Consider the following 52,372-nt stretch of genomic DNA (forward strand, 5'->3'; position numbering starts at 1 on the left):
GCAGCGAACGCCGTGTCGTATACAGCTCCGCGCAATGAAACAGAACAGAAACTGGCGGATATCTGGGCTGAGGTACTGCAAGCGGAGCAAGTCGGCATCCATGACCAGTTCTTTGAAATCGGAGGCCATTCTTTAGCGGGAATGAAGCTTCTCGCTTTGATTCATCAGGCGTTCGGCGTACAGCTTACATTAAAGGAGCTTTTCACTTCTCCGACGGTGGCCGGATTGGCACGGCTTATTTCCGGCGCTGATCAGCAGGCGGCTGAAAGCATTACGCCGGCGGCAGTGCAGGAAACATATCCGGTTTCCTCTCCGCAAAAAAGAATGTTTGTGCTTCAGCAGATGGAAGGCGCTGAAACAAGCTATAACATGCCGTCCGTGCTGCGATTGAAAGGAAAGCTTGACGCTGAAAAGCTGAAAGGTGTCATGAAACAGCTGACCGAACGCCATGAAGCATTCAGAACGACCTTTGAAATCAAGGATGGAGAAACGGTTCAGCGGATATGGGCAGAAGCTGATTTGGATGTTGAATATCATGAGTCCTCTGCGGATGAGGCGGAACGGATTATTCACGACTTTATCCGGCCTTTCCGCTTGGACCAGCTTCCTCTCGTCAGAATGGGGTTGGTTAAGATTGCTGAAGATGACCATCTCATGCTGTTTGATATGCACCATATTATTTCAGACGGAGCCTCGGTCGGCGTGCTGATAGATGAACTGTCGCGTCTGTATGGCGGAGAAACGCTTGAGCCGCTTCGGATTCAATATAAAGACTACGCTGTGTGGCAGCGGGAGTTTATCCAATCAGAGCAATACCGGAAGCAGGAGGAACATTGGCTGCAGGAGCTTGATGGCGAATTGCCGGTATTGACGCTGCCGACTGATTACAGCCGTCCGGCCGTTCAAACCTTCGAAGGTGACCGGATGATCTTTTCCCTGACCGAGGGGCAGACGTCGGCTCTCCGCAGTCTGGCGAAAGAAACGGATTCCACCATGTACATGGTGCTGCTGGCTTCGTACAGCGCGTTTTTATCAAAACTGAGCGGCCAGCACGATATCATTGTCGGTTCTCCGGTTGCGGGGCGGTCACATGCCGATCTCGCACAAGTCATCGGTGTATTTGTGAATACACTCGCGATGCGTACGTATCCGGAAGCAGACAAGGCCTTCACGGACTATCTTAATGAAGTGAAACAAACCGCCTTGGGCGCGTTTGATGCGCAGGATTATCCGCTGGAAGACCTTTTGCAAAAGGTCGAAGTGCAGCGTGACACGAGCAGAAATCCATTGTTTGATGCCGTATTTTCGATGCAAAACGCAAATGCGGAAGATTTGATGATGGAAGGAATTGAGCTTAAACACCATCCGTTTGAGAGGAAAACGGCCAAGTTTGATCTGACGCTGACGGCTGATGAAACAAACGGAGGCTTAACGTTTGTGCTTGAATATAACACCGCGCTGTTTAAACCGGAAACGGCAGAAACATGGAAGCGTTATTGGCTTCATCTGTTAGATGCCGTGACGGAAAACCCGAATGCGAAGCTTTCACAGCTTTCACTTGTAAATGATACAGAAAAACAAGCTCTCCTTGACGCATGGAAAGGCAAAACCCTTCCCGTCCCGCGGGATAAAACGGTTCACCGCCTCTTTGAAGAAACGGCGGCGCGCTATGCAAGCCGCCCTGCCGTGACATATAACGGCACGACATGGACATACGGGGAGCTGAACGCGAAGGCCAACCGCCTCGCGCGCATTCTCATGGACTGCGGTGTCTCAGCGGATGAACGCGTCGGCATTCTGACGAAGCCGTCGCTGGAAATGACCGCCGGCGTGCTGGGCGTTCTGAAAGCGGGAGCGGCATTTGTGCCGATTGATCCGGACTATCCGGCAGAACGCATCAGCTACATTCTTCAAGACAGCGGCGCGAAGCTTCTGCTGACGCAGGAAGCGTTGAGCGTACCGGACAGCTTCACGGGAGACACGATCCTTCTCAACGGCGTCCGTTCCATTTTGAGCCTGCCGCTTGATGAAAATGACGAAGCGAACCCGCAGACGGAAACCACCGCGGATCACCTCGCTTATATAATTTATACGTCAGGAACGACCGGCCAGCCGAAGGGCGTCATGGTCGAGCACCATGCGCTTATGAACCTGTGCTTCTGGCATCACGACGCATTCGGCATGACGGCTGAAGACAAGAGTGCGAAGTACGCGGGCTTCGGCTTTGACGCCTCCATTTGGGAGATGTTCCCGACATGGACCATCGGCGCCGGGCTTCACGTCATTGACGAAGCAATCCGGCTTGATATCACCCGCCTAAACGAGTATCTCGAAGAGAACGGCGTGACAATCACCTTCCTGCCGACACAGCTGGCCGAACAGTTTATGGAGCTTGAGAACACATCACTCCGTATGCTTCTCGTCGGCGGCGACAAGCTGAAGCGGGCGGTGAAGCAGCCGTATACAATCGTCAACAACTACGGCCCGACCGAAAATACCGTCGTTGCGACAAGCGGCATCATCAATCCGGAGGAAGGCTCTCTTTCCATCGGACGGGCGATTGCCAATACGAGAGCCTATATTCTCGGCGACGGCGATCAGGTGCAGCCGGAGGGCATTGCCGGCGAACTGTGCGTGGCAGGCCGCGGGCTTGCGCGCGGCTATCTGAACCGGGAAGAAGAAACGGCGAAGCGGTTTACTGCTGATCCGTTCGTGCCGGGTGAGCGCATGTACCGGACCGGTGACCTCGTGAAATGGAACGCTCGGCACGGCATCGAATACATCGGCCGCATCGACCAGCAGGTAAAAGTGCGCGGCTACCGGATCGAGCTGTCAGAAATCGAAGTCCGCCTCGCCCAGCTTGCGGACGTTCATGACGCAGCCGTCACGGCGGTCAAAGACAAAGCGGGCAATACCGCGCTTTGTGCCTATATCGCACCTGCCCAATCAGAAATCAAAGCGCTCAAAACCGCCTTAAAAGAAACGCTTCCTGATTATATGGTGCCGGCTTTCTGGGTGGCGATGGACGAGCTTCCGGTCACCGCAAACGGCAAGATCGACAAAAAAGCCTTGCCTGAGCCGGACATTGAAGCGGGCAGCGCGGCGTACAAAGCGCCGGAAACGGAAATGGAGACCCTGCTTTCTGACATTTGGCAGGACGTACTCGGCCTGTCGCAGATCGGTGTAAGCGATAATTTCTTCACGCTCGGAGGCGACTCCATTAAAGGCATCCAAATGGCAAGCCGCCTGAATCAGCACGGCTTCAAGCTGGAAATGAAAGACCTCTTCCAGCATCCGACGATCGAAGAGCTGGTCTCCTATGTGGAGCGGACGGAAGGCAAGCAGGCCGACCAGGGACCGGTCGAAGGCGAGGCGGAATTAACGCCGATCCAGCGCTGGTTCTTTGAGAAAGACTTTACGAACAAGCACCATTGGAACCAGTCCGTCATGCTTCATGCGGCAGACGGCTTTGATCCTGTTTTGGTTGAAAAGACCTTACAAGTATTAACTGAGCATCACGATGCGCTCCGAATGGTTTATCGTGAGCAAAAGCCATATTACAGAGGGCTGGAGGCTGCGTCTGTTGATTTGGAAGTCTTCAAGCTGAATGGGCCTGCTGAAGATCATGAAGACCGCATTGAACGGGAAGCGGATCATCTCCAAAGCAGTATTGCACTGGAAACCGGCAATCTGCTGAAGGCAGGGCTTTTCCAAGCGGCAGACGGCGACCATTTGCTTCTGGCCATTCATCACTTAGTCGTAGACGGTGTATCGTGGCGGATTTTACTGGAGGACTTCACTGCCGTTTATACTCAGCTGAAGCAAGGAAACGAACCGGCGCTTTCGCCGAAAACACATTCATTCGCCGAGTTTGCACGGAGATTAAAAGAATACGCAGACACGAAGGCATTTTTGAAGGAAGCGGATTATTGGAAACAGCTGGAGGAGAAAGAGGTATGGACTCAGCTTCCGAAAGACCGGCAGTCAAGCGATCAGCGTATGAAGTATACAAAAACGATCGGCTTCTCACTGACAGCTGAACAAACCGAGCTGCTCACAACAAAAGTACATGAAGCCTATCACACAGAAATGAACGACATTCTGCTGACAGCACTCGGATTGGCGCTGAAGGAATGGACGGGCCGGGATACAATCGGCGTTCATTTAGAAGGCCACGGGCGTGAGGACATACTTAATGGCCTGAACATGACCCGGACGGTCGGCTGGTTTACGAGCATGTATCCGATGGTTCTGGAAATGAAGCACGCCGATGATCTCGCGTATCAGCTGAAACAAATGAAAGAGGATATCAGGCATATACCGAATAAAGGAGTCGGCTACGGCATTCTGCGCTATGTAACGGCGCCTGAACATAAAGAGGATCTTTCATTTTCCATTGAACCGGACATCAGCTTTAACTACTTAGGCCAGTTTAATGAAATGTCTGACTCCGGTTTATTTACAAGGTCGAAGATGCCGTCGGGACAATCGCTGAGCCCGGATACGGAAAAGCCGAATGCGCTCGATATTGTCGGATTTATAGAAAATAGGCAGCTGACTATGACATTTGCCTATCATTCTCTCGAATTTCATGAAAAAACCATTCAATCGTTCAGTGACAGTTTTAAAGCGCATCTGCTTAAGATTACAGACCATTGCTTAGCCCAAGACGGGCCGGAGCTTACGCCTAGTGATCTTGGAGATGACGACCTGACGCTTGATGAACTTGATAAATTAATGGAGATTCTTTAGCAGAAAAAGGTAGAGGTGACGTATGAGCAAAAAATCGATTCAAAAGGTGTATGCACTCACACCGATGCAGGAGGGAATGCTGTATCATGCAATGCTTGATCCGCATTCTTCCTCTTACTTCACACAGTTAGAGCTGAGGATTCACGGAATCTTTCATCTTGAACTCTTTGAAAAAAGCGTAAATGAGCTGATCCGGACTTATGACATTCTGCGTACGGTATTTGTGCACCAGCAGCTGCAAAAACCGCGCCAAGTCGTATTAGCCGAGCGTAAAACGAGCGTGCACTATGAAGATATCAGCCAATTAGATGAAACACGCCAAACCGAATATATTGAACGCTATAAAAGTGACGTGAAGCAGCAGGGTTTTAATCTCGCAAAAGACATTCTGTTTAAAGCGGCGGTTTTCAGATTGAGTGAAGAGCAGCTGTATCTCGTTTGGAGCAATCATCATATCGTCATGGACGGCTGGAGTATGGGCGTTTTGATGAAGAGTCTGTTTCAAAACTATGAAGCGCTCCGGGTCGGGCGCCCCGCAGCAGCCAGTCAGGGCAAGCCTTACTCTGACTATATGAAATGGCTCGGCAGCCGGGATAATGAAGAGGCCGAACAATATTGGAGCAGCCGCCTGGCGGGTTTCGAACAGCCGAGCCTGCTCCCGGGCCGCCTGAATGCAAAAAAGAAAGACTATCAAAATGAAGAATACTCCTTTGTGTGGGATGAAGAGCTGGTGGCGCAAATTCAGCAAACCGCAAATCAGCATCGAGTGACGGGGCCTAACCTCTTTCAAGCGGTATGGGGTGCCGTGCTCAGCAAGTACAACTATACGGACGACGTAGTCTTCGGCACCGTAGTATCAGGCCGTCCTTCAGAAATCAACGGCATTGAAACGATGGCCGGGCTGTTCATTAACACGATACCCGTCCGGGTCAAGATTGACTCAGAAGCCGCCTTCGCTGATGTGATGTCAGCCGTCCAAAAAAACGCCGTTGAAGCTGAGCGTTACGATTACGTGCCGCTCTACGATATTCAAAAGCGTTCTGCCTTGGACGGAAGCCTTTTGAATCATCTGGTTGCGTTTGAAAATTACCCGCTTGATAAAGAGCTTGAAAACGGAGGCATGGAGGACCGTCTCGGCTTTTCCATTAAGGTCGAACATGCCTTTGAACAAACAAGCTTTGATTTCAATTTAATTGTTTATCCGGGCAAAACATGGACCGTCAAAATCAAATACAACGGGGCGGCATTCGATGCTGATGCCATCGAAAGAACGGCAAATCATCTGACCCGCATGATGAAAGCGGCAGTCGAAAAGCCTGACGCATACGTGCAGGATTACGGACTGGTTTCAGAGGAAGAAGAACGGCAGATTGTGGAGGTATTCAATGATACGAAAACAGCGCTGCCGGAAGAAACGGCCGTTCATCGCTTATTCGAAGCACAGGCAAAACGAACGCCTGCCAGCATCGCAGCAAAAGAAGAGGGACGTGAGCTGACATACCGTGAATTGAATGAAGCAGCCAACCGTCTGGCAAGAATTCTCATTGAGAACGGGCTGGAAAAAGGACAGACCGCTGCCATCATGAACGAGCGCTCTGCGGATACCGTCATCGGAATGCTTGCCGTCTTAAAAGCAGGCGGCGCATATGTGCCGATAGATCCGGCTTTTCCGGAGGACCGTCTCCGTTTTATGGCGGAAGACAGCTCCATTCAGCTCGTGCTGACGGTTCAAGCTTATAAAGAACAAGCAGGCACACTGCAAGTTCCGGTCATCATGCTTGACGCCGCTTCAGATGAAACAGTGAGCGGCGCCGATCTGAACCTGTCTGCGGACGGAAACGATCTGGCGTATATTATGTACACATCCGGTTCAACGGGCAAACCGAAAGGCGTCATGATCGAGCACAGAAATATCATCCGGCTCGTCAAGCATTCGAATTACGTTCCGGTTCACGAAGAAGACCGCATGGCGCAAACGGGGGCCGTCAGCTTTGATGCCGGTACTTTTGAAGTCTTCGGCGCTTTGTTAAACGGAGCTGCGCTCTATCCGGTCAAAAAAGAGACGCTGCTTGATGCTTCCCGCTTTGCCGCGTTTCTCAGAGAACAGCGGATTACGACGATGTGGCTGACTTCTCCGCTGTTCAACCAGCTTGCCCAAAAGGATGCAGGCATGTTTAAAACGCTCCGGCATTTAATCATCGGCGGAGACGCGCTTGTCCCGCATATCGTAAACAAAGTCAGAAAGGCTTCTCCAGAACTGTCGCTTTGGAACGGCTACGGTCCGACGGAAAATACAACATTCTCGACCAGTTTTCTCATTGATCAGGATTATGACGGTTCTATTCCGATTGGGAAGCCGATCGGCAATTCTACCGCATACATTATGGACGATAGCCGGAATCTTCAGCCGATCGGGGCGCCGGGCGAGCTGTGTGTCGGCGGAAGCGGGGTTGCAAGAGGTTATGTGAATCTCCCTGAATTAACGGAGAAACAGTTTGTCCAAGACCCGTTCAGGCCTGACGATACAGTGTACCGGACGGGAGACTTGGCGAAATGGCGTCCGGACGGCACGATCGAGTTTCTGGGCAGAATTGACAACCAAGTGAAAGTGCGCGGCTTCAGAATCGAGCTTGGAGAAATCGAGACGAAGATCAGCCAGGCAGATGGCGTCACGGAAGCGGCCGCGATGATTAGAAAGAACAAAGCGGATGAGAATGAAATTTGCGCCTACTTTACCGCAGATCGTGATCTTTCTCAGGAAAGCCTGCGCAAATCACTTTCAGAATCACTGCCTGAATACATGATTCCCGCGTATTTGATTCAAATGGAACAATTTCCGCTGACAGCGAACGGAAAAATTGATAAAAAGTCGCTTCCTGAGCCGCAGGCTGAAGCGGCGCAACAAGAATACGAAGCGCCAAAAACAGAAGCGGAGCAGAAACTTGCGGATATTTGGGAAGGCATCCTCGGTGTAAAAGCCGGTGTGACTGACAATTTCTTTACCATCGGCGGCCATTCTTTAAAGGCCATGATGATGACCGCTAAAATTCAAGAGCAATTTCAAAAAGAAGTGCCGATTAAAGTTCTGTTTGAAAAGCCGACGATTCAAGAACTTGCACAATATTTACAGCAGCATGAGAGCGAGGAGGAGCAGCAGCAGTTTGAACCGATCCGACAAGCGCCTTATCAGAAGCATTATCCTGTATCCTCTGCACAGCGCAGGATGTATATCCTTAACCAGCTCGGGCAGGCAAGCACGAGCTACAACGTCCCTGCTGTACTTTTGCTGGAAGGAACAGTAGACAAAGACCGTCTTGAACAAGCCATGCAGGCATTAATCAACCGCCACGAGACATTGCGCACGTCGTTTGACATGGCGGATGGAGAAGTTGTGCAAATCATTCATAAAAATGTTTCATTTCAGCTGGAGGCTGCCAAGTGCCGGGAAGAAGACGCGGAAGAACTGATGAAAGCCTTTATCCGTCCGTTCGAGCTTAACCGTGCGCCGCTCGTCCGTTCGAAGCTGATCCAGCTTGCAGAAGATCGGCATTTGCTGCTGATTGACATGCACCATATTATTACTGACGGCAGCTCGACGGGCATTTTCATCGGCGATCTGGCGAAGCTTTATCAAGGCGCAGAGCTAGAGCTGCCGAAACTTCACTATAAGGATTTTTCTGTCTGGCAGCGTGAGAAAGCCGATCAGGATAAGCATGAAGCATACTGGCTTGATACATTCAAAGGCGAGCTGCCGGTGCTTGACCTGCCGCTTGATTTTCCGCGTCCGGCCGAGCGGAGCTTTGAAGGAGAACGGGTCATCTTCGGACTTGATCGTCAAGTGACGGCGCAAATTAAAAAATTGCTGGCTGATACGGATACGACGATGTACATGTTTTTATTAGCCGCTTTTCAAGTGCTGCTTTCCAAATATACGGGGCAGGAAGATATCATCGTCGGTTCTCCGACTGCCGGAAGAACACATCCCGATCTTCAAGATGTACCCGGCATGTTTGTCAACACGGTTGCACTGCGGTCACATCCGTTAGGCAAAAAAACGTTCAAGCAATTTTTGGACGAGGTAAAAACGGCCAGCCTTCAAGCCTTCGAGCATCAGAGCTATCCGCTTGAAGAATTGATTGAAAAGCTGCCATTAACGAGAGACACGAGCCGAAGCCCGCTGTTCAGCGTGTTATTTAACATGCAGAACATGGAGATTCCGTCATTGCGATTGGGAGATTTGCAGATTTCTTCTTATTCCATGCATCACCATGTCGCCAAATTTGATCTTTCTCTAGAGGCGGCAGAGCGGGGGGAAGAAATCGGGCTGAGCTTTGATTACGCCAGAGCCTTATTTACAGATGAAACGATCCGCCGCTGGAGCACTCATTTTGTCAATTTGATTAAAGCCTGCGCCGGCAATCCCGAAGTGCGCTTGGCCGATGCAAATCTGCTGTCTCCTGCCGAACAGGACGCGCTTCTGGCAGACGAAAAACGAACGGAAGCGGATCTGCCTGAAGGCGGCACTTATATCTCGCTGTTTGAAGAACAAGCGCAAAAGACGCCTGACCTTACAGCGGTTGTCGGCGGCGGAAACCTGACATACCGTGAGCTTGATGAACAGGCGAACCGTTTTGCCCGCCACCTCCGCGCAAACGGAGCGGGGCGTGAAGACATCGTTGCGATTATGATGGATCGTTCGGCCGAATTGGCCACCGCCATTCTCGGTGTCATGAAAGCCGGCGCCGCGTTTCTGCCGATAGATCCTGAGACCCCGGAAGAGAGAATCCGTTACTCTTTGGAAGACAGCGGGGCGAAGCTTCTCGTCGTCAATGAGAGAAATATGACCGCGGCCGCCGTTTATAAAGGAAAAACGGTAACCATGGAAGGCGGAGAGTGGCGGGAGGAAAGCGCAGAGCGCCTTGAAACAGAGGCGCGTGCCGATCATCTTGCTTATATCATTTATACGTCAGGAACGACAGGAAAACCAAAAGGCGTCCAGCTGGAGCATCGCAATCTTATAAACTATGTCACGTGGTTCAGCCGTGAAGCCGATCTGACGGAAAAAGATAAAGCCGTGCTGCTGTCCTCTTATGCGTTTGATCTGGGATATACAAGTCTGTTTCCGATCCTTCAAGCGGGCGGCGAGCTGCACATTGTGCCGAAAGAGACGTACACGGCGCCTGATCAGCTTGGTGAGTATATACAGCAAAACGGCATTACGTATATCAAGCTGACGCCGTCGCTGTTCCATATGATCGTCAATACATCACGATTTACGAAAGAACGGCATTTCAGCCCGCTTCGTTTAGCGGTTCTCGGCGGCGAAAAAATCATAACGTCTGATGTCCGCAAGTTCCATGAGGTGTATCCGCATACCGATTTCATCAATCATTACGGCCCGACGGAAACGACCATCGGCGCCGTTGCCGGACGGATTGATATGGATCGGCTTGATCAGTATGAAAAACGCCCGATCATCGGCCGGCCAATCGCCAATACCGGGGCGCTTGTTTTAGACAGCTCGATGAGACTTGTTCCTCCGGGAGCAAGCGGCGAGCTGTATATTACAGGAAGCGGGATTGCCAGAGGGTATCTCAACCGCCCGCAGCTGACGGCGGAGAAATTTCTGGCTAATCCGTACTCGCCGGACAGCTTGATGTACAAAACGGGTGATGCCGTCCGCAGGCTTTCTGACGGGACGATTGAATTCATCGGCCGAACGGATGATCAGGTGAAAATCCGCGGCTACCGAATTGAATTAAAAGAGATTGAAAACGTGCTGTTAAGTATGAACGGGATTCAGGAGGCAGTCGTTCTCACAGTCAGCGAAGGCGGGCTGCCGGAACTTTGCGCGTATTATAAAACCGCCGAAAATCTGAAAGGGCCTGAGCTTCGCAAACTGCTTTCTCAAACGCTCCCGTCCCACATGCTTCCGGCCTATTTTGTGCAGGTTGACGAGATTCCGCTGACAGCCAACGGAAAAACAGATAAAAACGCTCTGCCGAAACCGGGCGCCGCTCAAATGGGACATCGTACAACCGCCTTGCCGGAAACCGAACTTGAAGAGAAGCTGTGCCGTATTTGGAAGAATACGCTCGGCATTGACGCACTCGGCATCGACGACAATTTCTTCGATTTCGGCGGGCATTCCTTAAAAGGCATGATGCTCGTTGCCGATATTCAAGCGGAGCTGGACAAAACCGTTCCGTTAAAAGCGCTTTTTGAACAGCCCACCGTCCGTCAGCTTGCCGCTTATATGGAGGCATCAGCGGTATCAGACGGTTATCGGATGATGCAGCCAGCCGCGGCTGCTGATGCGTATCCTTTATCTTCCGCGCAAAAACGGATGTATGTCCTGAATCAGCTTGACCGGCACACAATCAGCTATAATATGCCGTCGGTGCTTCTGATGGAAGGGGAAATCAATATTGCCCGGCTGCAGGAAGCGCTCAATCAGCTTATAAATCGCCATGAATCATTGCGGACGTCGTTTACGGAAAAGGCCGGCCAGCCGATGCAGCAGATAGCGGATCAGGCGGAAATTGAGCTTCACATGCTCGAAGCAGCAGCCGAAGAAAACGCGCACCAGCAGATCAAAGCCTTCATCAAGCCGTTTGACTTAAGTGAGGCCCCGCTCATTCGCGCAGCCCTGATCAGAATAAATGAAAAGAAACATCTTCTGCTATTAGATATGCACCACATTATTGCCGACGGCGTGTCCAGAAGCATTATGGTAAAAGAACTTGCTCAGCTTTACAGAGGCGGCAGCCTTCTAAAGCCGAAGCTGCATTATAAAGACTTCGCCGTCTGGCAGAACGAACCTGACCAATCGGAGCGGATGAAGGAGCATGAGCGTTATTGGCTTTCTGCTTTCGCGGGCGAGCTTCCTGAACTGAACCTGCCGATAGATTTCCCGCGTCCTCCGGTTCAGAGCTTCGAAGGGCAATCGATCCGCTTCAGAGCGGGGCGTAAAACGGAAAAGGCCGTCCGTGAAGTAATGGAAAAAACGGGAGCCACTCTGCATATGGTGCTGCATGCGGCGTTCCATGTCTTTTTGAGCAAAATTACGGGACAGCGCGATATCATCATTGGTTCGGTTACGGCCGGAAGAACGAGCGCGGATGTTCTGGAAATGCCGGGTATGTTCGTCAATACGCTTGCGCTGCGTAATGAAGCGCGCAAAGAGCAGACTTTCGCCGAGCTGCTCGAACAAGTGAAACAAACCAACTTAGACGCATTAGAGCATCAGGATTACCCATTTGAAGATTTGATCGGACAGCTTGACCTTCCTAGAGACATGAGCCGCAATCCGTTGTTTCAGGTCATGGTGACGACAGAAGATCCGGATAAAGAAACACTGGATCTGGAGAACCTGCACATCACGCCGTATCAGTCAAACCAAGGTACGGCAAAATTCGATCTGACACTCGGCGGTTTTACAGATGAAGAGGGACTAGGCCTTCAGCTTGAGTATGCGACAGATTTATTTAAAAAAGAAACGATTGAAAAGTGGAGTGACGGCTTCCTGCGGATTTTGGAGACAGCCGCAAGCCGCCCTGACAGAAAGCTGTCGGCGATCTCACTGGTCAGCGACACAGAAAAACAAACCCTTTTAGACGCATGGAAAGGCAAAACCCTTCCCGTACCGCGGGATAAAACGGTTCACCGCCTCTTTGAAGAAACGGCGGCGCGCTATGCAAGCCGCCCTGCCGTGACATATAACGGCACGACATGGACATACGGGGAGCTGAACGCGAAGGCCAACCGCCTCGCGCGCATTCTCATGGACTGCGGTGTCTCAGCGGATGAACGCGTCGGCATTCTGACGAAGCCGTCGCTGGAAATGACCGCCGGCGTGCTGGGCGTTCTGAAAGCGGGAGCGGCATTTGTGCCGATTGATCCGGACTATCCGGCAGAACGCATCAGCTACATTCTTCAAGACAGCGGCGCGAAGCTTCTGCTGACGCAGGAAGCGTTGAGCGTACCGGACAGCTTCACGGGAGACACGATCCTTCTCAACGGCGTCCGTTCCATTTTGAGCCTGCCGCTTGATGAAAATGACGAAGCGAACCCGCAGACGGAAACCACCGCGGATCACCTCGCTTATATAATTTATACGTCAGGAACGACCGGCCAGCCGAAGGGCGTCATGGTCGAGCACCATGCGCTTATGAACCTGTGCTTCTGGCATCACGACGCATTCGGCATGACGGCTGAAGACAAGAGTGCGAAGTACGCGGGCTTCGGCTTTGACGCCTCCATTTGGGAGATGTTCCCGACATGGACCATCGGCGCCGGGCTTCACGTCATTGACGAAGCAATCCGGCTTGATATCACCCGCCTAAACGAGTATCTCGAAGAGAACGGCGTGACAATCACCTTCCTGCCGACACAGCTGGCCGAACAGTTTATGGAGCTTGAGAACACATCACTCCGTATGCTTCTCGTCGGCGGCGACAAGCTGAAGCGGGCGGTGAAGCAGCCGTATACAATCGTCAACAACTACGGCCCGACCGAAAATACCGTCGTTGCGACAAGCGGCATCATCAATCCGGAGGAAGGCTCTCTTTCCATCGGACGGGCGATTGCCAATACGAGAGCCTATATTCTCGGCGACGGCGATCAGGTGCAGCCGGAGGGCATTGCCGGCGAACTGTGCGTGGCAGGCCGCGGGCTTGCGCGCGGCTATCTGAACCGGGAAGAAGAAACGGCGAAGCGGTTTACTGCTGATCCGTTCGTGCCGGGTGAGCGCATGTACCGGACCGGTGACCTCGTGAAATGGAACGCTCGGCACGGCATCGAATACATCGGCCGCATCGACCAGCAGGTAAAAGTGCGCGGCTACCGGATCGAGCTGTCAGAAATCGAAGTCCGCCTCGCCCAGCTTGCGGACGTTCATGACGCAGCCGTCACGGCGGTCAAAGACAAAGCGGGCAATACCGCGCTTTGTGCCTATATCGCACCTGCCCAATCAGAAATCAAAGCGCTCAAAACCGCCTTAAAAGAAACGCTTCCTGATTATATGGTGCCGGCTTTCTGGGTGGCGATGGACGAGCTTCCGGTCACCGCAAACGGCAAGATCGACAAAAAAGCCTTGCCTGAGCCGGACATTGAAGCGGGCAGCGCGGCGTACAAAGCGCCGGAAACGGAAATGGAGACCCTGCTTTCTGACATTTGGCAGGACGTACTCGGCCTGTCGCAGATCGGTGTAAGCGATAATTTCTTCACGCTCGGAGGCGACTCCATTAAAGGCATCCAAATGGCAAGCCGCCTGAATCAGCACGGCTTCAAGCTGGAAATGAAAGACCTCTTCCAGCATCCGACGATCGAAGAGCTGGTCTCCTATGTGGAGCGGACGGAAGGCAAGCAGGCCGACCAGGGACCGGTCGAAGGCGAGGCGGAATTAACGCCGATCCAGCGCTGGTTCTTTGAGAAAGACTTTACGAACAAGCACCATTGGAACCAGTCCGTCATGCTTCATGCGGCAGACGGCTTTGATCCTGTTTTGGTTGAAAAGACCTTACAGGCTTTAATTGAGCATCATGACGCGCTTCGTATGGTCTACCGTGAGGAACGGGGAAAAATCGTTCAGGCGTATCTGCCTGTGAACGAGTGCAAAACATGCTTTGACATTGTTGACTTGTACGGATCAGACGAAAAGATGCTGAAAAATCAAATTCAGCGCCTTGCCGAGCGGCTTCAAGGCAGTCTGAACCTTGAAAACGGGCCTCTTTTGAAGGCAGAGCAATACCGGACAGAACAAGGCGATCATCTTCTCATTGCGGTTCACCATCTTATCGTTGACGGGGTTTCATGGAGAATTCTGCTGGAGGATTTCGCTGCGGGATATAAACAGGCGCAGCAGCAAAACCCTATCGTATTCCCGCAAAAAACGCATTCCTTTAAAGATTGGGCGGAGGCGCTGAAAACATTTGCCCAATCAAAACAGCTGATGAAGCAGGCGGATTATTGGGCGCAAGCTGACGCAGAACAATTGTCTCCGATACCGAAAGACCGCGAGCCGAATAGGCGTCTTGTCAAACATACGGCATCCGTAAAATGCGAATTGACAGAAGAAGAGACAGCACAACTTCTGACGGATGTTCACCGTCCGTACGGAACGGAAATCAATGATATTCTGCTCAGCGCTCTCGGCTTGACGATCGGTGAATGGACGGAAAACGGCAAAATCGGGATCAATTTAGAGGGGCACGGCCGTGAAGAAATCATACCGAATGTGAATATATCCCGGACGGTCGGCTGGTTTACGGCGCAGTATCCTCTGATTCTTCATATCAACAAAGAGGACGGGGTATCCTCAGTCATTAAAACGGTAAAAGAGACAGTGCGGCGTGTTCCTGACAAGGGCGTCGGCTACGGCATCCTCCGCTATCTGTCAAACGCTGAAGCGGCAAAAGGGTTCACTCCTGACATCAGCTTCAACTACTTAGGGCAGTTTGACAGTGAAGTGAAAACCGAGTTATTCGAGCCGTCTGCATACGATATGGGGCGTCAAGTCAGTGAAGAATCGGAGGCCTTATACGCACTGAGTTTCAGCGGTATGATCACGGGCGGCCGGTTTGTCATTTCTTGCTCTTATAATGAGGGTGAATATGAAAGAAGCACCGTAGAAACGCAGATGGAACGGTTTAAAGAAAATCTTTTGATGATCATACGCCATTGCACGGCAAAAGAAGATAAAGAATTTACGCCGAGCGATTTCAGTGCGCAAGACCTTGAGATGGACGAAATGGGAGACATCTTCGACATGCTTGAAGAGAACTTAACGTGATGAAAACAGATAACAGAAGGGGGGAGCGGAGCATATGAGCCAATTTAGCAAAGATCAAGTCCAGGACATGTATTACCTGTCGCCGATGCAGGAGGGGATGCTGTTTCATACTCTCCTGAATCCCGGCCAAAGCTTTTACATTGAACAAATGACGATGAAAGTAAAAGGTGATTTTTCTGTCAGACAGCTTGAAGAAAGCATGAATGTCATCGTGGACCGGTACGATATCTTTCGTACCGTGTTCATCCATGAAAAAGTCAAACGGCCGGTTCAAGTCGTTCTGAAGAAAAGAACCTTCCGCATTGATGAAATCGATCTGACGCATCTGTCTGAAAGCGAACAGGCTTCCGCCATCAATGACTACAAAGAGAAAGATAAGGTGAAAGGGTTTCAGCTCACCCGTGACATCCCAATGCGTGCCGCTGTTTTTAAAAAGGCGGAAAAACGCTACGAATGGATATGGAGCTATCATCACATTTTGCTGGACGGCTGGTGCTTCGGCGTCGTCGTTCAAGAGTTGTTTCACGTATACAATGCTCTGCGGGAGAATAAGCCGTACAGCTTAAAGCCAGTAAAGCCGTATAAAGAATATATTCAATGGCTGGAAAAACAGGACAAACAAGCGTCGCTCAGTTATTGGGGCGATTACTTGGCGGGTTTTGAGGGGCAAACGACATTCGCCGAGCAAAGAAACAAGAAGAAAGCCCCCTATCAGCCGAAGGAGCTGCTTTTCTCCCTGCCCGAAGCAGAAACAAAAGCGTTTGCGGAGCTGGCAAAATCACAGCATACGACTCTCAGCACGGCGCTCCAAGCCGTCTGGAGCCTTTTATTAAGCCGCTATCAGCGCTCAGATGATTTGATTTTCGGAACGGTCGTTTCAGGCCGGCCGGCGGATATTAAAGGCGTCGAGCATATGGTCGGACTGTTTATCAATGTGGTGCCAAAGCGGGTCAAGCTTGCTGAAAACACGACGTTCAAAGACTTGTTAAGCGAGCTTCAGGAACAGTCGTTAGCGTCAGAGCCGCATCAGTATGTGCCGCTCTACGACATACAAAGCCAGGCTGCGCAGCAGAAGCTCATTGACCATATCATCGTGTTTGAAAACTATCCGCTTCAGGATGCTGAAAGCAAAGAGGGACAGCAAAACGGTTTCGAAATGGAGGATGTCCACGTATTTGAAAAATCGAATTACGATCTCAATGTGATGGCATCGCCGGGTGAACAATTGCTGATTAAGCTCGCTTATAACGAAAGTGTTTTTGAGGAGGCTTTTATCGGAAGGCTGAAATCGCAATTGCTGACGGTAATTGCCCATATCGTGCAGCATCCGGATGCGCCTCTTCACACAGTGAACATCATTGATGAAGCGGAGCGGGAACGCCTCGTGGCAGAATTAAATCCTTCACGGCTGTCAGCCGAGGCTGAAAAGCTGACGGAATGGTTCCGGCAAGCCGCTGAATCAAATCCGGATGCGCCGGCTGTGACCGCGGGCGAATCGACGCTGACCTATCGGGAATTACAGGCGGAATCAAACCGCATCGCGCACCGTTTAAGGTATCAAGGAATCGGAAAAGGATCAGTAGCCGCTCTGTTTACAAAACGTTCTCCTGAGCTGGCCGCCGGGATTCTCGGCATTTTAAAAACGGGAGCGGCGTACCTGCCGATTGACCCGGAATACCCGGAAGACCGGATCGCGTACATGCTCGAAGACAGCAAAGCCGGATGCCTCGTGACTCACAAGGCGCTGTACGCGGAAGCCAAGCAGCTGCCGTATTCGGGGAGCCTGCTCTGTATTGACGATGAAAGCCGTCTGGACGCGCCTTCGGATGAACCGGAAGCAGCAGGCGGGGCGGACGATCCGGCCTATATCATGTACACGTCAGGGACAACGGGCAAACCGAAAGGCAATATCACTACACATGCCAATATTCAACGAATCGCAAAGAAGACAAACTATGTCGCTATAACGGAAAGGGATACGGTGCTGTCCCTTTCGAATTACGCTTTTGACGGGTTTACCTTCGATTTTTACGCTTCGCTTTTGAACGGCGCAAGGCTCGTCATTGCTGACAAAGAGACGATTTTGAATACAGAAAAGCTGACGGAGCTGATCAGGCGGGAAGGCATTACCGTCATGTTTGTCACAACAGCCCTGTTTAATGTGCTGACAGACGCGGGAGACGAGTGGATGAAAGGGCTTCGGCACGTATTATTCGGCGGGGAGCGCGCATCCGCAGCGCATGTCAGAAAAGCCCTGCGCAAAATGGGCCCCGGCAAGCTGATTCACGTTTACGGCCCGACCGAAGTGACGGTGTTTGCGACGGCGCATACAATCAATGCTATCCCTGACTCCATGTCCGCCATCCCGATCGGCAAGCCATTGAATGAGACGGGTGCCTATATTTTGACTGAAACCGGGCAGCTTCAGCCGTTTGGTGCGGTTGGTGAATTAGTCTTGACCGGAATGGGCGTGTCAAACGGCTATCTCAACCGTGAAGAGCTGACGAAGCAAAAATTCATTCAGAATCCGTTCAAAGCCGGAGAGCGTTTGTACCGCACAGGCGACTTGGCGCGCTGGCTGCCGGACGGAACGATTGAATTTGCGGGCCGTATTGACGACCAAGTCAAAATCCGCGGCCACCGCATTGAACTTGAAGAAATTGAAAAGCAGATTCAGGAGTACAAAGGTGTCAAAGAAGCCGTTGTTGTCGTGGATCGCAGCGAAACGGGTGATGCTTCTATTTCGGCATACCTCGTATGCGATCACGAGATTGAGACAACCGGGCTTGAAGCCTTTTTGAACAAACAGCTTCCGGCTTACATGGTGCCGCAATCGTTCACCTGTCTTGAGCAGCTGCCGCTCACACCAAACGGCAAGGTGAACAAGCGACTCCTTCCGAAAGCAGAACCGAAACAGCGGGCCGGCCAGGAATGGACAGGGCCGCGAAACGAGACGGAAGAAACGGTATCCCGTATTTGGGCAGACGTTCTCGGCACATCGAAAATCGGGATTCATGACGATTTCTTTGCGCTCGGAGGCCATTCATTAAAAGCAATGACAGCCGCATCCCGTATAAAAAAAGAGCTCGGAGCCGACATTCCGGTGAAGCTTCTATTTGAAGCGCCGACGATAGCTGGCATTGCTGACTATCTGCTCAACGGCGAAGAAAAGGGCATGAAGGACGTCACGGTGATGAACAAAAATCAGTCTGACACACTGTTTGCTTTTCCGCCGGTGCTGGGATACGGGCTTATGTACCAGCCGCTGGCAAAGCAGCTGCCCGGCTATAGAATATGCGCGTTTGATTTTATTGAAGAAGACGGCCGAATAGAACGCTATGCCGAGCTGATCAATCAGCTTCAGCCGAAAGGCCCTGTTACGCTGTTAGGCTACTCGGCAGGCTGCACGCTCGCCTTTGAAACAGCCAAACAGCTTGAAGCAGAAGGGCGTGACGTGGCCCGGGTGATCATGATTGATTCCTATAAAAAACAAGGAATCAGCGATCTCGAAGGACGTACAGTGGAAAGTGATGCTGAAGAATTGATGAAGGTGAACAGAGACAATGAAGCTTTGAATAACGAAGCCGTTAAAGAAGGCCTCGAACGGAAAACAAAAGCTTTTTATTCATATTTCGTGCATGCCGTCAGCAGCGGCCGGGTGCGTGCGGATATTGATCTCTTAACATCAGAACCGGACTTTGCCATGCCGCCGTGGCTGGCTTCGTGGGAAGACGCCACAGCAGGTGAATATTGTGTGAAAAAAGGCTATGGCACTCACGCAGAAATGCTTCAGGGAGAAAATCTCGAAAGGAATGCGGCACGATTGCTCGAATTCCTTAAGAAAGAAAATCTGAAGCTGTCAACTTCACGCTAGAAAAGGAGGAAGCCGCCAGTGGTCCAGCTCTTTAAATCGTTCGATACGACAGAAAAAACGCAGCTCATCTGTTTTCCGTTCGCAGGAGGCTATTCCGCCTCATTCCGCCCGCTCCACGCCTACCTTCAGGGAGAGTGTGAGATGCTTGCCGCGGAACCGCCGGGACACGGAACAAATCAAATGTCCGCCGTTGAGGATTTCGAACAGCTTGTAAACATGTACAAGCAGGAATTGAATCTCCGCCCCGACCGCCCGTTTGTGCTGTTCGGGCACAGCATGGGCGGCATGGTTGCCTTCAGGCTGGCACAAAAATTGGAGCGGGAGGGCATTTATCCGCAGGCCGTAATTATCTCAGCCATCCAGCCGCCGCATATTGAAAGGAAAAAGGTATCCCATCTTGATGATGAAAAATTTCTTGACCATATTATCGAGCTTGGCGGTATGCCGCAGGAGTTAGTAGAAAACAAGGAGGTCATGTCCTTTTTCCTCCCTTCCTTCAGGTCCGATTACCGGGCGCTTGAAAGGTTCCGGCCGTCTGACGGAACAAAAATCCAATCGCCCGTCCATATCTTTAACGGACGGAAAGATCATAAATGCATCAGAGACGCGGAAGGATGGAAGCAATGGACGGCATCTCCCGTATTCCATGAGTTCTCCGACGGCCATATGTTTATCCTATCTGAGACCGAAAAAGTGGCGGAGCGCATTTATGAAATTATCAATAAAAGCACCGCCGGTCAGTTGTTATAACATTTGACAGACAGCATTCGCTGTCTGTTTTTTTGTAACAAGATCTTCCTGAGAGTTTTCTCATTTATCAAAAATTTTATGTTATGATTTGAAGGAATATAAACGAAGGGATTGTCGTACATGAATGATGCAGCCAAAGAGCTGAACCGAACATTAGCTGAAGAAAACCCTCACGTGCTTCATTTGCTTTCTGATTTAGGAAAAGAATTATTTTATCCGAAGGGGGTGCTGACGCAGTCAGCGGAGGCGAAAGCCAAGGCGGGCAAGTATAATGCCACGATCGGGATCGCCACTTTACACGGTGAGTCGATGCACTTTAACCATATTCAAGAGACGCTGTCGGCCTATCACCCTGACGATTTATACGATTATGCGCCTCCGGCGGGCAAAGAGCCGCTCAGACAGGAATGGCTGAAAAAAATGCGCAGCGAAAATCCTTCGTTAGCCGGGAAGAACATCAGCACGCCGATTGTGACAAACGCTTTGACCCATGGGCTGAGCATTGCAGCCGACTTATTCGTCAATGAAGGAGATACGCTGCTTCTGCCTGATAAGTATTGGGGAAATTACAACTTTATTTTCGGCGTCAGACGGAAGGCATCCATCCAGACGTATCCGCTTTTTAATCAAGAAGGGCGTTTTAATGCGGCGGGTCTGTCCGAGCTGTTGGGCAAGCAGGAAGAAAAGGCGATTGTGGTGTTGAATTTCCCGAATAATCCGACAGGCTATACGCCGGGGGAAGAGGAAGCTGCCGAAATCGTCAGTGTCATTCTGGACGCGGCGGAGTCCGGCAAAGAGATTGTCGTGCTTGTGGATGATGCGTATTATAATCTGTTTTATGATGAAACCGCAATCCAGGAATCTATCTTCAGCAAGCTCGCTCAAGTGCACGACCGGGTGCTTTGCGTGAAAATAGACGGCGCGACAAAGGAAAATTACGCGTGGGGCTTCCGTGTCGGATTTATTACCTACAGCGCAGGAAGCCCGAAAGCGCTGCAAGTGCTGGAGGAAAAAACAAAAGGCATTATCAGGGGAACGATTTCAAGCGCTCCGCACCCGTCCCAGACATTTATGCTGAGAGCGATGCAGTCACCGGATTATGAGAAAGAAAGACTGCTGAAATATGACATTATGAAAAAGCGGGCTGATAAGGTGAAGGCCGTGCTGTCAGAAAACAAGCATTATGAAGCTGTGTGGACGCCTTATCCGTTTAACTCCGGCTATTTCATGTGCGTGCGGCTGAAAGGCATAAACGCCAACGACCTGCGGGTTTCGTTACTTGAACATCGCGGTATTGGGACGATTTCAATCAATGAAACGGATTTGCGAATCGCGTTTTCCTGCGTAGAGGCAGAACATATCGCCGATCTGTTTGAAGAGATTTATCAAGAAGCAAAGCAGCTCCAGTCGGCTGCGAAGATATTGGGCTGATCAAAAGGAGGGGGGGCACCCTCCTTTTTGTCTTTTATTCTGTTACATTTACTTTCCCACTCACATTCTCCCGGAGCATTTGCCTGAAAACGGCGATATCTTTTTGTGAATAGAAAAGTCGTTTCGGCAGCAGAAGTGTTCCGTAACCCGATGTTTGTAATCGAAACATATCTTTGTGCTCCCTAGCCGAGAGCAATTCATCCCATTCAAAAAGAATGCTTGCATTTTTTTGTTTTTGGCTGATTCCGAGCTGATTAATCGTGATACTTCTGGCAGATTTCAGCCGCTGATTCGTTTTGTATGTTCTGTAAAGACGGAAGAATGAGATTGCCGTTGCGATCACCGTGACTGCCAAAGAGAGAATCACAGCTGCAAGGAAATTCAGGAGAGCTCTGACGCCCCATGTGCCGCCTGTAACCGGGCCGTTCATTTCAAAACAGATGGCAGAAGCCAGCAGCATAATCAAAAAACAGACAGCCGCGGATTTTCCTTGATGATAAGCAAAGTGTTTTCTTACATCGGCAAATGTTAAGCAGCCCGCGAGATAGACATTTTCATTTCGTGTGTTGATCATATTCCGTCTTCGTTTCCTTTGCTTTTACGCCGTTCCGCCCGCGGCATCAAAATGCTGACGGATTGCTTATAACAGCTCTTCATACGTCTTCATCTCAATCCCCTCACAAAAATCAGGCTGTGCCGCGCAAACGGCCATCTTGTAGCCGGCATCCACATCATATGTGCGGATGAAACACGGTTCGTGTCCATCGGGAAGTTCAATTGACACCTGTCCGTCCTCTTGCAGGCGGACGCTGAACGAATCGAGCGGCAGAGAAAGCCCTTTGCCGGCTTGTTTGATAAAGCTTTCTTTCATCGACCACAGGTGATAAAAATAATCGGTCTGCTCATCAGGATGTTTGGCTTGCAGGTCATTGTATTCTGTTTGTGAAAAAAACCGTTTGGCGATATCAATCGTGCCGGGCTTCAATTTCTCTATATCAATGCCGATCGGTGCTGAATCAACGGCACATACGATCCAGCGCCCGGAGTGGGAGATGTTAAAGTGAACGGCCGGAAGCGAAGGGATGTACGGCTTTCCGTACTCTTGGACGCTGAATGTGACAGCGGCCGGATCAAGTCCGTTTTCATGACCGATGACGGTGCGGACGAGCACGTCGCCGATCAAGGTGCGGTGGGCATCCTCTTCATGGTAAAAACGGCGGCATTTTTCCCGTTTTTCAGCGGATACAACCGACATCATCCGTTCCGACTCCTCAGCTGAAAGCGGCCGATCCATATATACTCCGTAAATCTTCATGTCCAACATCCTCCGTCTGCAAATATTGTCAAAACCATCCTATCATATCAGGCGCACGCTGTCCGACAATAAAAAAAACAAAACCTTTAAACGGCTTTGTTTTTAATGAACGGACGGAGCACGCCCTGAGATCGCATATGTTAAAAGCTTTGCGGACTGCGGCAAAGAAAAACGCAGAATCAGTCCCGTCAAAATGGCTGTAATGATGGTGCCGATGCCGATCGGCCCGCCCATTGCCCACGCCGCGCCGAGAATCGTCAGCTCGATGCCGTTGCGCACCCATTGCACATTCCAGCCCGTTTTCTCTGAAATCAGCATCATCAGTGAATCCCGGGGTCCCGCGCCGAGTCCGGCCGATACGTAAATACCGACGCCGCAGCCAATCATAAACAAGCCGAGCGAAAAGAACACAGCCGATGCAACAAAAGCGCCCGACTCAGGAAGCAGAAAGGAAAAGAAATCAATAAACATCCCCAGCAGCACCATATTCAAAATGGCGCCGAGCTTCGGAAGCGTCTTTGTAAATAAACAAGTCAACGCGACAATGGCCGCCCCGACGACGATAGACCATTGCCCGACGGAAAGCCCGAAATGCTGAAACAGCCCGTAATGAAAAGCATCCCAGGGACTGATGCCGAGAGCTTTTCCTTTGATGGTCAGAGATACCCCGAAAGACAAAATGAACAAACCCGCAAAATAAAACGTCCATCGCAAAACAAGTTCCCGCTTCAAAGAGGTCCCTTCTTTCATAAAAATCATTAATTGTCATTGTAGCATATCTGACAAAAAAAAGAAGAAGCGAAATCGTGTTTCACTTCTTCTTCGGCACCCTACAAAGGATTCAATATACGATTCAAAAACCGTTTTGTGCGTTCTTCTTTCGGCGCGGAAAAAATTTGGCTCGGCGGCCCTTGTTCCACAATGACGCCGCCGTCAATGAAGACGACTTCATCGGCCACTTCCTGCGCAAATTTGATTTCATGTGTGACGACAACCATCGTCCAGCCTTCATTCGCCAAATCCTTAATGACTTTCAGCACCTCGCCGACAAGCTCGGGATCAAGCGCTGACGTCGGTTCGTCAAACAGCATCAGCTCAGGCTGAATCGCAAGTGCGCGGGCAATCCCGACGCGCTGCTGCTGACCGCCGGAAAGCTGGAATGGGTACAAATCCATTTTGTCTTTCAGGCCGACCTTTTCAAGGAGCTGAATCGCTTCTTTTCTGACTTGCTCCTTGTCGCGTTTTTGCACTTGAACGGGGCCTTCCATGACATTTTCAAGCGCCGTGCGGTGAGGAAACAGATGATACGCCTGAAAGACCATGCCTGATTTACGGCGGAGCCGAAGGATATCAGACTGCTTCGCTTTTTTAGAGAAATCTATTGAAAAATCGGGAAACGAAAGCTCGCCGGCGTTCGGGATTTCAAGCGCGTTCAGACAGCGCAGAAGCGTCGTTTTGCCTGAGCCGGACGGTCCCAGAACGGCAATGACTTTCCCTTTTTCTATCTCCATATCTATCTTTTTTAAAATTTCATTCTGACCGAATGATTTATTTAACCCTTTAACAGAGAGCATACCGAAACCTCCTTATTTGGCCACATAACGGTCAAGACGCCGTTCGATCACAAGCTGTACGAGGGACAGCAAGAAGCAGATGATCCAATAAATAAAGGCGGCTTCAATATAAATGACCAAAATCTGATCAAGATTTTGCGCGCCGATTTCCTGCGCTTTTCGAAACAGCTCGGCGACCAGAATCTGCGAAGCGAGAGATGTATCCTTGATCAGGCTGATAAATGTATTTGATAATGGCGGAATAGACACGCGAAACGCCTGCGGCAGAATCACGCGGAACAATGTCTTTTGATAGGTCATGCCAATGGTATAACCCGCTTCCCATTGCCCTTTCGGCACGGATGAAATAGATGCCCGTATGATTTCTGAAGCATATGCGCCTACGTTTAATGAGAAAGCGATGACTGCGCTTGGGAAAGGGTCCAGTGTAATATTAAAGGTCGGGAACAGATAAAAAATGATGAACAATTGAACGAGAAGAGGAGTGCCGCGCACAGCCGATACGTATACGCTGAACACCCATCTCAACGGTTTCATATTTGACATTCTGGCCAGCGCTGTGATGAGCGCGATGATCATTCCGAAAATAAAGGAAAGAATGGTAAGGGGAATCGAATAATAGATTCCCCCGGAAAGAATCGGCCAGAATGACTGCTGCACCAGATCCCAAGGAATGGCTGCTGCAATCACAGGTTCCGGCATGTTATTTAGAAACATCTTCGCCGAACCATTTTTTAGAGATTTTAGAAAGAGTCCCGTCCTCTTTCATTTCTTTTAATGCTTTGTTTACGTGCGTTACAAGCTCGCCGCTGCCTTTACGGAATGTAAAGTATGTGTGCTGCGGTTCACCCGCTTCAAACGCGATTTTGACATTTTTATTGCCTGACGTTTTTAAGTAATTCAACACGGCCAGCTTATCGTTATACGTTAAGTCAGCGCGTCCTTGCTGAATAAGCTGAAGGGCTTGAGCCATGCCTTCAACGCCTTCTACTTTTGCACCCGCTTTTTGGGCCAATTTGTTGTAGTTGCTTGTTAATGATTGAGCCGCAGTTTTGCCTTTGACATCGGCTTCTTTAGAAATATCACTGTCTTTTTTCGTCACGACAACCGCGTTAGACGTTGTATACATATCTGAAAAGTCATATTGATTCTCGCGGTCTGTTTTACCGACTTGGTTGGCCACGACGTCAAAACGTTTAGCGTTTAACCCGGCAAACATGCTGTCCCATTGTGTTTCTTTGAAGTCAGCTTTCAGACCTAGGCGTTTCGCGACTTCTTGAATCACTTCAACATCATATCCGGTCAGTTTGTCAGTTTTCTTATCATGGAAGGTAAACGGGTCATACGTTCCTTCTGTACCGACGGTCAGTACGCCTTTTTTCTTGACAGAAGCCCAAAGATCGCCGTCTTTTGACTTAGATCCGCTGTCCTGTGAGTTTCCGCAGGCTGCAAGCACCGCGATGCTGACCATCATGAATAAAGCGAGCAATGCTTTTTTCATCTTCTTTATTCCCCACTTTTCTGATTAGTTTTATTGAGAAAAAATAGCTCCCAATTGTAAAGGATAACTTTTTTTTAGTATGAGTCAAGTAATTGGTTTTCATGAGTATGAAAAAAGGGGCTCTTTTTTTAAAATAATTCCAAAAATTGTCTTGCCGGCTTCGGTAAATAGCTGTCCGTTCTCCAGATGACCGCCGGTGTCATGACAAACGGATTGTCCTCGATCGTTACCGTTTTAATATGCGCTCTCATATGGACGGGAATCATCGTCAAGGGCAGAATCGTGGCTCCGAACCCTTGTGACACGAGGCTGAGCAGTGTCGCTGAATCGTGGCATTCACAAACAACCTGAAGGTCAAGACCGACCTGTTCACAGACATGAAGAACTTGGTCATATACGCCTTTCCCATTTACCGTGCGCAAGAGGATAAGCGGCAATGAGGCGATGTCCTCCAGTTTGATCGTTTCTCCGCACTTGTATTTTGTTTGTTCCGAAAGCACCAACACACACGGAATATCTTCAAGTTCCTTCGATTCAATGCCGTCGCTTTTGATCAGGGTGGTGGTGACGGCGGCGTCAATCTGCCGGGATTCTAAAAGCTCCAGCAGCGAAACGGGTTCATCCTCCCAAATATTAAAGGTCAGATGCGGATACCGTTCCTTCATTTGGGTGACTTTGTCAAGCATAAGCGCGGCGCAATATATCGTTGATCCCACTGCAAGTGTGCCGGCCACTTCCTCCTTCAGCTCCTGTACCTCAATGATGGCGTCCTCAAACTTATGAAGGATCTCTTTCGCCCTTTTCAGAAAAACATTTCCTTCATATGTAAGAGTCATTTGTTTTTTCTTGTGGCGGTCAAATAGAATGACGCCCAACTCTTCTTCGAGCTGTTTCAGCTGTCTGCTCAGGGGCGGCTGTGCCATATGCAGTTTTTTGGCGGCTGACGTGATTTTTTGCTCTTGTGCGATGGTGACGAAGTAGCGCAATTGCCGGATATCCATGTGGAAACGCTCCTTTCTGATATACCTTATAGGTATGATATATAGATTTAACGAATATTTTTCATATGGATATATCAGGAGTATGATGGTTTTGAAGACATATTTCAAGCGTAAAGGAGGGGTCATCTTGAAGCTCGTCATAGGAATGACCGGAGCCACGGGGGCCATATTCGGGATCAGGCTTTTAGAATATTTGAAGGCCGCAGAAATTGAAACGCACCTTGTCGTATCTCCTTGGGCGAATGTCACCATTACACATGAAACCGATTATACATTAAAGGATGTCGAGAAACTGGCGGCATATACGTATTCCCACAAGGACCAGGCAGCGGCAATTTCAAGCGGGTCGTTTGAAACGGATGGAATGATTATCGCCCCGTGCAGCATGAAATCACTCGCAAGCATCCGCACCGGGATGGCGGACAATCTGCTGACAAGAGCGGCAGACGTCATGCTGAAAGAACGGAAGAAGCTTGTGCTCCTGACGAGAGAAACGCCGCTCAACCAAATCCATTTAGAAAATATGCTAGCGCTTACAAAAATGGACTCTGTCATTCTGCCGCCGATGCCTGCTTTTTATAATAAGCCGGCCGGATTAGATGAAATGATAGATCACATTGTGTTCAGAACGCTCGATCAGTTCGGCATTCGTCTGCCGGAAGCGAAGCGCTGGAACGGAATTGAAAAAGAAAAGGGAGGAAATTGATTATGGCCTATCAAGATTTTAGAGAATTTCTCGCGGCTCTTGAAAAAGAAGGACAGCTGTTAATAGTAAACGAAGAGGTAAAACCGGAGCCGGATTTAGGCGCGGCTGCGCGCGCGGCAAGCAACCTCGGCGATAAAAGCCCCGCGCTTTTGTTTAACAATATTTACGGCTGTCATGATGCGCAAATCGCTATGAATGTCATCGGTTCCTGGCCGAATCATGCGATGATGCTCGGGTTGCCGAAAGACACACCGGTAAAGGAGCAGTTCTTTGAGTTCGCTAAACGGTACGATACGTTCCCGATGCCCGTCAAACGGGAAGAAACGGCGCCGTTTCACGAAAATGAAATCACAGAAGACATCAACCTGTTTGACATTCTGCCTTTATTCAGAATCAACCAGGGAGACGGCGGCTATTATTTGGACAAAGCGTGTGTGATTTCCCGCGACCTCGAAGATCCGGGCAATTTCGGCAAGCAGAACGTCGGCATTTACAGAATGCAGGTGAAAGGAAAAGACCGCCTCGGCATTCAGCCGGTGCCGCAGCACGATATCGCGATTCATCTTCGCCAAGCTGAAGAACGCGGCGTCAATCTTCCTGTCACGATCGCGCTCGGCTGTGAGCCTGTCATTACGACGGCCGCATCAACACCGCTTTTATATGACCAATCCGAATACGAAATGGCCGGAGCGATCCAGGGGGAACCATACAGAATCGTGAAATCTAAGCTGTCTGATTTAGATATTCCGTGGGGCGCCGAAGTCGTTCTGGAAGGTGAAATCATTGCCGGAGAACGGGAGTATGAAGGTCCTTTCGGTGAATTCACAGGCCATTATTCAGGCGGACGAAGCATGCCGGTGATTAAAATTAAACGGGTGTACCACCGCAGCAATCCGATTTTTGAACATTTGTATTTAGGCATGCCTTGGACAGAGTGTGACTATATGATCGGCATTAATACGTGTGTGCCTCTTTACCAGCAGCTCAAAGAAGCCTATCCGAACGAAATTGTTGCCGTCAACGCGATGTACACGCACGGCTTAATTGCCATCGTATCGACGAAAACACGCTACGGCGGTTTCGCTAAAGCGGTCGGCATGCGCGCGCTGACGACGCCGCACGGGCTCGGCTATTGTAAAATGGTCATCATTGTCGACGAGGATGTGGATCCGTTCAACCTGCCGCAAGTCATGTGGGCGCTTTCTACAAAAATGCATCCGAAACACGATGCGGTCATCATTCCAGATTTATCCGTCCTGCCGCTTGACCCGGGCTCTGATCCGGCAGGAATGACGCATAAAATGATTCTTGACGCTACAACACCTGTCGCGCCGGAAACAAGAGGCCATTATTCACAGCCGCTTGATTCTCCGCTGACAACAAAAGAGTGGGAACAAAAACTAATGGACTTGATGAATAAATAAGAAAGGATGAACTGATATGAAAACGTGTCCGCGCTGTGAGTCAAAAAAAGGAGAAACCGTAAGCGCATCACCGGTAACAGGCGCATGGGAAGTATATCAATGCCAAACCTGTTTCTTTACATGGAGATCTTGCGAGCCGGAGAGCATTACAAATCCGGAACAATACAATCCTTCATTTAAAATCGATCCGAAGGAAACGGAGACAGCCACTCACGTTCCGGCTGTTCCAGAAAGAAAAACGCAGCGATGATTGAACATTTACCAGACACTCTCTATGCGCTTTTAGACGGGACGGAGCTTGAGAAGAAGCAGCATGAAGCATTTGTCCTGCAATCCGTCACGGAGGAGGGCAGGCCTCACGCCGCCATGATCAGCGCCGGCGAAATCATTGCCGTAAGCAGAACCGATATCCGTATCGCTTTATGGAAAAACACCACGACGGCAAGAAATCTGCTGCGCTCAGGACAAGCCCTTTTCACAGCTTGGCAGAACGGAGCGGCTTATTACGTCACACTGCAATGTGAGCCGCTCCCGGCACAAAAAGAGGCGAAATATGACAGAGAGCGATTTAGCTGCCGTGTCGTCTTTGTGAAAGAGGATAGGGCGAAATACGCGGACTTGACGTCCGGTCCGGCCATTCAGCTGCATGAGCCGGAGAGTGTGCTCGAAAGATGGAAAGAAACGCTGGAGGAATTGAAACAATAGAAGCAAAAAAAGAGCCTGCGGTATCCGCAGGCCCTTTTTTATTTTACGCCTTTCATTGCCCGTTTAATCACAGGTGAGAGAAGCAGCAAAATAATACCGAGAATGATAGAAATAAGACCGATTGAGCCGAAATAGGCCGCCTCAGAAATTTTATCAAACAAACCGACTACTTTTGCGTTCAGTGCTTGACCGCAGGCATTTGTCAAAAACCACATGCTCATCGTCTGCGCTGAGAAAGCGGCAGGCGCCAGCTTTGTCGTTACTGATAACCCGACCGGGGAAAGGCAAAGCTCACCGAGCACGACCAACAGGAAGCTGAGCACAAGCCAAAGCGGGCTGACGAGTTCGCCGTTCCCGCCCATAACCGGAAGAACCATCACAAGGAATGACAAACCGGCGAGGATAATGCCAATCGCAAATTTAATCGGCGTTGAAGGCTGGCGTTTGCCGAGCTTCATCCAAATCCAAGCGAAAACCGGTGCGAAAATGACGATAAATAGCGGATTTAAAGACTGGAACCAAGAAGACTCCAGCTGGAATCCCGCAAATGAAAGCCTTGTGCGCTGATCTGCGTATAGGGCCAGAATTGTCGCCCCTTGCTCCTGAATGGCCCAAAACATGGCCGCCGCGATAAACAGCGGGACATAGGCCGCAAGACGTGATTTTTCTGTTTTAGTCGCTTTTTTACTTGTGAACATCACAATAAAGTAAATAACCGGAATAAGAATACCGAGAACACTGACGATGTCAATCACACGCTGGATCGTTAACCAGCCGGTTTGAATCAGGATCAGAATCACAATGGACGCAATAACGACGCCGATTCCGGTTCCGATAACGGATGCTTTTGAGATCGGATTCGGTACGTTGGAACCTGCTTTGCCAAGGTATTTTTTTCTCGTCAGAGCGAAAACGATAAGTCCGAGGAACATACCGGCAGCGGCGCATCCGAAGCCAAGATGGTAGTTGTACTTCTGTCCGAGTGTTCCGACAATTAGCGGCGCGAGTAATCCGCCGAGGTTGATGCCCATGTAAAAGATACTGAAACCTGCATCACGGCGCTGATCTTCCTTCGTATACAAATCTCCGACTACACTTGATACGTTCGGTTTTAATAAGCCGGTTCCGATAATGATCAGAGCCATGCTGAGAAAAAACGCAGCCGTGCTGCCAGGGAAGGCAAGAGCGATGTGTCCGAACATAATTAAGATTCCGCCGTAAAATACGGTGTTTGCCGTTCCGAATACCCGGTCGGCAAGCCAGCCGCCGATTACGCTCGACATGTACACGAGAGATCCGTAAATGGACATAATGGCAACTGCAGTGGTTTTGTCAAAACCGAGACCGCCATGAGCGACTTCCGTGTACAAGTAGTAAAGCAATATGGCTCTCATACCATAGTAGGAGAAACGCTCCCAAAATTCAGTAAAAAACAGTGTGAACAAGCCGCGGGGATGACCGAAGAACCCTCTTTGCGGCACACTTTCTACTATATAATCCTTCTCAATTGATGCCACCTGAGCCAACCCTTTCTTAAAAAAGTGTATTACAAAAATCATATTCTTATATAATACTTGTGTCAATATAATTTATACTGAATTCAAAAAATTCCAGAATCAAAAAATCTCAAATCCTTGATAATAGCCGAATTTTCCTAATTCTAATGGCTTATTTTGTCATATTATCTAACGAAACTATCTTTATAAACTTTTTTAATAAAATTTAAGATATGTACAGACGGAGCTGTACATGACCGAATAGGATAGAAAATAAAAGAGGAAGGAGGAGATGTTTATTTGCCGAATCGTATATTGGATGTAACAGATTGCGGTGTGGCGGCAGACGGTAAAACCGACGTGACAATCACTCTCAATCAATGCTTGGCACAGGCCGCCTCGAAGGGCTATCACACGGTTTTGTTTCCGCAGGGAACCTACTGCATTAACGGCACCCTCGGCGGAGACAGCAATCAGCCATTCCGAAACGCCGGCATTAATGTACCGAGTAATATATCCATTATCATGGACCCGCAATGCATCATCAAAGTAGCACCGAACAGCTCTTGGGGTTATTCGGCTTTCTATATAGGAAGAAAAGAAAATGTCACCATTACAGGCGGACAGATTATCGGGGAGCGTGATGAACACACTTATCGCAGTGCCCCGTTGCGGTCGACTCATGAATGGGGATTCGGAATATGTATCGAAGGCAGCAGCAATATCCTTGTGGAGAACGTAAACATCTCAAATTTTACGGGGGACGGCATCATTATCAGTCCGCTCGGTTTAAGAACAAATAATGATTACGAAACATCAGAGCATGTGACCATCCGCCGTTGCGGCATCAGGCAGTCAAGGCGAAATAACATTTCCATCACCGGCTGCAACACAGTAACTGTGGAGGAATGCATCATCGAGGACGCAGGAACAGGAAACGGTACGGCGCCGAAATTCGGCATTGACATCGAGGGATACGGAGAGGGCGGTATTGATTATGAAGAGGCCCTTCATATCACCATCCGCAACAACCTTTTTAACGGAAACGTCGCAAGTTCCATCACGAACTTTAACGGATACGGCGTGTTAATTGAAGGAAATCAGGCTGACAACACGATCAGCTACGGGTACGGCGCGCAAACCGTTATTACAGGAAATGTCCTGTATCGGACAAACGGCGGCTCAAGAACAGCAATTGCGGGACAAGGTGTGTCACAAGGGCAGGAGAGCAGCAATGCGATCATTTCCAACAATCTCATTACCGGTTTCTCCACCGGAATTGACGTGAGAGGAAAAAGCGTTCTTGTCAGCCATAACAAAATCAATCAATTTGATAACACCGGCATTTCCGTCTATCAGGCAACGGATGTGACGGTTGAGGGCAATGTCATTGAAAATGGACTATCCCAAACGAGACGAACCACGGGACTTCGGGCGGTGCTGTCAGAAAACACCGTCTTTATCAATAACAGCCTCAATCAAGTGATTGACGCGATCAACATTTCGGCCGGGAATATAACCGTTAAAAATAATGTGCTGAAATCGTTCAGCCGGGGCATATGGGTCACGGGAGGCAATGCCGATATTGAAGGAAATACATTGAGTCCGAATGCGTTTGAAGGAGCAGCCGAGTCCTATTCCATTTCTGTGACAAATGACGCCAAGGCTGTGATCAAAGGCAACCTCTTCAGAAACTACAAAAATTATCCGATTTTCAGCTCGACCGTCTCTGCCACCTCGATCATCGGCAACCGCTTTGAGTCGTCACCGCTGATCGTCACTGTTTATCTCAATTCAGGTACTCATGAAATCATTGATAATACCATCACAATGAACAGAACGGCAGGCATCCCGATAGGAATTTATTTGAACGGAACCTCTCATTCCCTTATCTCCGGCAATACTATCAACAACCTTTCCCAAGCTTCTGCATCGGCCATCCAAACAAGCTCTTCCGCCAACACAAAGATCATCGGCAACAAAATTATCAAAGGCGTAATCGTGAAACACAGCACGGATACAGAAACCGGAAATATCGTTGTATAACGTAAGAAAGACGCCCGGTCAGGGGTCTTTTTTTTGTGTTTTATATAAGGCCGCCATTTCTTTTATTAAAAAAAGCCCAAACAGGCAAAGCATCAGCCATTCCGAAAAAGTTGTCAATTTAAACGCGGACAGGTTGTTTTTGACCGCCCCGTACAGACTGAACCCTTGCAGCATGTCCATCCCTATCGAAATCATCAGACAGGCGACAAGCAAAAAAAACGAAACACCCAATATTTTCATGCACATCACCCTCCGTTCTTATTCTTTTCGTTCTTGCAAAACTTATGCAGGCGCAGGATTGTGCATAATCTTTTGCTGTGCAGGAAGAATATGAAAAAAACAAGGAAAGGTATTTTGTGATATGCCTCCATTCTTTAAGCAGAAGAAAAAGAAAAATACCGAAAAGCAAAACCGCGAAAACGGAGACGAAAAAGAAGAAAGCAAATCCGAAGAAGAGCAGAATGAACCGATTTCAGCCAGCTTATCGGAAAATATGAAAAAGCTTTCTGAACGCTTCGGCAACAGCGCAGATGTCGTCATCCGCCGGCTGAAAATCGGAAAGGAAGAACTTCCGGCAGCCATTGTGTACATAGCGGGTTTGGTTGATGAGCAGCTTGTCAGCCAATCCTTGCTGGAGGATCTGATTGACATCCCATCCGTTCAGCCCGAGCAGGCAGTTTGCCGGATGTATGAGAAAACGATTGCAGTCGGCGGGATGAAAGAGGAGCAAAAATGGAAGAGTCTTTATGCGGGGCTGATGGCCGGGAGCACGCTCATTTTTGTGGACGGGGCTGATAAAGCGCTTATCGCCAGCACGGAAGGGGGAGAGCGCCGCTCAATAGAAGAGCCGAGCACCCAAGTGTCATTCCGCGGTCCGCGCCAAGGGTTTACGGAATCGCTGCAAACCAATGTCTCCATGATCCGCAGGTACATTAAAACGCCTGATGTGTGGGTTGAGAAGATGGAGATCGGGCACGAGACAAATACCGATGTTGCGCTGATGTATATTAACGGGATCTGCGAAAAAAAGCTGATTAAGGAAGTCCGCAGCCGGCTGAAGCATATTGATATCGACAGTATTTTGGAATCAGGCTACATTGAACAGCTGATCGAAGACGCGCCGTTTTCTGTATTTCCTACGGTGTATCATACGGAAAGGCCCGATGTTGTCGCAGGTAATCTCCTGGAAGGAAGATTTGCGATTATCGTAGACGGAACGCCGTTTGTCCTGCTTGCGCCGGCCTTATTTATACAATTTTTTCAGTCCGTTGAAGATTATTATTCACGATTTGATATTGCCACAAGCATTCGGCTGCTTCGGGTCTTGATTTTCTTCATTTCTTTGGTCGCTCCGGGCATTTATGTGGCCGCTACGACTTTTCATCAAGAGATGATCCCGACGCAGCTGTTAATTGTTATCGCCGCCCAGCGCGAGACCGTGCCGTTTCCGGCTGTGATTGAAGCTATGACAATGGAGGTGGCCTTCGAAATTCTCAGGGAGGCCGGAGTGCGGCTGCCGAGGGTGGTCGGCTCGGCGGTTTCGATTGTCGGAGCGCTCGTCATCGGCCAAGCCGCGGTTCAGGCGGGCATCGTGTCTCCGGCCATGGTCATCGTCGTGGCGCTGACGGCTATTGCCAGTTTTGCGACACCGGCCTTTGACATGGCGATATCAGCGCGCCTGATTCGATTTGTCTTCATCCTTTCAGCGGCAGTTATGGGTTTTTACGGCTTGATTTTAGGCATTATTATCATGTTTGTCCATCTTTGCAGCCTGCGCTCATTCGGTTTTCCATATATGTCACCGCTTGCTCCGATGTCAGCAGGCGGTTTGAAGGATTCGATATTCCGCGCTCCTTTATGGGCTGATGAAAAAAGACCGGGCCTATTAGTGCAGCAAAATAACAGGCGCCAAGGCCGGCATCAGAGGCCGAAACCCGAGACGTCAAGGGGAATGGTCAATAAAGATGTAAAAGAAGGCGACGGCAATGAAAAGACGTAAATGTATACTCGCTCTGATCATGATGCTCTGCACCCTGTTTTTATCGGGATGCTGGGATAAAAGGGAATTGACAGACTTGGCCGTCATATCCGCAATCGGAATTGACCGGACGGATGAAGGGAAATATATGCTGCACTTTCAGATTATCAACCCGGGAAACGTAGCGGGGGGACTGCAGGGCGGCGGAGCGGGGGACAGGCCGCCGGTATCGGTCTATTCCGTTTCCGGAGACAATTTAACAGAAGCATTCAGAAAAGGATCGATGCAAGTTTCCAGAAGACTCTATTTCGCGCATACAAATCTAGTTGTGTTCAGCGAAAAAATCGCAAGGGAAGAAGGTCTCGAATTTATATTGGACAATCTCGACCGCGATACGGAATTCAGAACAACGGCAACCGCTGTGATCGCGCATAACTGTAAGGCTCAAGATATTATTAAAGTGCTGACGCCGATTGATAAAATTCCTTCTAATAAAGTGAACAAGACGCTCGGTTTTACGGAGGAGCAATACGGAAGAATCGTCAAAACAAGTTTGCAGGATGTTCTGATTGATCTGGCCTCTCCGACCGGGGCACCCTTTATTCCGGGCTATGAGATGCACGGGGACGGCAAAGCCGGCCCGAGTATGGAAAATACGCAGGAAACTGAACCGAAAGCGGTTCTTTCAGCGGACGGTCTTGCGGTATTTAAAAAGGACGGGCGGCTGGATTACTGGATTGAAAGTGATGACAGTGTGGGAGCGGTGTGGCTCTTAAACAAAATCAAGCATACATTCATTAATGCGGATTGGAAACATGTCAAACACGCGATCAGTCTGCAGGTGATCCGCCAGAATACGCGGATAACGGCCTCTTTTCCGAACGGAAAACCGCACATTAAGGTGCGGGTTGAAGCGGAAGGACAGATTGACGCAGTCAGATACCCATTCCATCTGTCGGACCCGAGAGTGATCAATCAAATGGAAAAAGCGCTCAGCACGCAGCTTGATAAAGATATTTCCAGATCCGTTGAAGATATTAAAGCGCATAAAAATGATTTTGTGGGCTTTGGAGATGTCATTTACAGAAAGTACCCTAAAGAGTGGAAAAAGCTGAAGGGGAAATGGGACGAGGAATATCTTCCTGCTCTTCCCGTCGATGTGAAGACGGAAGTGGTCATCAGAAGAACGGGCTTGCGGAACAATCCTCTCACGGACAAGCTTGATCACGATTAAGGCGAGGAGAAAGGAGCGGTGCACATGGAGAATGCGAAAATCAGCAAACGGCAGCTGTTTATCATGATCATTTTATTTGAACTGGGCAGTTCCCTCTTGATCCCGCCAGGCACGATGGCCGGACGGGATGCGTGGCTGTCCGTCCTTCTCGGGTGCGTGGCCGGTCTCGGGCTTTTCTACGTATACCAGGCGCTGTATCAATTTTTTCCTGATTCTTCTCCGAGAGATTATATGAATGAACTGATCGGCAGGCATCTCAGCTGGGTTATATCGCTTCTTTACATTCTCTATTTTTCCTACATCGCCGCCCGTGTGCTGCGCGATTTCGGTGAAATGCTCGTGACATTCGCTTATTCGGACACACCGCTTTTGATTGTCAACGCCATGCTGATGCTTGCAGCGATATACGGGGTCAGAAAAGGAATTGAAGTGTTGGCGAGGGCGGGAGAGCTGTTATTCGGAATCATGTATTTTCTTGCGGCGATCGGGTTAATTCTCATTATCAGCTCCCGTACGATGAATCTGAAATATTTGCAGCCAATGCTGGCTGACGGCATGGGGACGGTTATTTATTCTGTTTTTAAACAGACGATGTATATCCCGTTTGGCGAAATGATCGTGTTTGTCATGATTTTCCCTTATTTAAATAACCGGAAGTCGGTCAAAAAAACCGGGTTTCTCGCGATTATCATCAGCGGCCTGTTTTTGGCGATGTCCGTCGCCATTAATATATCCGTGCTGGATGTCAACTTAACGCTTCGCTCCCAATTCCCGCTGCTAAGCACGATTCAGACGATTAAAGTGGAGGAGTTTTTGGACCGGCTTGACGTCTTTTTTATGCTCGTGCTTGTTATCGGAGGTTTTTTCAAAGTCGCCCTTTTTACATACGCTGTCGTCATCGGCGTGTCCACGCTGTTTAAAGAAAAAAACCCATCACAGCTGGCCTTCCCGGTAGGACTGGGGGTTTTGATCCTATCGATAAGCATCGCAAGCAATTTTTCGGAACATATGAATGAAGGCTTAAAGATTGTACCGATTTATATTCATCTCCCGTTTCAAGTGATTTTCCCCGTATTGCTGCTTTTGATTGCTGTTATCAAGCAGAAAGTAAAAGGAAGCGTCTATTCCTCTTCGAAGAAATAACCCGGCAGGCATGCCGGGTTATTTTAATTTTATTCTTAATGCATTGACAAACTTGCCAGACAATTGTACATTTTGTTTTATTCTTATTATTTTGCTAGGAAATATAGGTTTAATGGTGTTAATAGTTGGCGAAACACAATTAGATAGAGAAGGAGAAACGTCATGACAAAGAAAAAAGAGATCAAACTTGGTGTTTTCCTTGCGGGAACCGGCCATCACGTCGCCTCCTGGAGACATCCGGAAGCACCGGCAGACGCAAGCATGAACTTGGACTACTTTAAAGAATTGGCACAAACGGCGGAGAAAGGCAAAATGGATATGCTGTTTTTGGCTGACAGTTTATCAATAGACGGTAAATCACATCCAAACGTCTTAACACGCTTTGAACCATTTACACTGCTTTCTGCGCTTGCTCAGGTCACCACTCACATCGGCCTGACGGCGACCGCTTCCACGACATACAGCGAACCGTTCCATATTGCGAGACAATTTGCGTCGCTTGACCACCTCTCAAACGGACGGGCGGGGTGGAACGTCGTTACATCATCAATCGAATCAACCGCGCTCAACTTCAGCGGGGAAGAGCATCTTGAACACCATCTCAGATATCAGCGGGCTGAGGAATTTGTTGAAGTCGTCAAGGGATTATGGGATTCCTGGGAGGAAGACGCGTTTATCCGTGACAAAGAATCCGGAGAATTTTTTGATAAAGAAAAAATGCATGAGCTGAATCATAAAGGAACGTATTTTTCCGTGAGAGGACCTTTAAATGTCGCGCGTTCACCGCAAGGCCAGCCGGTCATCATTCAGGCGGGATCATCCGGAGACGGCAAAGCGCTGGCTGCCAAGACGGCAGAAGTCATCTTTACGGCTCAAAACCATATGAAATCAGCGCAGGAATTCTATCAATCTATTAAAGAACAGGCGGTTTCCTTCGGCCGCGATCCTGAGAAAATCGCGATTATGCCGGGTATCTTCCCGATCATAGGAGATACGGAAGAAGAAGCAAAGACGAAATATGAAGAGCTTCAAGATTTGATCATACCGTCTGTCGGCCTGAACATCCTGCAAAATTATTTGGGCGGCATCGACCTTTCATCCTATCCGCTTGACGGGCCGCTGCCTGAATTGGACGCGGAAGCTTCAAACGCGGTAAAAAGCCGCTTTACGCTCGTTCAAGATATGGCCAAGCGCGAAAACATGACCATCCGTGAGCTGTACAAATATGTAGCGGGATCGAGAGGCCATCATATCTTTGTCGGTACGCCTGAACAGCTGGCCGATAAGATGGAAGAATGGGTCGAACATCAGGCGTGCGACGGCTTTAACATCATGCCGCCTCTATTACCAGAAGGACTCAATCTTTTTGTAGACAAAGTGATTCCGATATTACAAGACCGCGGCGTGTTCAGAAAAGAATATGAAGGTACGACGCTGAGAGAGCATTTCGGACTGAAGAAACCGGCGAACCGTTATGCCGAATAAGGAGGGCGGACCATGTCAAGACAATATCGGCTCGCGACGGAAGCAGACGCTGACGAGCTGCTTTCGCTGACACTGCGGGCTTATGAACCGATTCGCAAGCTTGGCATCAACTTTGCCGCCGCAACGGCGGACAAAGAGCTTATACAAAACAACATACGTAAAAATGCCTGTTATGTTCTGGAGGAAGACGGCCGGATACTGGCCACGATTTCATTGCGGATGCCGTGGGGGCCAAATCCCGGTCCGTATGGCGTTCCTCATATTTGGTGGTTCGCTGTTGACCCTGATCTCGGAAAAAAAGGGACGGGCTCAGAACTGCTGGAGTGGCTGGAGCAAACGGTGCTCCGCGATACGCTGAAAGCCCCCTTCGTCTCATTGGGAACGGCTGACAAACATCCGTGGCTGATCGGCATGTATGAACGTAAAGGCTACGTCCGTTCGGGCGAAAAGGATTTAGGAAAAGGGCATATCACCATTTACTTGAAAAAAGAATTACGGAATGATCTATAACATAAGAAGGCGGGATTTTAATGAAAAAGAAAACGTGGGTTCTGTTGTTAGCTGCGGCGCTTTTGGCCGTCTTATCAGCATGCGGAAACGGAAAACAAAGTGAAAACGGTGAGAACGTGCTGCATGTCGGCGCCACCGGACAAAGCTATCCGTTCGCATATAAAGAAAATGGCAAGCTGACAGGGTTTGACGTGGACGTAATGGAAGCCGTAGCGAAAAAAATCAATATGAAGCTCGACTGGAAGCTGCTTGAATTCAGCGGACTGATGGGCGAGCTCCAAACCGGCAAACTCGACACAATCTCAAACCAAGTCGCTGTAACGGACGAACGCAAGAAAACCTATAACTTTACTGAACCGTATTCTTATGCGGGCACTCAAATCGTCGTCAAAAACGACAACAAAGACATCAAATCAGTTAATGATTTAAAAGGAAAAACCGTAGCGGCCGTTCTCGGCTCAAACCATGCGAAAAACCTTGAAAGCAAGGACCCGGATAAAAAAATCAACATTAAAACATATGAGACACAGGAAGGAACGATGAAAGACGTGGCCTACGGACGCGTTGACGCTTATGTAAACAGCCGCAGCGTCCTGATCGCCCAGATGAAAAAGACCGGTCTGCCTCTGAAACTGGCCGGAGATCCGATTGTCTATGAAAAAGTCGCTTTCCCATTCGCTAAGGATGCAGCGCACGATAAAATCCGCAAAAAAGTGAACAAAGCCATTGAAGAACTGCGGAAAGACGGCACGCTGAAAAAGCTGTCAGAAAAATACTTTAAAGAAGACATCACAACAGAAACAAAGCATTAAGAAACGGCGGTGAAAAACGAGAATGAACAGCATTGATTGGGGTTTTATGTTTTCAGCCTTTCCCGCGTTAATTGAAGCTTTGCCGATCACTTTATTAATGGCTGTCGCAGCCATGGTGTTTGCTGTGATCGGCGGCCTCATTTTCGCGCTTATTACGAAAAATCGTATTCCGGTGCTTCACCAGCTGTCAAAGGTGTATATTTCATTTTTCCGGGGCGTGCCGACACTTGTTCAGCTTTTCTTAATTTATTACGGCCTGCCTCAGCTCTTCCCCGGAATGAGCAAGATGACGGCGTTAACGGCGGCCATTATCGGCTTAAGTTTGAAAAATGCCGCCTACTTAGCCGAAATCTTCCGTGCTGCCTTGAATTCAGTAGACGAAGGCCAGCTAGAGGCCTGTCTTTCTGTCGGTATGACGAAATCCCAGGCGTACAGACGGGTCATTTTCCCGCAGGCGATCAGAAACGCGCTTCCCGCGACGGGAAACACATTTATCGGCCTGTTAAAAGAAACCTCGCTCGCCTTTACATTAGGTGTGATGGAGATGTTCGCACAGGGGAAAATGTATGCATCAGGCAATCTGAAATATTTTGAAACATATTTGGCCGTCGCGGTGATGTACTGGATTCTTACTATTATATACAGCGTGCTGCAGGATCTGCTCGAACGGGCGATCAGCAAGCCTTATCGGACATAGGAGGTGACACCGGATGATACAAGTCAAAAATATCCGTAAAGCATTTAAAGATCTCACCGTGCTTGACGGCATCGATCTTGAAGTGAAAAGCGGCGAAGTTACGGCGATCATCGGGCCTTCAGGCTCAGGGAAATCAACGCTTCTCCGCTGTCTGAACCTGCTGGAGCGCCCTGATGAAGGCGTCATTGAGATCGGGACAGCGAAGCTTAACGCTTCTTCCTATTCACGGAAAGACGTACACCGGCTTCGCCAGCAGACGGCAATGGTCTTTCAAAATTATAATTTATTCAAAAACAAAACCGCGCTGCAAAACGTGACCGAAGCGCTGATCACGGCTCAAAAAAAGCCGAAAAAAGAAGCGGACCGAATCGGCATGGAGCTGTTGCGGCAGGTCGGTTTAGAACACAAAGCCGACAGCTACCCGATTACGATGTCAGGCGGGCAGCAGCAGCGGATCGGCATTGCGCGGGCTCTGGCAGTTGATCCCCATGCGATTCTGCTTGACGAACCGACATCAGCCCTTGATCCTGAGCTTGTGGCAGAAGTGCTCCAAGTCATCCAGTCAATTGCGGAAAAGCAAACGACGATGGTCATCGTGACCCACGAGATGGCATTTGCCCGGGAAGTTGCCGATCAAGTTATTTTTATGGCGGATGGACGCATCATCGAGCAGGGAACACCGCAGGAGCTGTTTGACAACCCGCAAAACGAACGGACGAAAAAATTCATCAAGCAAGTGGGGGAACCTGCTGAACTTGTGTAAGAAGGGAAGAAGAAGAAATGGCAAAAGAAACGCATGAGACGTTAAACAAACGTTTAATCAACATTCGCCGCGACCTTCATGAATACCCTGAACTGTCAGCTGAAGAATACGAGACGACCAAAAAAATCCGCCTCTGGCTGGAGGAAGAAGAGATTGCGATCCTTGATTTTCCGAAGCTTCAAACAGGCGTGGTCGCCGAGATCAAAGGAGACAAAACCGGCCCCCTCATCGCCGTCAGAGCGGATATTGACGCTTTGCCCATTGAAGAGAAGACAAATCTTCCGTTTGCTTCACGAAACAGCGGTATCATGCACGCGTGCGGCCATGATTTCCACACGGCCTCTATTCTCGGAACGGCTTTCTTACTGAATGAGCGAAAGCATGAACTGAAAGGAACGGTGCGGTTCATTTTTCAGCCCGCCGAAGAAATCGCCGCCGGAGCAAGGCAGGTCATCGAAGCCGGAGCGCTTGACGGCGTATCGGCAATATTCGGCATGCACAACAAACCGGATCTCCCCGTCGGCACCATCGGCTTGAAAGAAGGCCCTCTCATGGCGAGTGTCGATCGGTTTGAGATTACCGTTAAGGGAAAAGGCGGGCACGCCGGCATCCCTGATAACAGCATTGACCCGATTCAGGCGGCCGGGCAGATGATCGGCGCCCTGCAATCGGTTGTCAGCAGAAATATCAGCTCACTCCATAATGCCGTCGTCAGCATCACAAGAGTCCAAGGCGGCAGCTCTTGGAACGTCATCCCCGACCAAGTTGAGATGGAAGGAACAGTCCGTACGTTTCAAAAAGAAGCGCGGGACGCCGTATCGGAACATATGAAACGGGTGGCCGAAGGGGTTGCGGCAGGCTTCGGGGCAGAGGCTGAATTCCGCTGGTTTCCTTACCTGCCGTCAGTCGTGAACGACGGCCGATTTTTAAAGACAGCCGCACAAACGGCAGAAAGCCTCGGTCTTCAAACCGTACAGGCAGAACAGTCTCCCGGCGGGGAAGACTTTGCCCTTTACCAAGAAAACATTCCCGGCTTCTTCGTTTGGATGGGAACAAACGGGACAGAGGAATGGCATCATCCTGCATTCACATTAGACGAAAAGGCGCTGTCGGTTGCGGCCGAATATTTCGCTCAATTGGCCATCAATGTGCTGGAGCGGGCGGAATGAATATGAAACGTCTGACGGCCGGGCTTGCGCAGGCCGTCATCTCCTCTGTGCCTGAAACGTCCGCCGAAGCCATGAAAGAGGCGCGAAAAGGGCTGCTTGATTTTACAGCGGCGGCCTTCGCGGGCAGAAAGGATAAAGGGATAGATAAGCTGTTGAAGCTGATCGATGAAGAAGGCGGACAGCCCATATCTCCGATTATCGGCCGAAACAGAAAAACGGCGCCGTCTCAATCGGCGCTGATCAACGGATTTATTGCGCATGCACTTGATTTCGATGATGTTCATTCAGATGTGAGGGGACACCCGAGCGCCGTCATTCTTCCGGCTCTTATCGCAGCCGCATCATCCGGCCGTATGGACAAGAGCCGCTTTCTCGGTGCTTACATTACAGGGGTAGAGGTAATGGCGAGGCTCGGTGAGTCAGTCGGGAGCCGCCACTATGAGAAAGGCTGGCACAACACTGGCACATTAGGCGCAATAGCGGCAGCATGCGCCGTCGGTTACGCAGAGAAACTGAATCAAACTGAACTGGAGAAAGCGATCGGCTTTGCTGCCGCGCAATCCGGAGGCATGAGGGTTCAATTCGGCACAGAAATGAAACCGCTCCATGCCGGCTTAGCGTCTCAATCCGGCTTGTTCGCCGCAAGGCTTGCGCAAACCGGATTCGGCGGATCAGTACAGGCGCTTGACGGAGACAAAGGCTTTTTCGGGCTGTATGGCGATCTTGAACGGGCGGAAGCAATATTTTTAAACGGATGGGGAAAGCCTTGGCGAATCGTCAGTCCGGGGCTTTGGTTTAAAATGTATCCGTTTTGCTCGGCGGCTCATCATGCGGCGGACGCCATCCTTAAGCTGAAGGCGCAGCATGAACTCACTGCCGATCAAATCGACCGAATCGACGTGATTTTTCCTTCGGGCGGAGATGCCGCTCTTACAGAACGGCGCCCGAAAACGGGAGAAGCCGGACGGTTCAGCGTTGAATATATCATCACCCTCGCTTTGCACGGAAAAGATTTTTCAGCGGAAAACTTCACATCCAAACCGATTCCGGAAGCCATTCAAAGCGATTTTTCCCGGATTCACCGCCGCTATGACGACCGGATTCACCCGGCTGAGAACGCCGTGCCAAAAGGCCGCTTCACGATCGTACGGGTGACCGCCGCCGGCAATCACGTATATGAAACACGTGTCGATTGTCCGAAAGGGGCGCCCGGAAACGGACTTTCTGAGGAAGACATACAGGGCAAGCTCAGACACGCTTTGCCGGAAGAGGTACAAAAAGCGGAAGCACTGATCGACGCCGTCCTGCAATCGGATATTGAACGCTATCTGCAATTGATATAAATAAAAAGAGCGGGGGGATGCAGCCCTCGCTCTTTTTACGTTCACTTCTATTGAATAGGGGGATATAGGGTGCGCCCCTGTCTGCGCTGGCAGAGGCGCGGTTTTTAGGAAACCGCCGTGCCGTTTTCCTTCACTGTGAAACTTCCTCTGGATAATCTGATATTGATATCGGATACTTTGGCAATTTGTTCGTCATGCGTGACCATAATGACGCATTTATCGCCTTTGTGAGCCAATTCCTGAAAGAGCCGGACGATTTCCTTTGACGTATCCTCATCAAGGTTTCCCGTCGGTTCATCCGCGCAAATCAAATCCGTATCACAGCAGAACGCCCGCGCAATCGAAACCCGCTGCTGCTGTCCGCCGCTTAATGTCAGCACCCGCTGCCGCGCCTGCTGTTCCGTGATGCCGACTCTTTCCAGCATACTGAGCGCGAACGCGTCTTTGTTTTTTTCCTTGGACCCGGTAATCTCCATTGCCGTTGTGACATTTTGGAGCGCCGTCATATACGGAATCAGATTATAAGATTGAAAGACGATAGAAACGTATTGATTTCTGAAATTCGTTAATCCGATTTTGGAAATGTCTGTTCCGTTATAAAGAATGCTTCCCTCTTTAGGTGTATCAAGGCCGCCCGCCAGAGACAGAAATGTTGTTTTCCCCGTTCCGGAGACGCCGACAATTGTATAAAACTTTCCTTTTTCAAAGCTGATATTAATATGCTGAAACAGCGGCTGTGATTTGTCTTGATACCAATAGCCGGCCTGTTGAAAGGTTAATAGGCTCATTACGCCGCCTCCTTTTATTCCTGCTTGGTCAGGATGGTTTTAGGGTGAAGCCGCATGACTGATACAGACGGCAATAATATGGCAATAATGGCAATCGTGATGCCGATTCCGCCCAGAATCAAAAGGTCATTCAGCGAGACGTTCACTTGGATGGAACTGATGACGTCCGTACTTGATGAATGTTGGCCGAACATACCGCCTCCCCGTGGCATTTCGCCCCAGCCGCCTGCCTCTTGCTGTGTATCGTTTAATGAGCTGATCTGCTGCGAAAGAAGCTGGTTTCCCAGCTGATTGGCGATCAGGCTGTCCGTCACGGCCGCGATGCCGATGGCGATTACGGTGACGATCAGAATTTCCGTTAAAAACTGTCCGATGAGCTTCCAGCGTTTTTCGCCGATCGCCATTAAGACGCCCATTTCATACTTGCGTTCCCTGATTGACATCATCACGATTAAACCGAGAATGATCGCGCCTGCGATGGACACGAGATACACCACATTTTTAGAAAATGAGGCCACATTTTCAATCGGGCCAACCATCTGCTGATATACCTGGTCATTTGCAGTAAGCGTGTACGTTTTAAAATCGATGGATGTCTTTTTCGCCGCGGCAACAAATGAATCAATATATTTGGCGTCATCCATATAATAAACGGCCGAACCGATGTTATTTTTGTAATCGGAGCCTTTCAAAGCCGCTGCCGCAGTGTAAGGCGTGTAGATTTTGTTGTCAGGATTTAAGAACGAAAAATGCTGTGCCTGATCATCTCCTGAGGATGTCGTTTTATATAAGCCTACAATCTTAAGTTTGACCGTCGTTGATTTATCTGAAGCTGATGAAACAGTGATGGAATCGCCGACTTTTAGCTTGTTTTGATCTGCCAGCGTTTCATTGATGACTGCGGTCTTAGTGCCTGCGTCCGTCTTTGTGATGGCGCGGCCTTCGATGATTTTTGAACTTTTGCTGGTGAAGTCATCAAGCAGCGCTGTGCTGAGTACGCCCTCGACTGAAATATCCGCTGACATCATTTGTCTTCCGCCGCCGGAACCGGTATTGGAGCTTTCAATCGCATCAAAACTCTCTGCGTTCGCTGAGGCTGTTGTGAGAAAGTTATAGTTTTTGACATGCTGTAAGGCTGTAAGCTTGTTTGCGTCCGATACAGAAATCGGCGTCGATTCAAATGTAGGCTTCTCTCCGTTGTTTTGCTGCTGTGCCATTTGCTTTTGGCGGTCAACCTGGAGTGTGACGCTCCCGCCAAGCTGCTGTCTTGCCAGCTCGCTTGATTTCTTTGCCGCCGACTGGATGGCAAGCCCGGACAGCACAAAAATGCAAATCACAGAAAACACGGCCGCCTGCAAAAATGTCTTTCCCCTTTTTGCCTTCATGCTCCAAAAGGCTCTTTTGATAAAGTTCATGTCTGTTCCTCCGTGTAGGTGTCAGATCTTGTAAACCCGGCCGTCTTTAGCACCGGTAATCCGATACGTATATAGTAGGAGAAAAGTATGAAAAAAATATGAACAAACTATTTCCGGGCGGTGAAATAAAAACCAACAATTGTGAAACGTGAAAACATCCGGGCAAAATGATGCTATTATAAGAAAAAGCGTCAAACAAGCGGAGGATACAATGAAAATATTAATGGTAGAAGATAATATAAGCGTGTGCACCATGACAGAAATGTTCTTTTTTAAAGAAGGTTTCGAAGCGGAATTTGTCCATGACGGGCAGGAAGGATATCAGCGGTTTACGGAAGGCGAATGGGATTTGATCATACTCGATATCATGCTCCCATCCATGGACGGAGTGACGATCTGCCGGAAAATAAGAGAGACGAGCAGTGTGCCGATTATTATGCTGACGGCGAAAGATACAGAGTCCGACCAGGTCATCGGATTTGAAATGGGGGCGGACGACTATGTCACCAAGCCGTTCAGCCCGCTGACATTGGTCGCGCGGATTAAAGCCGTCATCAGAAGGTACCGGGCGACGGGGGAGGCGGTCAAAAGCGACGACATGATCGAGACCGCATGCTTTACGATCAATAAGAAAACCAGAGAAGTGTTTCTGCACGGAGTTCCTGTTGAGAACCTGACGCCGAAGGAATTCGACCTGCTCTTTTATCTCGTGCAAAATCCGCGCCAGGTCTTTTCGAGAGAGCAATTGCTTGAACAGGTGTGGGGCTATCAATTTTACGGTGATGAGCGTACGGTTGATGTTCATATTAAACGGCTGCGCAAAAAGCTGTCCAGTGAGGAAAAACCGTTTTTATACACGGTGTGGGGGGTAGGATATAAATTTGATGAGGATTAAATACTTATACCAGCTCCTTTTAAGCCATGTCAGCATTTTGATTTTGGCATTTCTCATTATCATTTCTTTGTTTTCGCACTTTGTGAAGGATTTTGCCTATCAAAATAAAGTGGATGAACTGTCCTCCTACGCGCAGCAGATCACCATGGAGCTTGACGGGCGGGATCTGGATTTGCGGCGTTTGTATCCGTATCAGGACATTTTAAAAACGAGGGAGACACGGTTTATCCTTTTTGATGAAAAGCAGCGCCCTTACTTTTTCCCGGATGATATGCCGCCGCATGAAAAGCTGAAGCGTAAAGAATGGCAAATGCTGAAACAAGGGAAAACCGTTCAAATCAGAGCGGAAATGAATCGTTTCAACAACGAAGGCTTAGAGGTATCATTGGTCGCAAAGCCCATTTTCATCAGCCAACAATTTAAAGGCGCCGTGCTGCTGGTTTCTCCTGTCAGGGGAGTTGAGCAGATGATCGGCCAGGTCAACCGCTACATGTTTTACGCGATCATCGGCACGCTGATCATCACCATTTTGTTAAGCTGGCTGCTGTCTAAGTTTCACGTCAGACGGATTCAGACATTGCGTGACGCGACCGGAAAAGTGGCGTCCGGCGATTACGATATTTCCCTCAAGAGCAGCGGCAGGGATGAAATCGGCATGCTGGCATCTGATTTTAATATTATGGCGAAGAATTTAAAGCAGTCACGAGAGCAGATTGACCGCCTTGAAAAGCGAAGGCGCCAGTTTATCGCGGATGTCTCGCACGAACTGAGAACCCCGCTTACGACCATTAACGGATTGGTGGAAGGGCTGAACAGCAATACCATTCCCGAAAAGGATAAAGAGAAGTGCTTCTCGCTGATCAGTGAAGAGACGAAGCGGATGCTGCGGCTCGTGAAGGAAAACCTGGATTATGAAAAAATCAGATCCCAGCAGATCAAGCTGGACAAGCTGAGTGTGCCGCTTATCGAGGTGTTTGAAATTATTAAAGAGCATCTCAATCAGCAGGCCGAAGAGAAACAAAACAGGCTGCTGATTCAAGTGGATGACGGGATAAAAGTGTATGCCGATTATGACAGGCTCATCCAAATCCTCGTCAACATTACGAAAAACAGCATTCAATTTACGCAAAACGGAGAAATCCGGCTGCGCGGTTATGAAGGCTATAAAGAAACGATTATCGAAATTGAAGACACAGGAATCGGCATTTCCAAAGAGGAAATCGAGCACATATGGGAACGATTCTACAAGGCGGACGTGTCCAGAACGAACACGGCTTACGGCGAATACGGCCTCGGCCTGTCCATCGTCAAACAGCTCGTCGAACTGCATAAAGGCACGATAGACATTGAAAGCGAAAGAGGAAAAGGCACGACCTTTAAAATCCGCCTTCCGCTGAATACGAAAAATGAATAAGCGTCAAATCGGCGGTCTAAAATGGCTGCCGTTTGTTTCATTTTGACTTCGGCAATTGCGCTCTGCCGAAACAAAGTTTGCGTGTTTTTCGGGATGGAAAGACACGGAAACGTGATAAAATAACTGTTAAACAGGTCTTGGATGAGGAGGGTGAAGGAATGAAGAGCGGGTTAATTCCTTCTTCAGCAGTCGGGCAGAAGATTAACGAGTGGTATCAATACATAAGAACATTCAGCGTGCCGGATGCAGAGATTTTGAAAGCCGAGATCAAACAAGAACTTGACCATATGGAGCCAGATTCAAACTTGGTGCTTTATTACTCACTCATGGAATTTCGTCATCAGCTGATGCTGGACTATCTGGAGCCGCTGGAAAAACTGAAGATTGAAGATCAGCCGAGCCTATCAGAAATCTTAGACAACATTGATAACAGCCAGGCCGGTCTGAAAGGGCTTCTGGATTATTACGTCAATTTCTTCAGGGGCATGTTTGAATTTGATAAAAGAGAATTTATATCGGCAATTACTTATTATAAACAGGCTGAAAAAAAGCTGGCCTTCGTGTCGGACCATGTGGAAAGGGCAGAGTTTTATTTTAAAGTGGCCGAAGCGTATTATTATATGAAGCAAACGTATTTTTCCCTGATACATATTAAAAACGCTTATGAAATTTATGTGGAGCAGGACACATATCATGTAAGAATCATCCAATGCCATTTCGTGTTCGGCGTCAATTTGATGGATGAAAGGCGCTTTGAACAAGCGGCAAGGCATTTTGAACACGCTTTAAAAATGGCCGAAAAAGAAGAAAAAGCGCAGCTGGTCGGAAGAGCGCTGTATAACCTCGGATTATGTTATTACAATCAAGACCGCATTGATTCCGCCATCCCGTACTTTGAACAAGCGGTTGATACATTCGAATCACACAGAATCGTCAATTCACTTCCTCAAGCTTACTTTCTAATCACACAAATTTACTTTAAACTCGGAAAAAATGCAAAAGCGGCGGAATATCACAAACGGGGTTATGAATATGCTAAAGAAACAGACGATCCCGATTACGCGGTAAAATTCGAATGGCTGCACGCTCTGTATCAGGCGAAACCGGACGAAGAAAAAATCAACACCTGTTTTCGCTACCTTGCAAATAAAAATTTGTACGCCGATATAGAGGATTTAGCACTAGAAGCAGCTAAATATTACTATGAACAAAAATGCTTTGAGATGTCTTCTTACTATTTTCTCAAAGTCGAAGAGGCAAGAAAACAAATACAAAGGAGTGAGGGTTTGTATGAAATTGAAATCTAAATGGTTTGTCATTTGTTTAGCGGCCGCCGCGATCTTTACAGCTGCAGGAGTAAGCCAAACTGACCAGGCTGAATTCCATGTAGCAGAAAGAGGAATGACGTAAGAAGAAAAGCCCCGTATCAAGGGACGGACTGCCTGGGAACAATCTCGGCAGTCTTTTTTGGTGAATTGATAGATTTTTTATAAATTTAGCAATCGTAAAGAATAATCTCCTTTCTATCTTGATAACTCAGCTGTCTTTCAAAAAAATTCTAATGTTTGCGGAAGATTGATCTCTTGCATGCACTAGATAAATATCCTAGTTCCTCAGCTTTTTTCTCGTGAGATGTTCTAATTGTATTTGAAATCACTTTTCCATAACAATCTCCTAGTTGTATATCTGACGTATAATGTTTAATAAACAAAAAAGGCTCCTGCGCGGAACCCTTAAACGACTTCATCGTATGCATCACCAAGATAATCAAAATCTTTCTCCAGCCAATACCAATGCTGCCCTTCATTATTTAATAGCCGCTGTATCAGATCGGTGAAGGACGTTGCGATAATTTGTGTTTCTCCAACTATTCCATGCCGATCAAAGAAACTGTCATAACATTGGCCTTTACGGCTTTCGTTTAGATCAATTGTTAAATACTCTCCTTTTCCATCTGTACAAGTAATGTACCATTCAGAGGATATGTCTTCTTCGCATAATTCTCCTACGATTACAGGGTTAGCTAATGTAAATTCATCGGGGGTTACAATATATATTGGATAATCCGCATGTTCAAAAAGAACTGCCCCGCCACATATCTCATAGAATGTAATAATATCCTTAGGTAATGTGTGTTTAATATCGGTATTTGGCAAACCTTTAGCTTGAAACAGACGGCAATCTTCAGTTGCAGCAATTTTTTTTAGTAACTCTTCTATATTCATGCTCCCACCTACTTTCTGAAGTTGTATTGATTAAATGCATTGTAATACTGCTGCCTCGCTATTTGAGGAATATCGGCTGCATCGAACATCTTTTCTGCCAGTTCCTGAATCTCACGAGGCGAAATTTCTTTCCAATCTATCTTCCCGCCAACCCGCTTTCCTGTTTTTTCGAACAGCCAGTCTCTATATACCTTTTTAGTTGCATTATGCTGTTCTTTTGTAAGGGCGATGGTTGGTGTATTGCTCCCCCTGCTCACATAGTCAGGTACGTTATGCTTAGCCCACACGTCCATAACTCCATGATGATTCTCAAGAGGGCTGTTACTCGGTCTGTAATTAACAACATCATAAGGTTTTGTATCATTATCAGTTTTTCCTGCAAGTGTAAGCAAACGGTCTTTCAAGTTTTCACTGTTAACTGCATTATAAGGGACTCCCCCAGCGGGAACAACTTCGTACCGGGGATTATAGGGCAGTAAATCTTTAATTGAAACTTCTTTCAGTTTTTGTCCTGCTTTTACAACTTTCGATGTAACGTTACCTGCTGCATCAGCTTTTACGACAACGCCTGCACCCTTTGTTCCGACAATAGACGTCACAACAGTGCCTATGGCGTACGTTACCCATCTTGAGCGTGAATAAGTATCGCCGTTGACCATTTCTTTTTGGTACGAATCTGCGATGGCGGCTGAAATGGCGTCATATGTTTTGATCGGATGTGCCACGGCGCCCGTTATGGCTTTCACCGTTCCGCCGGGATCAGTGACGAGATCCCACAGCCCGGTGACAGTGTCCTTGCCGACATCATACAGCCCAACCGCAACGCCTTTGAAACCGTCAGTGAGTTCACGCGTGTTTTCAATTTGTGTGAAGTATCGCTGCTGTTCTTTTGTTAGGTTTTTGTAGCCGATTGTTTTTGCCATGGAGTAGAATTCATCGGCATTCGCATAGTCGTAGTTTTTGAGTCTTTCTTTCAGTTTTTCAATCTCACGTTCTTTCGCTTCTTCCTTCTTGAACGTCAAATAAGCTTCCGAATGCCTCTCAATCTCTCCTTTTTTCTTATGTATGTCACTTTCTCTGTACGCCTTGGCGTTGTAGTTGATCGGGGTGGCGCTTTTTCCTTTGTCTGTTGCG

37 protein-coding genes (1 of these 37 only partly in view) are annotated in these 52,372 nt (G+C 48.9%); 24 read left to right on the forward strand and 13 right to left on the reverse strand.

Going from position 1 to position 52,372, the window contains the following annotated elements:
• The 5 genes from srfAA to KY305_RS12175 all read left to right on the forward strand — a co-directional run.
• A protein-coding gene (gene srfAA, locus KY305_RS12155; RefSeq protein ID WP_223062747.1) for a surfactin non-ribosomal peptide synthetase SrfAA crosses the window boundary here: on the forward strand, positions 1 to 4,752 show its final stretch. 6,000 nt of this gene lie to the left of the window's left edge; only the last 4,752 of its 10,752 coding nucleotides appear in the window; its start codon lies off the left edge, out of view; it ends in the stop codon at positions 4,750 to 4,752.
• Between the two features lie 22 nt (positions 4,753 to 4,774).
• On the forward strand, positions 4,775 to 15,544 hold the full coding sequence (gene srfAB / locus KY305_RS20035) for a surfactin non-ribosomal peptide synthetase SrfAB (RefSeq protein WP_223062748.1): 10,770 nt from the start codon (positions 4,775 to 4,777) through the stop codon (positions 15,542 to 15,544).
• A 34-nt stretch (positions 15,545 to 15,578) separates the two neighbouring features.
• A complete protein-coding gene (locus KY305_RS12165; RefSeq protein WP_223062749.1) occupies positions 15,579 to 19,418 on the forward strand; it encodes a non-ribosomal peptide synthetase in 3,840 nt (1,279 codons plus the stop codon).
• Between the two features lie 18 nt (positions 19,419 to 19,436).
• Positions 19,437 to 20,168 carry a surfactin biosynthesis thioesterase SrfAD gene (gene srfAD / locus KY305_RS12170; RefSeq protein ID WP_223062750.1) on the forward strand — a complete coding sequence of 244 codons (732 nt, stop codon included), beginning with the start codon at positions 19,437 to 19,439 and terminating at the stop codon, positions 20,166 to 20,168.
• A gap of 120 nt (positions 20,169 to 20,288) precedes the next feature.
• A complete protein-coding gene (locus KY305_RS12175) occupies positions 20,289 to 21,599 on the forward strand; it encodes an aminotransferase class I/II-fold pyridoxal phosphate-dependent enzyme (RefSeq protein WP_223062751.1) in 1,311 nt (436 codons plus the stop codon).
• A gap of 34 nt (positions 21,600 to 21,633) precedes the next feature.
• On the opposite strand, the gene KY305_RS12180 is transcribed toward KY305_RS12175, so the two are convergent.
• From KY305_RS12180 to KY305_RS12210, 7 genes are all read right to left on the reverse strand, one after another.
• Positions 21,634 to 22,173, reverse strand: a complete 540-nt coding sequence (locus KY305_RS12180) for a YcxB family protein (RefSeq protein WP_223062752.1) — start codon at positions 22,171 to 22,173, stop codon at positions 21,634 to 21,636.
• A 66-nt stretch (positions 22,174 to 22,239) separates the two neighbouring features.
• On the reverse strand, positions 22,240 to 22,914 hold the full coding sequence (locus KY305_RS12185) for a 4'-phosphopantetheinyl transferase family protein (RefSeq protein WP_223062753.1): 675 nt from the start codon (positions 22,912 to 22,914) through the stop codon (positions 22,240 to 22,242).
• A gap of 102 nt (positions 22,915 to 23,016) precedes the next feature.
• The gene (locus KY305_RS12190; RefSeq protein ID WP_223062754.1) at positions 23,017 to 23,646 is read right to left on the reverse strand and encodes a YczE/YyaS/YitT family protein; all 630 of its coding nucleotides are present in this window, start codon (positions 23,644 to 23,646) and stop codon (positions 23,017 to 23,019) included.
• 98 nt (positions 23,647 to 23,744) lie between these two features.
• Positions 23,745 to 24,488, reverse strand: coding sequence for an amino acid ABC transporter ATP-binding protein (locus KY305_RS12195; RefSeq protein ID WP_214801870.1), 744 nt, complete (start codon positions 24,486 to 24,488; stop codon positions 23,745 to 23,747).
• 12 nt (positions 24,489 to 24,500) lie between these two features.
• On the reverse strand, positions 24,501 to 25,205 hold the full coding sequence (locus KY305_RS12200; RefSeq protein ID WP_061522842.1) for an amino acid ABC transporter permease: 705 nt from the start codon (positions 25,203 to 25,205) through the stop codon (positions 24,501 to 24,503).
• On the reverse strand, positions 25,192 to 25,989 hold the full coding sequence (gene tcyA / locus KY305_RS12205) for a cystine ABC transporter substrate-binding lipoprotein TcyA (protein ID WP_223062755.1): 798 nt from the start codon (positions 25,987 to 25,989) through the stop codon (positions 25,192 to 25,194). Before tcyA ends, KY305_RS12200 begins: the two co-directional genes overlap by 14 nt.
• Before the next feature lie 128 nt (positions 25,990 to 26,117).
• A complete protein-coding gene (locus KY305_RS12210; protein ID WP_223062756.1) occupies positions 26,118 to 26,990 on the reverse strand; it encodes a transcriptional regulator BsdA in 873 nt (290 codons plus the stop codon).
• 91 nt (positions 26,991 to 27,081) lie between these two features.
• Between KY305_RS12210 and KY305_RS12215 the strand changes: the two genes are divergently transcribed.
• From KY305_RS12215 to KY305_RS12230, 4 genes are read left to right on the forward strand one after another with little or no spacing between them, the layout of a single operon-like run.
• Complete coding sequence (locus KY305_RS12215; RefSeq protein WP_223062757.1) at positions 27,082 to 27,696, forward strand: non-oxidative hydroxyarylic acid decarboxylases subunit B; 615 nt, start codon at positions 27,082 to 27,084, stop codon at positions 27,694 to 27,696.
• A gap of 2 nt (positions 27,697 to 27,698) precedes the next feature.
• Positions 27,699 to 29,120, forward strand: a complete 1,422-nt coding sequence (gene bsdC / locus KY305_RS12220) for a phenolic acid decarboxylase BsdC (RefSeq protein ID WP_223062758.1) — start codon at positions 27,699 to 27,701, stop codon at positions 29,118 to 29,120.
• A 16-nt stretch (positions 29,121 to 29,136) separates the two neighbouring features.
• A complete protein-coding gene (locus KY305_RS12225; RefSeq protein ID WP_223062759.1) occupies positions 29,137 to 29,370 on the forward strand; it encodes a non-oxidative hydroxyarylic acid decarboxylases subunit D in 234 nt (77 codons plus the stop codon).
• Positions 29,367 to 29,825, forward strand: coding sequence for a pyridoxamine 5'-phosphate oxidase family protein (locus KY305_RS12230; RefSeq protein ID WP_223062760.1), 459 nt, complete (start codon positions 29,367 to 29,369; stop codon positions 29,823 to 29,825). The genes KY305_RS12225 and KY305_RS12230 overlap by 4 nt, the downstream gene beginning before the upstream one ends.
• A 38-nt stretch (positions 29,826 to 29,863) precedes the next feature.
• Here the strand turns inward: KY305_RS12230 and KY305_RS12235 are convergent, their stop codons facing one another.
• The gene (locus KY305_RS12235; protein ID WP_223062761.1) at positions 29,864 to 31,342 is read right to left on the reverse strand and encodes a peptide MFS transporter; all 1,479 of its coding nucleotides are present in this window, start codon (positions 31,340 to 31,342) and stop codon (positions 29,864 to 29,866) included.
• A gap of 279 nt (positions 31,343 to 31,621) precedes the next feature.
• Between KY305_RS12235 and KY305_RS12240 the strand changes: the two genes are divergently transcribed.
• Positions 31,622 to 33,367 (forward strand): right-handed parallel beta-helix repeat-containing protein, encoded by a 1,746-nt coding sequence (locus tag KY305_RS12240; RefSeq protein WP_223062762.1) that lies wholly within the window; start codon positions 31,622 to 31,624, stop codon positions 33,365 to 33,367.
• 18 nt (positions 33,368 to 33,385) lie between these two features.
• Here KY305_RS12240 and KY305_RS12245 read toward each other — a convergent pair whose 3' ends face one another.
• Positions 33,386 to 33,607 carry a YczF family membrane protein gene (locus KY305_RS12245; protein WP_223062763.1) on the reverse strand — a complete coding sequence of 74 codons (222 nt, stop codon included), beginning with the start codon at positions 33,605 to 33,607 and terminating at the stop codon, positions 33,386 to 33,388.
• Positions 33,608 to 33,728: 121 nt separating this feature from the next.
• Between KY305_RS12245 and gerKA the strand changes: the two genes are divergently transcribed.
• From gerKA to KY305_RS12295, 10 genes are all read left to right on the forward strand, one after another.
• Positions 33,729 to 35,366, forward strand: a complete 1,638-nt coding sequence (gerKA, locus tag KY305_RS12250) for a spore germination protein GerKA (protein ID WP_223062764.1) — start codon at positions 33,729 to 33,731, stop codon at positions 35,364 to 35,366.
• The gene (locus KY305_RS12255; protein WP_223062765.1) at positions 35,353 to 36,579 is read left to right on the forward strand and encodes a Ger(x)C family spore germination protein; all 1,227 of its coding nucleotides are present in this window, start codon (positions 35,353 to 35,355) and stop codon (positions 36,577 to 36,579) included. Before gerKA ends, KY305_RS12255 begins: the two co-directional genes overlap by 14 nt.
• Positions 36,580 to 36,603: 24 nt before the next feature.
• Positions 36,604 to 37,722 (forward strand): endospore germination permease GerKB, encoded by a 1,119-nt coding sequence (locus KY305_RS12260; RefSeq protein WP_223062766.1) that lies wholly within the window; start codon positions 36,604 to 36,606, stop codon positions 37,720 to 37,722.
• A gap of 162 nt (positions 37,723 to 37,884) precedes the next feature.
• Complete coding sequence (locus tag KY305_RS12265) at positions 37,885 to 39,207, forward strand: LLM class flavin-dependent oxidoreductase (RefSeq protein WP_223062767.1); 1,323 nt, start codon at positions 37,885 to 37,887, stop codon at positions 39,205 to 39,207.
• A gap of 12 nt (positions 39,208 to 39,219) precedes the next feature.
• Complete coding sequence (locus KY305_RS12270) at positions 39,220 to 39,717, forward strand: GNAT family N-acetyltransferase (protein ID WP_223062768.1); 498 nt, start codon at positions 39,220 to 39,222, stop codon at positions 39,715 to 39,717.
• 20 nt (positions 39,718 to 39,737) lie between these two features.
• A complete protein-coding gene (locus tag KY305_RS12275) occupies positions 39,738 to 40,529 on the forward strand; it encodes an amino acid ABC transporter substrate-binding protein (protein WP_223062769.1) in 792 nt (263 codons plus the stop codon).
• Positions 40,530 to 40,551: 22 nt separating this feature from the next.
• Positions 40,552 to 41,226 carry an amino acid ABC transporter permease gene (locus tag KY305_RS12280; RefSeq protein WP_214801820.1) on the forward strand — a complete coding sequence of 225 codons (675 nt, stop codon included), beginning with the start codon at positions 40,552 to 40,554 and terminating at the stop codon, positions 41,224 to 41,226.
• Positions 41,227 to 41,239: 13 nt separating this feature from the next.
• On the forward strand, positions 41,240 to 41,989 hold the full coding sequence (locus tag KY305_RS12285; RefSeq protein ID WP_223062770.1) for an amino acid ABC transporter ATP-binding protein: 750 nt from the start codon (positions 41,240 to 41,242) through the stop codon (positions 41,987 to 41,989).
• Between the two features lie 17 nt (positions 41,990 to 42,006).
• Complete coding sequence (locus KY305_RS12290) at positions 42,007 to 43,158, forward strand: M20 peptidase aminoacylase family protein (protein ID WP_223062771.1); 1,152 nt, start codon at positions 42,007 to 42,009, stop codon at positions 43,156 to 43,158.
• A complete protein-coding gene (locus KY305_RS12295; protein WP_223062772.1) occupies positions 43,155 to 44,501 on the forward strand; it encodes an MmgE/PrpD family protein in 1,347 nt (448 codons plus the stop codon). The genes KY305_RS12290 and KY305_RS12295 overlap by 4 nt, the downstream gene beginning before the upstream one ends.
• A 104-nt stretch (positions 44,502 to 44,605) precedes the next feature.
• Here KY305_RS12295 and KY305_RS12300 read toward each other — a convergent pair whose 3' ends face one another.
• Both KY305_RS12300 and KY305_RS12305 read right to left on the reverse strand, forming a co-directional pair.
• Positions 44,606 to 45,289, reverse strand: coding sequence for an ABC transporter ATP-binding protein (locus KY305_RS12300; protein ID WP_223062773.1), 684 nt, complete (start codon positions 45,287 to 45,289; stop codon positions 44,606 to 44,608).
• Positions 45,290 to 45,303: 14 nt separating this feature from the next.
• On the reverse strand, positions 45,304 to 46,704 hold the full coding sequence (locus KY305_RS12305) for an ABC transporter permease (RefSeq protein ID WP_223062774.1): 1,401 nt from the start codon (positions 46,702 to 46,704) through the stop codon (positions 45,304 to 45,306).
• Between the two features lie 211 nt (positions 46,705 to 46,915).
• On the opposite strand from KY305_RS12305, the gene yclJ reads away from it, so the two are divergent.
• The 4 genes from yclJ (at position 46,916) to phrC (ending at position 50,423) form a co-directional block, all read left to right on the forward strand.
• On the forward strand, positions 46,916 to 47,599 hold the full coding sequence (gene yclJ, locus KY305_RS12310) for a two-component system response regulator YclJ (RefSeq protein ID WP_223062775.1): 684 nt from the start codon (positions 46,916 to 46,918) through the stop codon (positions 47,597 to 47,599).
• On the forward strand, positions 47,586 to 49,013 hold the full coding sequence (yclK, locus tag KY305_RS12315) for a two-component system sensor histidine kinase YclK (RefSeq protein WP_223062776.1): 1,428 nt from the start codon (positions 47,586 to 47,588) through the stop codon (positions 49,011 to 49,013). Before yclJ ends, yclK begins: the two co-directional genes overlap by 14 nt.
• A 158-nt stretch (positions 49,014 to 49,171) precedes the next feature.
• Positions 49,172 to 50,320, forward strand: coding sequence for a response regulator aspartate phosphatase (locus KY305_RS12320; protein ID WP_223062777.1), 1,149 nt, complete (start codon positions 49,172 to 49,174; stop codon positions 50,318 to 50,320).
• Entirely contained in the window at positions 50,304 to 50,423 is a 120-nt protein-coding gene (gene phrC / locus KY305_RS12325; protein ID WP_013351005.1) for a phosphatase RapC inhibitor PhrC, read from the forward strand. The genes KY305_RS12320 and phrC overlap by 17 nt, the downstream gene beginning before the upstream one ends.
• 323 nt (positions 50,424 to 50,746) lie before the next feature.
• On the opposite strand, the gene KY305_RS12330 is transcribed toward phrC, so the two are convergent.
• Both KY305_RS12330 and KY305_RS20045 read right to left on the reverse strand, forming a co-directional pair.
• Positions 50,747 to 51,238, reverse strand: a complete 492-nt coding sequence (locus KY305_RS12330; protein ID WP_223062778.1) for an SMI1/KNR4 family protein — start codon at positions 51,236 to 51,238, stop codon at positions 50,747 to 50,749.
• A gap of 8 nt (positions 51,239 to 51,246) precedes the next feature.
• Positions 51,247 to 52,372: hypothetical protein (locus KY305_RS20045; protein ID WP_262417724.1), on the reverse strand; the 1,126-nt coding region annotated here is incomplete at its 5' end.

The sequence above is a fragment of the Bacillus sp. YC2 genome, from assembly GCF_019891195.1.
In the GTDB taxonomy this organism is placed as follows: Bacteria; Bacillota; Bacilli; order Bacillales; family Bacillaceae; genus Bacillus.

Bases quoted from the DNA above. Each gene is read 5' to 3' on its own strand.
- srfAB (WP_223062748.1), top strand. From the start codon at position 4,775: ATGAGCAAAAAATCGATTCAAAAGGTGTATGCACTCACACCGATGCAG.
- KY305_RS12165 (WP_223062749.1), top strand. From the start codon at position 15,579: ATGAGCCAATTTAGCAAAGATCAAGTCCAGGACATGTATTACCTGTCG.
- KY305_RS12175 (WP_223062751.1), top strand. From the start codon at position 20,289: ATGAATGATGCAGCCAAAGAGCTGAACCGAACATTAGCTGAAGAAAAC.
- KY305_RS12180 (WP_223062752.1), bottom strand. From the start codon at position 22,173: ATGATCAACACACGAAATGAAAATGTCTATCTCGCGGGCTGCTTAACA.
- KY305_RS12185 (WP_223062753.1), bottom strand. From the start codon at position 22,914: ATGAAGATTTACGGAGTATATATGGATCGGCCGCTTTCAGCTGAGGAG.
- KY305_RS12195 (WP_214801870.1), bottom strand. From the start codon at position 24,488: ATGCTCTCTGTTAAAGGGTTAAATAAATCATTCGGTCAGAATGAAATT.
- KY305_RS12200 (WP_061522842.1), bottom strand. From the start codon at position 25,205: ATGTTTCTAAATAACATGCCGGAACCTGTGATTGCAGCAGCCATTCCT.
- tcyA (WP_223062755.1), bottom strand. From the start codon at position 25,989: ATGAAAAAAGCATTGCTCGCTTTATTCATGATGGTCAGCATCGCGGTG.
- KY305_RS12210 (WP_223062756.1), bottom strand. From the start codon at position 26,990: ATGGATATCCGGCAATTGCGCTACTTCGTCACCATCGCACAAGAGCAA.
- bsdC (WP_223062758.1), top strand. From the start codon at position 27,699: ATGGCCTATCAAGATTTTAGAGAATTTCTCGCGGCTCTTGAAAAAGAA.
- KY305_RS12225 (WP_223062759.1), top strand. From the start codon at position 29,137: ATGAAAACGTGTCCGCGCTGTGAGTCAAAAAAAGGAGAAACCGTAAGC.
- KY305_RS12230 (WP_223062760.1), top strand. From the start codon at position 29,367: ATGATTGAACATTTACCAGACACTCTCTATGCGCTTTTAGACGGGACG.
- KY305_RS12245 (WP_223062763.1), bottom strand. From the start codon at position 33,607: ATGAAAATATTGGGTGTTTCGTTTTTTTTGCTTGTCGCCTGTCTGATG.
- gerKA (WP_223062764.1), top strand. From the start codon at position 33,729: ATGCCTCCATTCTTTAAGCAGAAGAAAAAGAAAAATACCGAAAAGCAA.
- KY305_RS12255 (WP_223062765.1), top strand. From the start codon at position 35,353: ATGAAAAGACGTAAATGTATACTCGCTCTGATCATGATGCTCTGCACC.
- KY305_RS12260 (WP_223062766.1), top strand. From the start codon at position 36,604: ATGGAGAATGCGAAAATCAGCAAACGGCAGCTGTTTATCATGATCATT.
- KY305_RS12265 (WP_223062767.1), top strand. From the start codon at position 37,885: ATGACAAAGAAAAAAGAGATCAAACTTGGTGTTTTCCTTGCGGGAACC.
- KY305_RS12270 (WP_223062768.1), top strand. From the start codon at position 39,220: ATGTCAAGACAATATCGGCTCGCGACGGAAGCAGACGCTGACGAGCTG.
- KY305_RS12275 (WP_223062769.1), top strand. From the start codon at position 39,738: ATGAAAAAGAAAACGTGGGTTCTGTTGTTAGCTGCGGCGCTTTTGGCC.
- KY305_RS12280 (WP_214801820.1), top strand. From the start codon at position 40,552: ATGAACAGCATTGATTGGGGTTTTATGTTTTCAGCCTTTCCCGCGTTA.
- KY305_RS12285 (WP_223062770.1), top strand. From the start codon at position 41,240: ATGATACAAGTCAAAAATATCCGTAAAGCATTTAAAGATCTCACCGTG.
- KY305_RS12290 (WP_223062771.1), top strand. From the start codon at position 42,007: ATGGCAAAAGAAACGCATGAGACGTTAAACAAACGTTTAATCAACATT.
- KY305_RS12295 (WP_223062772.1), top strand. From the start codon at position 43,155: ATGAATATGAAACGTCTGACGGCCGGGCTTGCGCAGGCCGTCATCTCC.
- KY305_RS12300 (WP_223062773.1), bottom strand. From the start codon at position 45,289: ATGAGCCTATTAACCTTTCAACAGGCCGGCTATTGGTATCAAGACAAA.
- KY305_RS12305 (WP_223062774.1), bottom strand. From the start codon at position 46,704: ATGAACTTTATCAAAAGAGCCTTTTGGAGCATGAAGGCAAAAAGGGGA.
- yclJ (WP_223062775.1), top strand. From the start codon at position 46,916: ATGAAAATATTAATGGTAGAAGATAATATAAGCGTGTGCACCATGACA.
- KY305_RS12320 (WP_223062777.1), top strand. From the start codon at position 49,172: ATGAAGAGCGGGTTAATTCCTTCTTCAGCAGTCGGGCAGAAGATTAAC.
- phrC (WP_013351005.1), top strand. From the start codon at position 50,304: ATGAAATTGAAATCTAAATGGTTTGTCATTTGTTTAGCGGCCGCCGCG.
- KY305_RS12330 (WP_223062778.1), bottom strand. From the start codon at position 51,238: ATGAATATAGAAGAGTTACTAAAAAAAATTGCTGCAACTGAAGATTGC.